Annotated in this window: 43 protein-coding genes and 4 pseudogenes (1 of these 47 running past the window's edge); 23 read left to right on the top strand and 24 right to left on the bottom strand. The window is 71.7% G+C overall.

Features of this window, described 5'->3' with window-relative positions; genetic code table 11:
* Nucleotides 1-628, top strand: the 3' portion of a protein-coding gene (locus IE260_RS06240) for a nucleoside hydrolase (RefSeq protein WP_189869465.1). Its footprint begins 332 nt before the window's first position; 628 of the gene's 960 nt are visible here — the last part of the coding sequence; its start codon lies beyond the left edge, outside the window; it ends in the stop codon at nt 626-628.
* A gap of 142 nt (nt 629-770) precedes the next feature.
* Nucleotides 771-2441 (top strand): glycoside hydrolase family 13 protein, encoded by a 1671-nt coding sequence (locus tag IE260_RS06235; RefSeq protein WP_189869464.1) that lies wholly within the window; start codon nt 771-773, stop codon nt 2439-2441.
* A gap of 57 nt (nt 2442-2498) precedes the next feature.
* On the opposite strand, the gene IE260_RS06230 is transcribed toward IE260_RS06235, so the two are convergent.
* Together IE260_RS06230 and IE260_RS06225 are read right to left on the bottom strand one after the other, a co-directional pair.
* The gene (locus IE260_RS06230) at nt 2499-3020 is read right to left on the bottom strand and encodes an FxLYD domain-containing protein (protein ID WP_189869463.1); all 522 of its coding nucleotides are present in this window, start codon (nt 3018-3020) and stop codon (nt 2499-2501) included.
* A gap of 222 nt (nt 3021-3242) precedes the next feature.
* A complete protein-coding gene (locus IE260_RS06225; protein ID WP_189869462.1) occupies nt 3243-3614 on the bottom strand; it encodes a DUF6479 family protein in 372 nt (123 codons plus the stop codon).
* 167 nt (nt 3615-3781) lie between these two features.
* On the opposite strand from IE260_RS06225, the gene IE260_RS06220 reads away from it, so the two are divergent.
* Nucleotides 3782-5395: a right-handed parallel beta-helix repeat-containing protein gene (locus IE260_RS06220; protein ID WP_189869461.1), complete on the top strand. Its 1614-nt coding sequence runs from the start codon at nt 3782-3784 to the stop codon at nt 5393-5395.
* Here IE260_RS06220 and IE260_RS06215 read toward each other — a convergent pair whose 3' ends face one another.
* Together IE260_RS06215 and IE260_RS06210 are read right to left on the bottom strand one after the other, a co-directional pair.
* Nucleotides 5396-6268 carry a serine hydrolase gene (locus IE260_RS06215; RefSeq protein ID WP_373303320.1) on the bottom strand — a complete coding sequence of 291 codons (873 nt, stop codon included), beginning with the start codon at nt 6266-6268 and terminating at the stop codon, nt 5396-5398.
* Nucleotides 6265-7230 (bottom strand): LysR family transcriptional regulator, encoded by a 966-nt coding sequence (locus IE260_RS06210; protein ID WP_229880453.1) that lies wholly within the window; start codon nt 7228-7230, stop codon nt 6265-6267. The genes IE260_RS06215 and IE260_RS06210 overlap by 4 nt, the downstream gene beginning before the upstream one ends.
* 85 nt (nt 7231-7315) lie before the next feature.
* Here IE260_RS06210 and IE260_RS06205 point away from each other — a divergent pair, with 85 nt between their 5' ends.
* Entirely contained in the window at nt 7316-8299 is a 984-nt protein-coding gene (locus tag IE260_RS06205; protein WP_189869460.1) for a CE1 family esterase, read from the top strand.
* A 370-nt stretch (nt 8300-8669) separates the two neighbouring features.
* Complete coding sequence (locus IE260_RS06200) at nt 8670-10307, top strand: penicillin-binding transpeptidase domain-containing protein (protein WP_189869459.1); 1638 nt, start codon at nt 8670-8672, stop codon at nt 10305-10307.
* Nucleotides 10308-10316: 9 nt separating this feature from the next.
* Here the strand turns inward: IE260_RS06200 and IE260_RS06195 are convergent, their stop codons facing one another.
* Complete coding sequence (locus tag IE260_RS06195) at nt 10317-10562, bottom strand: twin-arginine translocase TatA/TatE family subunit (protein ID WP_189869458.1); 246 nt, start codon at nt 10560-10562, stop codon at nt 10317-10319.
* 81 nt (nt 10563-10643) lie between these two features.
* Entirely contained in the window at nt 10644-11099 is a 456-nt protein-coding gene (locus IE260_RS06190; RefSeq protein WP_189869457.1) for a tellurite resistance TerB family protein, read from the bottom strand.
* 277 nt (nt 11100-11376) lie between these two features.
* On the opposite strand from IE260_RS06190, the gene IE260_RS06185 reads away from it, so the two are divergent.
* The 4 genes from IE260_RS06185 to IE260_RS06170 all read left to right on the top strand — a co-directional run bounded on the left by IE260_RS06185 (nt 11377) and on the right by IE260_RS06170 (nt 15223).
* Complete coding sequence (locus tag IE260_RS06185; RefSeq protein ID WP_189869456.1) at nt 11377-12717, top strand: hemolysin family protein; 1341 nt, start codon at nt 11377-11379, stop codon at nt 12715-12717.
* Nucleotides 12714-13736, top strand: coding sequence for a hemolysin family protein (locus tag IE260_RS06180; RefSeq protein ID WP_189869455.1), 1023 nt, complete (start codon nt 12714-12716; stop codon nt 13734-13736). The genes IE260_RS06185 and IE260_RS06180 overlap by 4 nt, the downstream gene beginning before the upstream one ends.
* Nucleotides 13737-14398: 662 nt before the next feature.
* Nucleotides 14399-14764, top strand: a complete 366-nt coding sequence (locus IE260_RS06175; protein WP_189869454.1) for a MerR family transcriptional regulator — start codon at nt 14399-14401, stop codon at nt 14762-14764.
* 255 nt (nt 14765-15019) lie between these two features.
* On the top strand, nt 15020-15223 hold the full coding sequence (locus IE260_RS06170; protein WP_189869453.1) for a cold-shock protein: 204 nt from the start codon (nt 15020-15022) through the stop codon (nt 15221-15223).
* Nucleotides 15224-15291: 68 nt separating this feature from the next.
* Here IE260_RS06170 and IE260_RS06165 read toward each other — a convergent pair whose 3' ends face one another.
* Nucleotides 15292-16665 carry a hypothetical protein gene (locus IE260_RS06165; protein WP_189869452.1) on the bottom strand — a complete coding sequence of 458 codons (1374 nt, stop codon included), beginning with the start codon at nt 16663-16665 and terminating at the stop codon, nt 15292-15294.
* 112 nt (nt 16666-16777) lie between these two features.
* On the opposite strand from IE260_RS06165, the gene IE260_RS06160 reads away from it, so the two are divergent.
* Together IE260_RS06160 and IE260_RS06155 are read left to right on the top strand one after the other, a co-directional pair.
* Nucleotides 16778-18028 carry a molybdopterin-dependent oxidoreductase gene (locus IE260_RS06160; protein ID WP_189869451.1) on the top strand — a complete coding sequence of 417 codons (1251 nt, stop codon included), beginning with the start codon at nt 16778-16780 and terminating at the stop codon, nt 18026-18028.
* The gene (locus tag IE260_RS06155) at nt 18028-18501 is read left to right on the top strand and encodes a hypothetical protein (RefSeq protein WP_189869450.1); all 474 of its coding nucleotides are present in this window, start codon (nt 18028-18030) and stop codon (nt 18499-18501) included. The genes IE260_RS06160 and IE260_RS06155 overlap by 1 nt, the downstream gene beginning before the upstream one ends.
* Nucleotides 18502-18668: 167 nt before the next feature.
* Here the strand turns inward: IE260_RS06155 and IE260_RS06150 are convergent, their stop codons facing one another.
* The 3 genes from IE260_RS06150 to IE260_RS06140 all read right to left on the bottom strand — a co-directional run bounded on the left by IE260_RS06150 (nt 18669) and on the right by IE260_RS06140 (nt 21182).
* The gene (locus tag IE260_RS06150; protein ID WP_189869449.1) at nt 18669-19298 is read right to left on the bottom strand and encodes a TIGR04282 family arsenosugar biosynthesis glycosyltransferase; all 630 of its coding nucleotides are present in this window, start codon (nt 19296-19298) and stop codon (nt 18669-18671) included.
* Nucleotides 19295-19990: a glycosyltransferase family 2 protein gene (locus IE260_RS06145; RefSeq protein WP_189869448.1), complete on the bottom strand. Its 696-nt coding sequence runs from the start codon at nt 19988-19990 to the stop codon at nt 19295-19297. Before IE260_RS06145 ends, IE260_RS06150 begins: the two co-directional genes overlap by 4 nt.
* Nucleotides 19991-20180: 190 nt before the next feature.
* Nucleotides 20181-21182: an NAD-dependent epimerase/dehydratase family protein gene (locus IE260_RS06140; protein WP_189869447.1), complete on the bottom strand. Its 1002-nt coding sequence runs from the start codon at nt 21180-21182 to the stop codon at nt 20181-20183.
* Between the two features lie 194 nt (nt 21183-21376).
* Between IE260_RS06140 and lanA the strand changes: the two genes are divergently transcribed.
* The 3 genes from lanA (at nt 21377) to IE260_RS06125 (ending at nt 26133) form a co-directional block, all read left to right on the top strand.
* Entirely contained in the window at nt 21377-21544 is a 168-nt protein-coding gene (gene lanA / locus IE260_RS06135) for an SCO0268 family class II lanthipeptide (RefSeq protein WP_189869446.1), read from the top strand.
* A 96-nt stretch (nt 21545-21640) separates the two neighbouring features.
* A complete protein-coding gene (locus IE260_RS06130; RefSeq protein ID WP_189869445.1) occupies nt 21641-24760 on the top strand; it encodes a lantibiotic dehydratase in 3120 nt (1039 codons plus the stop codon).
* Entirely contained in the window at nt 24760-26133 is a 1374-nt protein-coding gene (locus IE260_RS06125; RefSeq protein ID WP_189869444.1) for a lanthionine synthetase C family protein, read from the top strand. Before IE260_RS06130 ends, IE260_RS06125 begins: the two co-directional genes overlap by 1 nt.
* Before the next feature lie 79 nt (nt 26134-26212).
* Here the strand turns inward: IE260_RS06125 and IE260_RS06120 are convergent, their stop codons facing one another.
* Nucleotides 26213-27853 (bottom strand): multicopper oxidase family protein, encoded by a 1641-nt coding sequence (locus IE260_RS06120; RefSeq protein ID WP_189869443.1) that lies wholly within the window; start codon nt 27851-27853, stop codon nt 26213-26215.
* Nucleotides 27854-27983: 130 nt separating this feature from the next.
* Between IE260_RS06120 and IE260_RS06115 the strand changes: the two genes are divergently transcribed.
* From IE260_RS06115 to IE260_RS06105, 3 genes are all read left to right on the top strand, one after another.
* Entirely contained in the window at nt 27984-28928 is a 945-nt protein-coding gene (locus IE260_RS06115) for an RNA polymerase sigma-70 factor (protein WP_189869442.1), read from the top strand.
* 93 nt (nt 28929-29021) lie between these two features.
* A complete protein-coding gene (locus tag IE260_RS06110) occupies nt 29022-30215 on the top strand; it encodes an NAD(P)/FAD-dependent oxidoreductase (protein WP_189869441.1) in 1194 nt (397 codons plus the stop codon).
* A gap of 741 nt (nt 30216-30956) precedes the next feature.
* Nucleotides 30957-32246 (top strand): phosphatase PAP2 family protein, encoded by a 1290-nt coding sequence (locus tag IE260_RS06105; RefSeq protein ID WP_189869708.1) that lies wholly within the window; start codon nt 30957-30959, stop codon nt 32244-32246.
* Nucleotides 32247-32266: 20 nt separating this feature from the next.
* Here the strand turns inward: IE260_RS06105 and IE260_RS06100 are convergent, their stop codons facing one another.
* Together IE260_RS06100 and IE260_RS06095 are read right to left on the bottom strand one after the other, a co-directional pair.
* Nucleotides 32267-33085, bottom strand: a complete 819-nt coding sequence (locus IE260_RS06100; protein WP_189869440.1) for a hypothetical protein — start codon at nt 33083-33085, stop codon at nt 32267-32269.
* A 5-nt stretch (nt 33086-33090) separates the two neighbouring features.
* Nucleotides 33091-33477 (bottom strand): hypothetical protein, encoded by a 387-nt coding sequence (locus IE260_RS06095; RefSeq protein WP_189869439.1) that lies wholly within the window; start codon nt 33475-33477, stop codon nt 33091-33093.
* Nucleotides 33478-33543: 66 nt separating this feature from the next.
* Here IE260_RS06095 and IE260_RS06090 point away from each other — a divergent pair, with 66 nt between their 5' ends.
* Nucleotides 33544-37917 carry a CHAT domain-containing protein gene (locus tag IE260_RS06090; protein ID WP_189869438.1) on the top strand — a complete coding sequence of 1458 codons (4374 nt, stop codon included), beginning with the start codon at nt 33544-33546 and terminating at the stop codon, nt 37915-37917.
* A gap of 151 nt (nt 37918-38068) precedes the next feature.
* On the opposite strand, the gene IE260_RS06085 is transcribed toward IE260_RS06090, so the two are convergent.
* Complete coding sequence (locus IE260_RS06085; RefSeq protein ID WP_189869437.1) at nt 38069-38476, bottom strand: hypothetical protein; 408 nt, start codon at nt 38474-38476, stop codon at nt 38069-38071.
* A gap of 215 nt (nt 38477-38691) precedes the next feature.
* Entirely contained in the window at nt 38692-41505 is a 2814-nt protein-coding gene (locus tag IE260_RS06080; protein WP_189869436.1) for a helix-turn-helix transcriptional regulator, read from the bottom strand.
* 225 nt (nt 41506-41730) lie between these two features.
* Here IE260_RS06080 and IE260_RS06075 point away from each other — a divergent pair, with 225 nt between their 5' ends.
* Complete coding sequence (locus IE260_RS06075) at nt 41731-42930, top strand: epoxide hydrolase family protein (RefSeq protein ID WP_189869435.1); 1200 nt, start codon at nt 41731-41733, stop codon at nt 42928-42930.
* Nucleotides 42931-43296: 366 nt separating this feature from the next.
* Here IE260_RS06075 and IE260_RS06070 read toward each other — a convergent pair whose 3' ends face one another.
* Genes IE260_RS06070 through IE260_RS06060 form a run of 3 tightly spaced genes read right to left on the bottom strand, consistent with a single transcriptional unit; the run spans nt 43297 to nt 47335 of the window.
* The gene (locus IE260_RS06070; RefSeq protein ID WP_189869434.1) at nt 43297-43935 is read right to left on the bottom strand and encodes a response regulator; all 639 of its coding nucleotides are present in this window, start codon (nt 43933-43935) and stop codon (nt 43297-43299) included.
* A complete protein-coding gene (locus IE260_RS06065; RefSeq protein ID WP_189869433.1) occupies nt 43932-45131 on the bottom strand; it encodes a sensor histidine kinase in 1200 nt (399 codons plus the stop codon). Before IE260_RS06065 ends, IE260_RS06070 begins: the two co-directional genes overlap by 4 nt.
* 5 nt (nt 45132-45136) lie before the next feature.
* Entirely contained in the window at nt 45137-47335 is a 2199-nt protein-coding gene (locus tag IE260_RS06060) for an MMPL family transporter (protein ID WP_189869432.1), read from the bottom strand.
* A 203-nt stretch (nt 47336-47538) separates the two neighbouring features.
* On the opposite strand from IE260_RS06060, the gene IE260_RS06055 reads away from it, so the two are divergent.
* A complete protein-coding gene (locus IE260_RS06055) occupies nt 47539-47820 on the top strand; it encodes a hypothetical protein (RefSeq protein WP_189869707.1) in 282 nt (93 codons plus the stop codon).
* Between the two features lie 45 nt (nt 47821-47865).
* Nucleotides 47866-47997, top strand: a pseudogene (locus IE260_RS06050) (DNA-binding protein); the annotation flags it as partial.
* 550 nt (nt 47998-48547) lie between these two features.
* Here IE260_RS06050 and IE260_RS06045 read toward each other — a convergent pair.
* From IE260_RS06045 to IE260_RS06025, 6 genes and pseudogenes are all read right to left on the bottom strand, one after another.
* Complete coding sequence (locus tag IE260_RS06045; RefSeq protein WP_189869431.1) at nt 48548-48898, bottom strand: MerR family transcriptional regulator; 351 nt, start codon at nt 48896-48898, stop codon at nt 48548-48550.
* A gap of 692 nt (nt 48899-49590) precedes the next feature.
* On the bottom strand, nt 49591-49869 hold the full coding sequence (locus IE260_RS06040) for a CBS domain-containing protein (protein WP_189869430.1): 279 nt from the start codon (nt 49867-49869) through the stop codon (nt 49591-49593).
* Between the two features lie 45 nt (nt 49870-49914).
* Nucleotides 49915-51408 (bottom strand): DEAD/DEAH box helicase, encoded by a 1494-nt coding sequence (locus tag IE260_RS06035; RefSeq protein WP_189869429.1) that lies wholly within the window; start codon nt 51406-51408, stop codon nt 49915-49917.
* Nucleotides 51409-51640: 232 nt separating this feature from the next.
* Complete coding sequence (locus IE260_RS06030; RefSeq protein WP_028799214.1) at nt 51641-51844, bottom strand: cold-shock protein; 204 nt, start codon at nt 51842-51844, stop codon at nt 51641-51643.
* Between the two features lie 1011 nt (nt 51845-52855).
* A pseudogene (locus tag IE260_RS41505) lies at nt 52856-53106 on the bottom strand (low molecular weight phosphatase family protein); the annotation flags it as partial.
* 58 nt (nt 53107-53164) lie between these two features.
* Nucleotides 53165-56530 (bottom strand): esterase/lipase family protein, encoded by a 3366-nt coding sequence (locus tag IE260_RS06025; protein WP_189869428.1) that lies wholly within the window; start codon nt 56528-56530, stop codon nt 53165-53167.
* 462 nt (nt 56531-56992) lie between these two features.
* Here IE260_RS06025 and IE260_RS06020 point away from each other — a divergent pair.
* Together IE260_RS06020 and IE260_RS06015 are read left to right on the top strand one after the other, a co-directional pair.
* Nucleotides 56993-57457, top strand: a pseudogene (locus IE260_RS06020) (hypothetical protein); the annotation flags it as partial.
* Between the two features lie 55 nt (nt 57458-57512).
* Nucleotides 57513-57671 (top strand): annotated as a pseudogene (locus IE260_RS06015) (transposase); the annotation flags it as partial.

Raw genomic sequence — 57671 nt, 5'->3', positions numbered from 1 at the left:
GCTGCGCCGGGAGATCCTCGCCTCCCCGCGCCCGGTGACCCTGATCCCCACCGCGCCCGCCACCAACATCGCGCTGCTGCTGCGCACCCACCCGGAGGTCACCTCGAACATCGAGCGGATCGTGTTCATGGGCGGGGCGGTGGCCACCGGGAACGCCACACCGGTCGCCGAGTTCAACGTGTGGCACGACCCGGAGGCCGCCGCGATCCTGCTCAGCGCGGGGGTGCCGATCACCATGTACGGGCTGGACGTGTTTCAGCGGGTGATCGTGCCGGGCCCGGACGTGCGCCGGCTGCGCGCGAGCGCCGAGCCGGGCACCCGCCTCGCCGGTGAGCTGCTCGCCCACCGCGGGCCCGCCACCGACGAGACCGACCCCGGCGGCGGCCTCGGCGACGCGGGCGCGGTCTGCGCGGTCGCCGACCCGGAGGGCCTGACCACGCACCGGCTGCCCGTGGAGGTGTCCCTCGCTCCCGGTCCGGCACGCGGTCAGACGATCGTCGACCGCAGGGCCCGCCCCGGCGAGTCCGAGCTCCACGAGGGCACCCGCGAACAGCCGCTGGTGGACGTGGCGCTGGAGGTCGACGTGGCACGGTACGTGAAGCTGTATCTGGCGGCTGTCGAACGCTAGAGCGGTACGGGCCCGATGAGGGCCGCCTCTGCCGTACGCGCGTGCGGTCGTGTGATCCGCGTGTTCACTTTTCCGGCGATCTGGACAGATTTCTACCTGTCGCCCGCACTCACGCCACCGCACGCTTCGCAGAGGAGACCGCGTGACCGTACGCACCACCGCCGGTACGCCCGACCTGTCGTCCAAGGACCCCAACTGGTGGCGGCAGGCCGTCATCTACCAGATCTATCCCCGCAGCTTCGCCGACGCCGACGGCGACGGGCTCGGTGATCTGCGCGGCATCACCCAGCGCCTCGCCCATCTCGCCGCCCTCGGTGTCGACGCACTGTGGCTCAGCCCGTTCTACCCCTCCGAACTCGCCGACGGCGGCTACGACGTCGACGACCACCGCGCCGTCGACCCGCGCCTGGGAACCCTCGACGACTTCGACGCGATGGTCGCCGAGGCCCACCGCCTGGGCCTGAAGGTCATCGTCGACCTGGTCCCCAACCACAGCTCGCACCGCCACGTGTGGTTCCAGGAGGCCCTGCAGGCGGGCCCCGGCTCCCCCGCCCGCGACCGCTACGTCTTCCGCGACGGCCGCGGCGCCGGCGGCGAGCTGCCGCCCACCGACTGGCAGTCGGTGTTCGGCGGCAGCGCGTGGCGGCGGGTCCCCGACGGGCAGTGGTACCTGCATCTGTTCACCCCCGAACAGCCCGACCTGAACTGGGAGAACGAGCAGGTCCGTGCGGACTTCCGCACCACGCTCAGGTTCTGGTCGGACCGCGGCGTCGACGGTTTCCGGGTCGACGTCGCCCACGCGCTCGTCAAGGACCTGAGCGAGCCGCTGCGCGATCTCGGCGCGCCCGAGCTGAGCAGCGAGGCGGCGCTGGCGGAGTTCCCGCCCGGCACCCACCCCTTCTACGACCGCGACGAGGTCCACGAGGTCTACCGCGACTGGCGCAAGATCCTCGACGCCTACACCCCGCCCCGGATGGCGGTCGCCGAGGCCTGGGTGCCGGGCGCCCGGCGCGCGTTGTACGCCCGTCCGGACGAGCTGGGCCAGGCGTTCAACTTCGAGTACCTCCAGGCCGGCTGGGACGCGGACGAGCTGCGGCGGATCATCACCGGCTCACTGGCGGACGCGCACGCGGCCGGGGCCTCGGCGACCTGGGTGCTGTCCAACCACGACGTCGTCCGGCACGCCTCCCGCCTGGTCCTGCCGCCGGGCACCGACACCGACGCATGGCTGCTGTCCGGCGGCACCGCACCGGCCGTGGACGCCGCGGCCGGGCTGCGCCGGGCCCGCGCGGCGACCCTGCTGATGCTGGCGCTGCCCGGCTCGGCCTACGTCTACCAGGGTGAGGAGCTCGGCCTGCCCGAGGTGGCCGACCTGCCCACCGAGGTGCTCCAGGACCCGATCTGGGAGCAGACCGGGCACGTCCGCAAGGGCCGCGACGGGTGCCGGGTGCCGCTGCCGTGGACGACGGACGGACCGTCGTACGGCTTCGGGGCGGGCGCCGCCTGGCTGCCGCAGCCGCCCGGCTTCGCGGCGTACGCCGTCCAGGCGCAGGACGGGGTGGAGGGCTCGACGCTGGAGCTGTACCGCACGGCCCTGCGCCTGCGCCGCAAGCTGCTCGACGGCGAGTCGCTCACCTGGGCGGACGACGCCCCGCCCGGGGTGCTGCAGTTCGACCGCTCGGACGGCTGGCGGTGTGTCACCAACCTGTCGGACGGGCCCGTCGAGCGGCCCGCCGGTGAGGTGCTGCTGAGCAGCGCGCCGCTGGAGGACGGCCGTGTGGGGCCGGACACGACGGTGTGGCTCTCGCGGTAGGCACGGGCCCGCTTCCGCACCCCGCCCGGCCGGTGGGGTGCGGACGCCCGGGAGCGGTCAGTACCGCACCGCCCGCGCCACCACCGCGCGGACGTCCCCGGACAGGTCGTGCGTGCTGCGGGCGGTGGCCCGGCCGGACTTGCCTGCCGGGACGTCGGAGACGGTGACGACGACCGTGTCGAGCAGGTTGCCGTCGGGGTCGGTGAGGTTCACCTGTACCGCGAAGGACTTCGCCGACTCGGCGGTGTTGCGGGCCGTGACCTCCACCGTGGTCCGCCCGTCGGCGTCGATGCCCGGGTCGCCCAGCCGCACGTCGCCCCTGACGTCGGCGCCCTCCTGGATCTCCTCCAGCCACCGCCCGGCCTCCGCCGTCGCCGACGCCAGGGCGTCGGAGCCCTCCGAGGCCAGCGAGGAGGCGGCCGAGGCGGCCCGGCTGGCCGCGCTCGCGGCACTTGCGGCGTCCGAGGGCGGCCCGGTGTCGTCGCCTTCGTCGGAACAGCCGGCCAGTGCGGTGGCCACCACCGCCACGGCGGCCGTCAGTGCGGCGCCGGTGCCGCCGTGTGCCCGGTGACCGGCCATCTTCGCCTCCAAGGGCCTCGGGTGGACCGTCGTCGACCGGCGACGGCGTACGGGTACGCCACCAGTGAAGAACCGTGACCGCCGGTCCGCACTCCGGCGGTCACCCGGACGGAGCAGTCCGGACGGGCGCCGGACCCGGGGCCGGCAGGGAGAAACGGGAGCTGCCCCGCCGGCGGGGCAGCTCCCTGGCATCGGTGAGTCGGCACCCGGGCGCGGCGCGCGTCACACCCCGGGCGGCAGTCCGCCGCCGCCGAAGGAGCCGCTGGAACCCGGCAGCCAGCGCCGTCGCTTCTGGTCCTCTCCCCGCCGGGTGCTCGCCGGGTGGAGCTCGTACGGCATGAGCCGCGAGCCTCCGTTCGTCACCCTCGGGACCTCGTCCGGCTCCCGCATCTCCCGTTCCTCGTGGACGGGCCCTGCCTCGGGGAGCTTCGGTTGTTCCTCCGCGCGGGGCCGGTTGGACTCCCGTTCCATGACCCGCATCCCGACGGCCACGGCCAGGATCAGAGCGCCGGCGATCACCATGCCGCCGATGAAGGCGACGGTCACGTTGACCGTGTCGGATGCGGCCAGCAGTACATACGTTGCCGTACTCATGTTCTGATTATGGACCCCGGAATGGGATAAAGCGCCAGATATGTCCGGATGATCTGCCGGTGAACGATCTCTTCGTGATTGAGGAGCACGGACGCCTGGTACCCGGGGCCGAGGCGGCCGCTGCGACGGACCGGCCGCCGGAGCGTCACGGGCGGAAGGAGCACCGGATGACTGCGCCGTTGACGGTCGACGCCCACGAGTACGGACTGGTCGGGGACGGCACCACCGACGACCGGCCCGCGTTGCAGAAACTGGTGGACGCCCTGGGCGAGGCCACCGCCGCGGACGGACGGCCGCGCACCGTGCGCGTGCCCGCCGGGCGCTACCTGATCCGGGACCGGCCCGTGCTCTGGCGCAGCGGCGTCTCCCTCGTCGGGGCCGGCCGGGGAGCCACCTGCTTCGTGCTCGCCAACCCCGGCGCCCCGGACCAGCCGGTGCCGCTGGCCTGGTTCACCACCGCGCAGCACGGCGCCGGCCGGGACAACCACATCGCCGACATCACCTTCGCGCACTTCGAGATCGACGGCTCCGAGGTGCACACGGAGGAGTACGAGGTACTGGCCAAGGGGCTCGGCCTGCAGTACGTGCTGCGGGGCCGCTTCACCGACCTGTACATCCACGACACGGCGGCCACCGGCTTCGGCTGCGACTTCCTCCAGGACACGGTCGTCGAGGGCGTGCTGACCGAGCGGTGCGGGCGGCAGGACCCCGGCGAGAAGATGGGCGGCGCGGGCATCGGGATCGGTGTCGGCGGCTGGGGCCCGGTCGAACGGCTGTCGGTGACCGCGTGCGTGGCGACCGGCAACGGCACCAACGGCATCTTCCTGGAACTCCAGCAGGAGGACTGGCCCCCGCCCCGCGGCATCCGCATCACCGCCTGTCACACCGAGGACAACCGCTACGGCATCTCCGACTGGGGCACCGACGGACTGCTCGTCACCGGCTCGACGATGATCGGCAACCACGTGGCCGGGTTCGACGTGTCCTCGCAGGGCACCACGAGCGTCGGCGGGCGCGGCGGCATCGTCACCGGCTGCGTCATCGACGGCAACGTCTGCGACGGCATCGCCGTGGGCAACACCCCCGGCCCCTACGCCTTCCGCGGAAACCGCGTCAGCAACAACGGCCGGCACGGCTACTGGCAGCACAATCTGGCCGGCGGCGACCAGGAGGCGACCACGGACATCGTCCTGGAGTCCAACGACATCCGGCACAACGCCCTGGACGGCATCCGCGTCGACGCCGCCCTGCACGAGCCGGCGATCCTCGGCAACCGCGTCCGCGACAACGGCCGTCGCTGCGCACCGGCGGCCGAGGGCGGCGGCGAGGGCGTGCGCTTCGGCCCGCGGTCCCTGACCGACGCGGGCGCCGACTGGCTCCCGGGCGGCCACCACGGCAAGCAGCTGACGGTGGGCGACAGGACCGCGCTGGTGGTGGCCAACACCGCGACCGAACTCACCCTCGCCCCCGAGCGCCCCGGCGCCACGACGGCCTGGCTCGACGGCGCCCCCGCCCCCGGCTCCGCCTACCGCCTCGAGGACTCCCCGGCACCGCGCGCCGGCCTCACCGCGGCGGCGGCCGTGAAGCACCCCTACGTGCACGGCAACCGGATCTGGGACGACCAGCACCCACGGACCCAGACCCACGCCCTGTGGATCGCCCACGAGGCCACCTGGACCGGCGGCCGGGTCTCCGGCAACGACTTCGGCGGCAACGCCTCGGCGGCCACCCGCTTCGACTCGGCCCCCAGCGGCGGCCGGTGGCGGGACAACGACGGCTGACTACGGTGCCCGCAGGGCGTCCACCGCGATCCGGGCCGCCGTGCCGATGACCGCGTCGGCCGCCGGGAGCGTGGCCGCGGTGTGGGCGGTGCGGGTGAAGACGGCCACGGCGTAACGGCCGCCGTCGGGGTACTCGACGACGCCGACCTCGTTGCGCAGGGTCGGCAGGGTTCCGGTCTTGCCGGCCACGTGGACGTCGTCGAAGGGGAAACCGGAGGCCAGGCGGTGCGGCCAGACCTGGAGGCCCAGGATGCGGCGCATCGCCGCGCCCTGTTCGGGCGGGCAGGCCTCGTCCCGCCAGACGGCGCCCAGCAGCCGGGTCATGTCGCGGGGCGTGCTGCGGTTGCTGCGGGCCGGGTCCAGGGCCCTGAGCCGGGTGATGACGTGCGGGTCGGTCAGGGCCCGGGCGCCGGCCGGCCCGGCGTCCTCCCGCATGGTGGCCAGCATCTCGCCGAAACCGTGCACGGCCCGCGTCCGGGTGAGGCCGAGGCGGCTCGTGGTGCGGTTGACGGCGTCCAGGCCGACCCGGCGCAGCAGCAGGTCGGCGGCGGTGTTGTCGCTGACGGACATCATCAGGAACGCGGCGTCCCGCAGCGACAGCCGGACCGGGTCGAGCATCGCGGCCAGCCCGGTGGGCCCCGGGGTGCGGCCGGCCGGCGGGCACTCGATCTGCTCGGTGAGGTCCAGGCGCCCCTCGGCGGCGTGCTCGTGCAGGGCGACCAGCAGGCAGAGCTTGTGCACGCTGGCCGTGCAGACCGGCTGGTCCGCCCCGGCGTCGACCTGGGCTCCGGAGTCGATGTCGACGGCGTGCAGCCAGCCGGTGACCCCGGCGTCGTCGAAGGCCGCGCGCAGACGGCCGAGGGTGTCGGTCACAGCCAGAACTCCGATGCCGGGCGAAGGTGCAGCGGCCGGGCGGCGGTCTCGGCCCACGCGCCGGCCGTGGTGCGCAGCGCGTGCGTGGCCGCTTCCGCGAAGGCGCCGACGGCGGCGTCGCCCCGTCCCTTCGGCCAGGCCACCGACGTCCGCCGGGCCAGCGGGGCGCCGGCCAGCGGACGCCAGACGAGGTCCGGGTCCGGCGCGCCCGTGGCCGCGAGCTGGGTGTCCCGGGGAACGAGGGCGACCGCCCCGGCGGACAGCACCAGGCCGCGTACGAAGCTGGCGCCCTGGCCGTGCCGTACGGCGGCGGGGGTGTAGCCGCCCCGGGCGCAGGCGGTGAGCAGGTCGTCGTAGACCGCGGGGGCGGTGTCGCGGGGGAAGAGGACCAGGTCGTACCCGGTCAGGGACGCGAGCGGCACCTCGGCGAGGCCGGCCTGCGCGGTGCCGCGCGGCAGCAGCACGCCGAGGTCGCGGCGCAGTATCGGGCCCAGCTCCAGGCCGGCCACGTCGCAGGGGTGGTGGATGAGGCCGACGTCCAGGTTGTGGGAGGCGAAACCGGCGAGCTGCTGCGCCGTGGACAGCTCGTGCAGCTCCAGTTCGAGGCCGGAGCGGCGGCGGAAGCCGGCCAGCAGGGCGGCGACGGTCTCGCCGGAGATGTCGGGGGACAGCGCGGCCCGCAGCAGTCCGGTCTCGCCGTCCCGGATGCGGCGCGCGGTGGCCAGGAACGCCTCCGACCGGCCGAGCAGCTCCCGGGCCTCGGCCAGCAGCAGCGTGCCGGCCTCGGTGATGGTCACCTGTCGGCTGGTGCGTTCGAAGAGCCGGACGCCCAGTTCCCGCTCCAACCGCTGGATGCGCTGTGACAGCGGCGGCTGCGCGATGCCGAGGCGGGCGGCGGCACGTCCGAAGTGTGACTCTTCTGCAACAGCCACGAAGCACTCCAGGTGCCTCATCAGGTCCACGACCAGTAATCATATCGTGCATTGATCGATCCGACATCCATATGAATCTTGGACAGAGGCCCGGTGGCGTTGCTCTCCTCGGGACATGCGCTCCTCCCCTGACTCCTCCGTCCGCCCGCGCAGGTGGCCCGTCGCGCTCGCCCTCGCACTCGCCCTTCCCCTGGCCGGCTGCGGCGCGGAGACCGACCGTCCCTCCTCGTCGCCGTCCGCGAGCACGGCGCCCGCCGGCGGCACGGCCACCGCCCCGGCGGCGGACACCCGTGAACGCCTGCGGGTGGACGGCCGCACCCGGCAGTACCTGCTGCACCGGCCCGCCACGGGCACCGGCCGACCCAGGCCCCTGGTCATCGCCTTCCACGGCCGGGGCGCCGACGCGGCCCATCTGCGTGAGCAGAGCCGGCTGGAGAAGGCGGCCGGCGCGCGCGGCATGCTGATCGCCTTTCCCGAGGGTCTGGCAGGCGGCTGGGGCGCCGGTGCGCGGGCCACGGAGCAGCGGCCCGACCCCGGCGTCGACGTGCGGTTCACCGAGGCGCTGATCGAGCACCTGGTGCGCACCGAGGGGGCCGACCCCGAGCGGGTGTACGTCGCCGGGTTCTCCAACGGCGGTTCGATGGCCCTGCGCATGGCGGCCCAGCGTCCCGGCCTGCTGGCGGGGGCGGCCTCGGTCTCCGGGCAGCTGCCCACGGGGGACGCCGCGGTGAGCCCCACCGGCGCGATCCCCGTCCTGATCGTCTACGGCGCCGACGACCCCGTACGCCCCCTCGCCGGGCTGCCCTCGCCGCCGCCGGGCCCCGGGGAGCCGATCCTGCCGACGCTCTCCGCGCGGGCGAGCGCGCAGGCGTTCGCCGCCGCCGGTGACGCGGGCGAGCCGGTCACGACGGCCGAGCCGGGCCACGACCGCACGGTGTGGCGACTGCCCGGGCGGGCGGCCACCGTCCAGTTGCTCGTGGTCCACGACGCGGGCCACACCTGGCCGGGCTCGGCGATCACCCCTCCCGACGGGTTCGGCCGCACCAGCACGGCCGTGGACGCGACCGCCACGATCCTCGACTTCTTCGCCGCGGCCTAGGGGGTGTCCGCGAGGTCGCGCCCGACCCGTGACGCCCGGCGCGCTCCCGCCCGCTCGGCTTCGCTCACGCGGATGGCACGCCCCACCGCCGCCGCACCGGGCGAACACCTGAGCACGACCGGTACGCGGGCGTCCGCCCGGCACCTGCCCGGCCACCGGCCCGGCCCGGAGCACGCGCCGGACGCCGCGGGGCCCGCCCTCCGGGCGGACGACGCGTCTTCCGCGGACACCCCCAGGCCCGTCCGGCGGATCGAGCCGCAGCCGCGGGGCCGGTCACGCCGTCCCCGTCTCGCGATGCCGGACCCCCTTCACCCGAACCCCGGACGGGCCCCGCGCCCGGCCCGGAACCCGACAGACAAGGAATCCGTCGATGCACGACACCGGATACATCACCCCCGGCCACCGCAGGTCCCGCACCGGCGTGCGGGCCGTCACCGCGGTGGCGGTGGTCCTGGCGATCGCCGCGGGCGGCTCCTACGCCGCCGGGTTGGGCCCCTTCGCACGCGGCGACGACGGCCCCGACCCCGCCGCGATGAAGCAGGCCCGCGCCTTCCTCGCCGACTGGGCCGCCGGACGCCTGCCGAGCGCGGCCGGCCGCACCACCAGACCCGACGCCGCGCAGGATGTGCTGCAGAGCTTCACGGCCGGGCTCGACATCGAGAAGCCGCAGCTGACGGCGGCGGAGGACGAGAAGGCCGTGGAGGCGGAGGACGGCACGCTCGGCGTCCCCTTCACCGCCCGGATGCCGATCACGGGCCTGGGCACCTGGACGTACACGTCGAAGCTGCCGCTGCGCGAACAGGGCGACGGCACCTGGAAGGTGGACTGGCGGCTGGCCGTGGTCCACCCGCGCCTGAGCGACACCGAGAAGTTCCACCTCCGGCGCGAGGAGACGGAGCCGCCCGAGGTCACCGACCGCGACGGGCGGAACCTGTCGGGCGGCGACTTCCCGTCCCTGGCCCCGCTGCTGGGCAGGCTCGGCGGGAGCGCCGACGGCGGCCCGCGCGGCGCGGTCGAGCTGGTCGACCGGACCACCGGCGAGGTCGAGCGCACCGAGGCCACCTTCGGCCGCGAACCCGACCCGGCGACGGACGGCGGTCCGGTCCGCACCACCCTGGATGCCACCTGGCAGGCGGCCGCCGAGAAGGCCCTCGCCGAGGCCGGCGGCAAGAACGCCGCGCTGGTCGCCCTGCGGATCGACAACGGCGAGGTCCTCGCCCTCGCCAACTCCCCGTCCTCCGGTTTCAACCGCGCCGCCTCCGGCACGTACGCGCCCGGCTCCACCTGGAAGATCGTCACCAGCAGCGCCCTGCTGCTCAAGGACGCCGTGGCCCCCGACGACGTGGTGGACTGCCCGAAGTTCCTGACGGTCGGGAAGGAGTGGCACAACGTGGAGACCTCCGAGCACCCCGGCGCCACCTTCCGCAAGGACTTCACCGAGTCCTGCAACACGGCGTTCATCAGCCTGCGCGGCAAGCTCGACGACGGGGAACTGGGGGAGGTCGCCCGGACCTACTTCGGCGTCGGCCAGGAATGGCACATCGGCATCCCGACGTACGACGGCTCGGTGCCGGCGCCCAAGGACGAGACGGAGAAGGCCGCCTCGATGATCGGGCAGGGCCGGATCCAGGCCAACCCGCTGATCATGGCGTCGGTGACGGCCACGGCGGTCTCGGGGCGGTTCCACCAGCCGTCGGTCACCGCCGGGAACGAGGACACGACCCGCACCGAGCCGCTTCCCGGGAAGGTCGTCACGCAACTGCGCGAGCTGATGCGGGCCACCGTCACCGACGGCACGGCGCACGTCCTGGCCGACCTGCCCGGCGAGATCGGCGCGAAGACCGGCACCGCCGAGGTCTCCGAGGACCAGGACAACAACGGCTGGCTCGTCGCCCACCGCGGCAACGTCGCCGTCGCCGTCGTCGTCGAGGAGGGCGTCACCGGCGGCGGCTCGGCCGGTCCCGTCGTCCACAGCCTGCTGTCGGCCGTCCCGGACGACCCGGCGTGAGCCGGGCCGTCAGCCCCGGGCCGTGTCCTGGGCGCCGGGGGCGGCGGGGTCCTCGCCGCGCACCGTCTCGCCCTGGATCACGCGCGGCGCCCGCTGCTGGTCCGCGGGCGTCCGCTCGTCCTTCATCGCCCGCGCCTCGGCCTTGAGGATCCGGGCCGACTTGCCCGCCGAGCGGGTCAGCTCCGGGAGCTTCTTCGCGGCGAGGACGGCTATGACGACGATGAGAATGATCGCGAGTTCGCTCATTCCGAACACGGCGCTCCCCTGGTGGCATGCGGTCCGGGCCCGCGGCACGGGCCCGGACGGAATCTACTGCGGAGTGGGACGGGAGGTCGATCAGAGGTCGAACTCGTGCGGCGGCAGGCCGAGGGCGAAGCACGCCTCGCGGACCACGGCCTGCTCGTCCTTGTCGAAGTCGCCGTCGGCGCCGCTGATCACGATGCCGATCTGCACCACGGCCCGTGCCTCGGCGGGCTTCTTCCTCGCCTTGGCGATCTCCTGCAGGACGCTGACCTTGCCGAAGGCGAAGTCGGCGGTCAGCCTGTCCAGGTTGTCCTCGAAGCGGCGGCGCAGATCGTCGGCGGGGAAGTTCCGCAGCACCTCGTTGGTCGCGATCAGCTGGGCCACGCGCTGCCGCTCCGACGGGTCGACCGTGCCGTCGGCGGCGGCGACCAGCGCGCACATCGCCATGCCGGCGTCCCGGAAGGCACCGCTCTTGAGGTCGTTCTTCTTCGCCGCGAGCTGGGTCTGCATCTGCGACGCGGACTCCTTGAGGCGGTCCCACAGGGCCATGAGAACTCCGTACGGGTCATAGTCTCTACAGTCGTGTAGAAACTATCAGAGGGCGGGAACAACCGAAGGTGTCCCGCCGTTCTCTACAACCGAGTAGAAGCGATGCCTTTGCTTCTCCTTTACCATGAGAAGGGCAAGCCCCGGGCCGAAGCGTCGTCGCACCGGCCCCCGACCCCGCTAAGGAGTCCCGTTCCGTAATGGAGCCTCCCAGTACCGGCCGTGCCATGGCCGGCCCGCAGCCCGCGCTGTCCGTGCGTGAGGGAAGCGGGGTGGCACGGTGACCGAGGTCCTGCTGCTCCTGCTGGCCCTCCTCCTCACCCTGGCCTGCGCGGTGTTCGTCGCGGCCGAGTTCTCCCTGACCACCGTCGAGCGCGGTGACCTGGAGCGTGCCGCCGGATCCGGCGAGCGCGGCGCCGACGGCGCCCTGAAGGCCGTACGCGGCCTGACCCTCCAGCTCTCCGGTGCCCAGCTCGGCATCACCGTGACCTCCCTGGTCATCGGCATGCTCGCCGAGCCGTCGCTCGCCGCGCTGCTGCGCGGCCCGTTGCGGGCGATCGGCCTGGGCGGCGCCGCCTCCACGGTGGCGACCGTGCTCGGCGTGGCCGTCTCCACCGTCGTCCTGATGGTCGTCGGCGAGCTGGTGCCGAAGAACTGGGCGATCTCCCGCCCGCTGGCGGTCGCCAAGGTGGTGGCCGGTCCGCAGCGCGGCTTCACGGCCGCGTTCGGTCCCTTCATCCGGCACCTGAACAACACCGCCAACCGTTCCGTGCGCCGCTTCGGCCTGGAGCCCGCCGAGGAACTGGCGTCCGCCCGCAGCCCCGAGGAACTGGTCGCGCTCGCCCAGCACTCGGCCGCCGAGGGTGCCCTCGAGGCGGACTCGGCCGAACTCTTCGTCCGGACCCTGCACCTGAGCGAGCTGACCGCCCAGAACGTCATGACGCCGCGGGTGGACGTCAAGGCCCTGGAGGCCCACGCCACCGCCGCGGACGCCGCCAACCTCACCCACGCCACCGGCCTGTCCCGCTTCCCGGTCTACCGGGACAGCCTGGACGAGGTCGTCGGCACCGTCCACATCCGCGACGTCCTCGCCCTGGACCCGGAGCGGCGCGCGGTCACCCCGGTCACCGACCTGGCGACCGCACCGCTCCTGGTGCCCGACAGCCTGCCCGCCGACCGGCTCCTGGAGCGGCTGCGCGCCACCCGCACCATGGCCGTCGTCATCGACGAGTACGGCGGTACGGCGGGGGTGGCGACCGTCGAGGACATCGTCGAGGAGGTCGTCGGCGAGGTGCGCGACGAGCACGACCCCGTCGAGACACCGGACCTGCTGCCCGCGCCCGCCGAGGCCGACGGCCGCGCGGCCTGGGAGGCGGACGGCTCCGTCCGCCTCGACCGGCTCGCGGAGATCGGACTGACCGCGCCCGACGGGCCGTACGAGACCCTGGCCGGCCTGATCGCCACGAACCTGGCACGCATCCCCGCCAAGGGTGACGTCATCTTCGTGGCCGGCTGGCGGCTGGACGTCCTGGACGTCGACCACCACCGCGCCGACCGCCTGCGCATCATCGCGCCCGCCGCGGCCGGCGTCCCCCTGGAGCAGCCGGAGGCGGCCCGATGACCGCGCTGCAGCTCTTCATCGGCGCCCTGACGCTGCTGACCAACGCGTTCTTCGTGGGCGGCGAGTTCGCCCTGATCTCCGTACGCCGCAGCCAGATCGAGCCGCGCGCGAAGCAGGGCGACAAGCGGGCCCGGATGACGCTGTGGGGCCTGCAGCACCTGTCGGCGATGATGGCCACGGCCCAGCTGGGCATCACCGTTTCCTCGCTGGTGCTCGGCGCGGTCGCGGAACCGGCCATCGCGCATCTGATGGAGCCGGTCTTCGAGGCCGTCCACGTCCCGCACGCGCTGGTGCACCCCATCGCGTTCGCCATCGCGCTGTCCCTCGCCACGTATCTGCACATGCTGATCGGCGAGATGATCCCGAAGAACATCGCGCTGGCCGCGCCGGCCACCACCGCGCTGCTGCTGGGTCCGCCGCTCGTCGCGCTCACCCGGGCGCTGAGGCCGGTCGTCTTCGGCATCAACGCCTTCGCCAACACGCTCCTCAAGCTGCTCAGGGTGGAGCCGAAGAACGAGGTCGAGGCCGTCTTCACCGACGACCAGCTGGCCCGCATGGTCGTGGACGCCAGCGAGGCCGGACTGCTCACCCCGGCCGACGGCGAACGCCTGCGCGACGCGCTGGAGCTGGGCACCCGCCCGGTCGGCGAGATCCTCGTCCCCGTCCAGAAGATGCGCACGGCACCCCACACCGTCACCCCGGCCCAGCTGGAACGGCTGGCCGTCGAGGCGGGCTTCTCCCGCCTCCCGGTCACCGGCCCCGGCGGTGCGCTGCTGGGCTACCTGCACATCAAGGACACCCTCGGCGTCACCGACCGCGACCGCCCCTTCCCCCGCGCCAGCCTGCACCCGATCAGCCGGGTCCGCATCGACACCCCGCTCGACGACACCCTCACCGCCCTGCGCGCGACCGGCAGCCACCTGGCCGCGGTCACGGGCGAGACGGGCACGGTCCTGGGCTTCGTGACGATGGAGGACGTCCTGACGGAACTGGTGGGGCCCGCGACGGTGGGCACGTGACCTGACGGGAAGCCGTCCCGCGGGCACCGGCGACACCCGGACGAGCGGCCACCGGCACCGCCGCTCGCCCGGCCGGGGCTGCTGCGGGACGGACCCATGGCCGTGGTCGGCCCGTTCCGCATCACCGAGGACTGCGTGTACGCGGGGGCCGAGCCCACCGGTACGGCGTCCGCGGCGCGGCCGCCAAGGACGGGGCCGAGACCCTCGGGCCCTTCCGGCATGGGCCCGGGACCGGGACGGGATCCGCGGGACCGACGTGCGGGACGCGGTCCTGCGGAGCGGTGCACGGCGGCCGACCCGTCGGCCGTGCTGGTGACCGGCGGCGGAGAGCTGCCGTCGGCCGTCATGGTGCGGCTGTGGACCGCCGGCGGCACGGTCGGGGCGAGCGCGCAGGCGGCCGTCCCTGGTGCGATCCACCGCCGAAGGAGCAGGACGAGTTCTCGCGGAACGTCCTCGCCCGGCCGGCCGGCGGCCACGCGTGCGCCGAAGCCGAGGGAGACACAGGCACCCCGGGCCGCGAGGAGCGGCCCAGGGCGCTGCGGACGGGGGCGGATCTGTGTTCGCCGGGGCAGATATCCGATGGACGCGACTAGAGTTCAGGTGCGGGGGAACCGGATTCCCTGCGGCGGGCCGTGTCCCAGGCGGTCCGCGGGAAGGTGCGCATGCCGTCGGAGAGCGGGCTCGACGCCGAGGGCCGGACACCGGCCGCCGACCGGCTCGACGACGATCGCTACCCGGCGTACACCATGGGCAGGGCGGCCGAACTGATCGGCGCCACGCCCGGTTTCCTCCGCGCCCTCGGCGAGGCGCGGCTGATCAGCCCGACGCGTTCGGAAGGCGGTCACCGCCGGTACTCGCGCCGGCAACTGCGCCGTGCCGCCCGCGCCCGGGAACTGGCCGACCAGGGAACGCCGATCGAGGCCGCCTGCCGCATCGTCCGGCTCGAGGACGAGCTGGCGGAGGCCCTGCGTGCCAACGAGGAACTGCGCCGCGCGGCCGAGCGGACCGGGTCCCGGCAGGAGCCGTGAGGGCGGCGGGCGAAAATCTGACGTCGACGGAACAGATATTCGCCGGACCCGGGAAAAATGTTTCATTCCCAAATCTGCAGTGATTTTCGCCGGATTTTTTTTCGCCGCGCCGCCGGGATATCTCGTGCTAGGGTCGACGTCAGTTGCAGTTGTGGTTGCCATTTGTGTTACCGGTTTTCCCGGGCAGGTGATCATCGCGGCGATGAGGAAGGCCCGCACAGTGCGGGCCTCCAGCACTGCCTAGGAGTAAATGACATGGCCACCGGTACCGTGAAGTGGTTCAACGCCGAAAAGGGCTTCGGCTTCATCGCGCAGGACGGCGGCGGCGCCGACGTTTTCGCCCACTACTCGAACATCGCCACCCAGGGCTTCCGCGAGCTGCAGGAAGGCCAGCGGGTGAACTTCGACGTCACGCAGGGCCAGAAGGGCCCGCAGGCGGAGAACATCGTTCCCGCGTAACACGCGCGAACCCCACGACGAGGGGCCCGCACCGCGAGGTGCGGGCCCTTTGTGCTGCCCGGGAACCCTCACCAGCCGGTCGCCAGGAAATGGTTGAGGAGCAGGGCGAGCACGGCCTGGGCCGCGAGCCAGACACGAGGACGGCTGAGCAGCGCGCAGGCCGGAAGCAGCCACATCGCGAACGGGAGCCAGATGCGTTCCGTCTCGGCCTTGCTCATTCCCGACAGGTCGGCGACCAGGAGGGCCAGCAGCGCCGAGGACACGAGCAGGGCGAAGCGCGCTCTCGCCGCCGCGGGGCCGCGGGAGTCGCCGGGCCCGCCGGGCTCGCTGAGCATCGCCCCGCGCGAGCGGACCAGTACGGCGCCGGTCCGCCGGACGGCCGCCGCCGTCGCCGGACCCGTGACGAGGACCGTGCAGGCGAGGTTGGCCCACACCCAGTAGCCGTACGGGCGGACACCGCCCGCGCCCTGGTAGTAGCGGGTGACGAGCAGGTGGTACGCCTCCCACCAGTCGAAACCGGCCGCGGTGAACGCCGCCGGGACGACGGCCAGCCCCGCGAGCAGGTACAGGAGGAGCACGGGCCGCTCGCGCACGCGCCGCCGGCCGAGCAGCAGCACCGCCGCTCCCACCACCGCGAAGAGCGTGAGGCCGTACGACAGATAGCAGGTCAGGCCGAACAGCAGCCCCGAGCCCGCCGCCCACCACAGGGAGCGTCCGGTGACCGCGAGGGCCAGCAGTGCCACGGCCCACGCGGCGACCGCCGCGAAGTAGGCGTCGGCCGACGTGCCCAGCCACACCGCGGCCGGCGCCAGGACCAGGAAGGGCGCCGCCCGCCGGGCGAGCCGTTCGTCGGCCAGGGCCCGGACCGCCACCAGCACGGCCATGCAGGCCGTCGCGCCGACGGTGATGCACCAGGTCCCGGCCCAGCCCCCGCCCCGCAGCCCCACCCGGTCGAGCAGGACGAAGGTGAGCGTGGCCGCCGGGGGGTGGCCGGCGATGTGGGCGGGCCAGTTGTCGGGGGAGTCGATCAGGATGTGCCGGGTGAAGTCGCGCAGGGCGGCCGGGATGTCGTCGAAGCGGTCGATGACCTGGAGGTACTCGAAACGGGTGGTGAGCCGGACCGCGATGCCCCGGTGCCAGCCGTCGATCAGCGCGAGCGACCAGATCCAGGCCATGGCCGTGCCCCAGGCCCCCGCGAGCAGTCCGCGCCACGGCAGCCGGGCCGCCAGCGCCGGGCCGTACACCACGGTGGCCGCCGCCACCAGGACGGCCGCCGGGGTGCCCGGACCCACGTGCGGATCCCACCGGCCCACCAGGGGCGGCCAGCCGACGAGCAGCGTGTGGCGGGTGTCCTGGATGTGGCGGCCGATCACTACGGCCGTCAGCACGAGCAGCACGGCGGCCGCGACGGCGTACAGGTCGCGGAGGAGAGCGCGGGTCACAGGGGAACCGTAGGGCGGGACGGGGCACGGGAACGGCGCACGCGGCGGACGTCAGCGTTTCGTCACGGGTCGCGCACCCGGTCAGGGGCCCGTTCCGTCCTACGGTCGGGACATGCGCGACAACGACGCCCCACGGCTTCCCTCCTCCCCGGGGTTCTGGCGCAGCCCCCTGCGCGGTCCCCGGTTCACGTCGGTGCTCGGCCTCGTGCTGCTCGTCGGCATCACCGTGCTGTTCGTGACGGGCCTGCTGTCCTACGCCGCCTACAACCCGGACCTGTCGCCGGTGAACGACATGACGCCGGGCAAGGGGATCCTCGGCTTCTACCTCTTCGCGTGGCCGACCGACCCGTACTGGCTGTACCGCCTCACGCAGGGCGTCCACGTCACCCTCGGGCTCACCCTCGTCCCGGTGCTGCTGGCCAAGCTGTGGTCGGTGGTGCCGAGACTGTTCGCGCTGCCGCCGGCCCGCTCGTTCGCCCACGCGCTGGAGCGGATCTCGCTGCTGCTGCTGGTCGGCGGCGCGCTGTTCCAGTTCGTCACCGGTGTGCTCAACGTCCAGTTGGACTACGTCTTCCCCGGCTCCTTCTACCCCCTGCACTTCTACGGCGCCTGGGTGTTCTTCGCCGCGTTCGTCGCGCACGTCGCCCTGAAGGCGCCGATCGTGGTGCGCAATGTACGGCGGATGCGTGCCGGGGCGGCGGAGGAGAAGAGCGACCTGGTCTCCCCGCGCCCCGACCCGCCCACCGTGTCGCGGCGCGGGGCGCTGTGGCTGGTCGGCGGTGGCTCGCTGCTGCTGTTCGGCACGAACGCCGGCCGCAGCTTCGACGGGCCACTGCGCGCGACGGCCGTGCTCTCGCCGCACGGCGGAGCCGAGCCCGGTGGCGGCCCGAACGGCTTCCAGATCAACAAGACGGCCGCCTACGCGGGCGTCGACGCCGCGGAGACGGCCGACGAGGCGTGGCGGCTCGTCGTCACCGGGCGTTCGGGGACCGTGCGCCTCGGCCGGGCCGATCTGCTGCGGCTGCCCCTGCACAGCGCGGCGTTGCCCATCGCGTGCGTGGAGGGCTGGTCGACGTCCGACCAGTGGTGGCGCGGCGTGCGGCTGCGGGACCTCGCGGCGCTGGTCGGTCACGAGGGCGAACCGCCGGACGTGCTCGTCGAGTCCCTCCAGCGGCGCGGTGCGTTCCGGCACGCGGCCCTGCGTGCCAACCAGGTGGCCGACCCGCGCTCCCTGCTCGCCCTGTACGTCAACGGCGAGGTGCTGAGCCCGGACCACGGCCACCCGGCGCGGGTGATCGTGCCAGCCGTGCCTGGCGTGCTCAACACCAAGTGGGTGGCCCGGATGACGTTCGGAGACCGGTGATGGACCCTGTGGCCCGGCTGCGGCCGGCGATCGGCAGTCCGTTCCAGATCGTCCTGCTCGCCTGCTCGTTCGCGCTCGCCGGTTACGCGGGCGTGCGGCTGCTGGCCGGTGACTGGTTCGGCGTGGCGCTGTGGTTCGTGGGGGCGGCGCTGCTGCACGACCTGGTGCTGCTGCCCCTGTACGCGGTGCTGGACCGGGCGGTCGTCCGGGGATTCGACGTGGCCGGACGCCGGACGTGGACGGGGTACGTGCGTGTTCCGGCCGCGTTCTCCGGGCTGCTGCTGCTCGTCTGGTTCCCGCTGATCAGCGGCCGGGTGGACCGGCGTTACCGATCGGCCGCCGGGCTGTCGGCGGACGGTTTCCCCGCCCGCTGGCTGCTGATCACGGCCGTGCTGTTCGGTGTCTCGGCGCTGCTGTTGGCGCTGCGGCTGCGCAGGGAGACGAAGCGCGGTCCCCGGCCGTCCAGTGAGTGACGGCCCGCCGGCCGGGCGGCGCCCGCGTGCCGAGCCGGGCGCAGACGGGGCGGCCGCCCGGGCGTCGACGACCTGCACGGGGGTGCCTTCGTCGACGTCCGCCAGGTCGGTCTCGGGGATCAGCAGGCCGCCGGGCGCGTGTCCGCGGACGCCGTTCGCGGGCCCGCTCATCGGTCCGCTCGTCCGCCGGTGGCCGGTGAGCAGCAGGCGAGCCGGGCGGCGAACCGGCTGTGGGGGGCCAGTGCCGCCACGGCCCGTGCGTCGGCGGCGGTGTCGACGTCGCGCAGGCGGGGCAGGTCGCGCACCCGCAGCCCGGCCGCCAGCAGCCGCTCCCGCTGCACGGCCCCCGTCGTCGGCGTCGACATGGGCACGCCCCGCAGCAGGCCGGGGTCGGGCCGGGCCAGCCCCAGGGCCCAGAAGCCGCCGTCCTCGGCCGGACCGAAGTACGCGTCGCAGTCGGCGAAGTCCACGGTGAGCAGCTCCGGCGTGACCTGGGGGGTGTCCATGCCGATCAGCAGGGCCGGGCCGGCACATCCGGCGAAGGCGTTCGCGAGCCGTTCGTCGAGGCCGCCCGCGCACTGGGGCGCGACGTCGAAGCCGGGCGGCAGCCAGGGGCCGGGGGCGCCGTCGAGCACCAGTACCCGCCGGTGCGCGGGCGTCGCCGCCACGGTGCGCAGGGTGTCGACGAGGGCCGCCTCCGCGAGCGCCGCCGCTTCCGCCGGGGTGTAGGGCGGGGTGAGCCGGGTCTTGACGCGGCCGGGGCGCGGCTCCTTGGCGATGACGAGGAGGGTGGTCACCGGGGGTTCCCCTCACGGGCCGGCGGCTCGGCCAGGACGCGGCGCATGTCCCGTACCGCCTGCCAGGTGCCGCGCCAGGTGCCCGTCACCTTGGAGGCGCCGGTGCGCGGCAGGTAGGGGACGTCGTGCTCGGCGATCCGCCAGCCCGCGTCGGCGGCGCGCACGACCATCTGAAGGGGGTAGCCGCTGCGCCGGTCGGTCAGGCCGAGGGCGAGCAGCGGCTCGCGGCGGGCGGCGCGCAGCGGGCCGAGGTCGTGCAGGCGCAGGCCGGTACGGCGGCGCAGCAGCAGGGCGAGCGCGAGGTTGCCCGCGCGGGCGTGGGCGGGCCAGGCGCCCCGGCCCTGGGGTCGTCTGCGGCCGAGCACCAGGTCGGCGGTGCCGGCGCGGACCTCGCGCACGAACGGTTCCAGCAGTGCCGGGTCGAGGGAGGCGTCGCAGTCGCAGAAGCACACGAGGTCGGCGGTGGCGGCGGTCAGGCCGGCGTGGCAGGCGGCGCCGAAGCCCCGGCGCGGCTCGTGCACGACGGTGGCGCCGAGCGCGCGGGCCGTGTCCGCCGAGCCGTCGGTGGAGCCGTTGTCGACGACGAGCGGGCGCCAGCCGGCCGGGACGCGGGCCAGGACCCAGGGGAGGGCCTCGGCCTCGTTCAGGCAGGGGAGCACGAGGTCGACGTCGGGAGCGGGCGGGGCGGTCACGGCCTCACCCTACGAACCGCAAGCGGACGAAACGGACTTCCTGTCCTTGCGAAACGCGGACGGCGCGGACTCCGGCGGCCGGGGGAGCGCCGGGGCCGGCGCGGCGAGAGACGGGATGCACGCATCCGCCGCACGAGGCCACCGCGGGCGGCCCCGTCGGGCGGCAGGTCGTCGCCGGGCACGGGTCGTCTCACTCCCCGCGCAGCCCGGCCCGCGCGAACTCCCGCATCCCCGCGGCGAATCCCACCTCCGGCTGCCAGCCCAGCTCGGTCCGCAGCCGCGAGGAGTCCGCGGTGATGTGCCGCACGTCGCCGAGGCGGTACTCGCCGGTGACGACGGGCCGGGGTCCGCCGTACGCGGCGGCCAGCGCCGCCGCCATCTCGCCCACCGTGTGCGGCTCGCCGCTGCCGGTGTTGTACACCGCGAGTCTCCCCGGGGGCGCCGGTGACTCCAGCGCCGCCAGGTTCGCCGCGGCCACGTCCCGTACGTGCACGAAGTCCCGGCGCTGGCGGCCGTCCTCGAACACCCGGGGCGCCTCGCCCCGGGCGAGCGCGGAGCGGAAGAAGGAGGCGACGCCGGCGTACGGGGTGTCGCGGGGCATGCCGGGCCCGTAGACGTTGTGGTACCGCAGCGACACCGCCGAGGCGCCCGTCGCCCGGGCCCAGGCGGCGGCCAGGTGCTCCTGGGCCAGCTTGGTGGCGGCGTACACGTTGCGGGGGTCGGCCGGGGCGTCCTCCCCGACCAGCCCCGGGACGAGGTCGTCCCCGCACGCCGGGCACACGGGCTCGAACCGGCCCGCGTCCAGGTCGGCGACCGAGCGCGGCCCCGGCCGTACCACCCCGTGCCGCCGGCACGCGTAACGGCCCTCCCCGTACACGACCATCGAGCCGGCCAGGACCAGACGCCGCACGCCCGCCTCGGCCATGGCGGTGAGCAGGACGGCGGTGCCCAGGTCGTTGCGGGAGACGTACTCGGCGGCGTCGGCGAACCCGGTGCCGAGCCCGACCATCGCCGCGTGGTGGCACACGGCGTCCACGCCGGCCAGGGCCCGAGCGACGGCCGCCGGATCGCGTACGTCGGCGCCGGGATCCTCCCGCACGTCGTACCCGACGGGCTCGTGTCCGTGCGTCCGGAGCGCCGCCATGACGTGGGACCCGATGAACCCGGCGCCGCCGGTGACCAGTACGCGCATGGGGACACGCTAGGTCCGCGAGGGCTCCCGCCCCGGTGACCGGCCCGGCACGTCGCCCTCCGCAGGACCGGGCCCATCGTGGCCGGAATCGTGCTCCCTGAACTCCGGGTCAGTAGTGAACAGTGGCGACTGCCGAGGAGACCAAGTGCCTCGGCGTGTTCGAGCCCGTGCAACTCGTCCAACCAGGGAGAAGCATGCGCACCGAGACAGTCCTGCAGAACGACGCCGCCTCCGACCTCGACCTCGACCTCGACCTGCGTGTCTCCGACGTACCGGAGCAGACGCAGCAGTTCGGACAGGGCACGTACACCTCGCCGAGCAGCTACGCCATCGGCACCCGCTGTCCCATCTGCTGCGCGTAACGGAGAACCGGACCGCGCGGGGCGGGGCAGGCACGGCCTGCCCCGCCGTTCCACATCCGAGGGAAGCGATCCGAGGGAAGCGAGGAAGCGGGAACGTTGCGACGGGAGTCCGATCTCTTCGAGGTGCACGAACCGGTGCTGGTGCGGATCGCGAGCCGGCCACGGGACCAGGAGGGCGCAGGGGCCCTCGTCGACGCCGACGATCCCGTACCGGGTGTCCGCCGGCTGGCGGCCGACCCGCTGCTGCGCCAGGCGGTCGAGGTGGCCAGCGGCAGTCTGGCGCTCAGCCTCCGGCAGATCGGTGACGACGCGGGCGTGGCGGCGCTCGGCCGCAAACGTCTGCTCAGCGCCGCGCGGACCCTCACCCGGTACGCGCGGCGGTCCGGCGGACGCCCCACCCCCTTCGGGCTGTTCGCGGGAGTGGGCAGGGCCCGTTTCGGGCCCGTGGCCAAGGCGGGGCCCGCCGGGGCCGGCGAGGTGTCGGTCCGCCTCGACGGCGGCTGGCTGCACCGCAGGGTCCTGGCCTGGCTCGCCGACCCCGGGGTCCGCCGCCGGGTGGACGTCACCCTCAACGACCTGTGCGTGCTCAGGGACGGCCGGCTGACCCTGAGCACGGGGGAGCGGCAGGTCTCGGTCCGCGACACCGCGCTGGTCGCCGCCGTGCGGGAACTCGCCGCCGTCCCCGTCCCCTACGCCGCCCTCTTCGACGAGCTGGCGCGTCGCTTCCCCGCACTCCCGCCCGACCGGCTCGACGCCCAGCTGGGCGGCCTCCTCCAGCACGGCCTGCTGCTCACCTCGCTCACCCCGCACCGCATCGACGACGAGTTGCTGGACCGTATCGAGGCCGCCGTCAAGGACACCCTTCCGGACGCGGCCACGGGCCTGCGCGCGATCCGCTCGGCCGCCGCCGCGCACGAGCAGGACCCGCCCGGCCGGGGCCACGAGTCCTGGCGGACCCTGCTCGACGGCGTGCACCGGCTCGACGCCGCGGGGCGGACCGGGCAGGGCGCGGAGAGCGGCGTGGACCGCCGCCCGCCGGTCCACGTCGACCTGCGGATGCCCGCCGACCTCGTCCTGCCCGACACGGTCGGCGAGGAGGCGCGCCGCTACGCCGCGGCCGTCTGGGCGATGACGCCGGAGTGGACGACCCTCGCGCACCTGCGGGACTACCGGGACCGTTTCATCGAGCGGTACGGCACCGCGTCCGCCGTCCCGCTGGCCGACCTCGTCGATCCGCACCGAGGCCTGGGACTGCCGCCCGAGTACACGGACCCGCCCACCCACACCCGCGAGGGGCCCGGCGACGACGCCGACCGCCCGCGCCGGGGCGTGATCGGCGAACTGGTCCAGCAGGCCGTCCTGGCCGGGGGCGACGTCGAACTCACCGACGAGGACGTGGAGCGGCTGGCCACCGCCGCGGGCCACGACCCCCGCAGCGCCCCGCCCCGGACCCTCGAACTGTGCTTCCAGATCCTCGCCGACAGCGCGGACGCCCTGGAACGCGGCGACTTCCGGCTCCTGGGCAGCCCGCACATCGGCTCCTGGACCGCCGGCGCCACCGCGGGCCGCTTCGCCGGACTCGTCGGCCTCACCGACGAACTCGCCCGGCTGGCAGCACACGCCTCGGACGGGAACTCCATCGCGGCGCAGGTCGAGGTCGCGCCGCACGACCCGCGTTCCCTCAACATCGTCCAGGTGCCGCGGCTGCTGCCGTACCGCATCCCCGTCGGCGTCGCCGACGACCGGAGCGACCCGCACTGCCTGGACTGGCGCACGTTGCTGGTGGCGGCCGGCGCGGACGGCCTGCGGCTGCTGCACGAGCCGAGCGGGCGCCAGGTCAAGCCGGTCTTCCCGCACATGCTCGCCCTCGACACCCAGGCGCCCCCGGTGGCCCGCTTCCTGGCCGACCTGGCCATGGCCCGCCCCCGGGTCTGGTCGGGCTGGGACTGGGCCGGCCTGGACGTGCTCCCCTACCTGCCCGCCATCCGCTACGGCCGGGTCCTCGCCACCCCCCGCCGCTGGCTCCCGGGCCGGCGGCTCCGGGACGCCGCCCGCACCCGCGACGGCTCCACGTGGCAGCGGGGGCTGCGCGAGTGGCGCCGGCGCCTCGCCGTGCCCGACCGCGTGCAGATCGCCCGCAACGACCAGATGTACCCGGTGGACCTGCGCGACCCCTGGGACCAGGACCTGCTGCGCTCCGAACTGACCGCCGCCCAGCCCCGCTTCGTCCTCTACGAGGACCTCACGGCCGACGGTGCCGGCCTGGGCTGGAACGGGGGCCACAGCACCGAGATCGTGGTGCCGCTGGTGAGCACCGGGCGTCCCGCGACGCCCCCGCCCCCCGCACCGCGGACCGGGCGCACCCCGGTCCGGCGCTCGCCCACCCGGATCCATCTCCCGGGCGAGGACTGGCTCTTCGTCAAGCTCTACGCCGAACCGGCCGCCCACGACTCCCTCCTGACCGACCACCTGCCGACGCTGCTGGAGGAGGTGGAGGAGGACGTCGACCGGTGGTTCTTCCTGCGCTACCGGGACCCCGAGCCGCATCTGCGCCTGCGCCTGCACGGCGACCCGGACAGGCTGAACACCCGGGTCCTGCCCCTCCTCGCCCGCCGCACCCGCGGCCTGATCGAGTCCGGCGCGCTGCGCACCATGGGCCTGGACGTGTACCGCCCGGAGACCGACCGCTACGGCGGCGAACGCGCCCAGGAGGCAGCCGAGCGCTTCTTCCGGACGGACAGCCTCTCCGCACTGCTGCAACTGCGCGCCCGTCGCTCGGCGTCCGCGCCCCCACCGGACGACGTGCTCGCCGCCGCGGGCCACGCCGTACTGCTCGACTCCCTGGGCGACTGGGACTGGTGCTCCTGGGTGGACCACACGTTCACCAAGGGCCCGGAGCACGACGCCCACCGGCGCCACCGTGCGTCGGCCGACCGCCTGATCCGCCCCGGCGAGGCCGCGCGTCTGACCGCCGAGGCACTGTCGTCCCCGGCGCTCGCACAGCTGTGGACCGGGACTCCGGAGCCACGCGCCTACGGCCGCCTGGTCCTGGACGCGGCACCGGCCGACCGCGACGAGGCCGTGCTGTCCCTCCTGCACATGCGCCACAACCGCCTGTTCGGCATCGACCCCGCCGCGGAGGCCCGCGGATACGCCGTCCTGCGCGGCGCGGCCCGCGCCCACCTCGGCCGGCGGAAGCACGCAGGGAGGCCCTGATGACCGGCACGACCGCGGCCACCGGCACGACCGCGGCCACCGGCACGACCCGTGCCCCCGCCCGGGCCGACGTACGGGCCCGCGCCCTGACCGTCTCGGCCGGGATCCTCGACCGGCTGGCCGACCCCGCCGCCACCATGGCCGCCACCCGCATTCCCGCCGAAGCCGCCGACGACGGCGTCGGCGAACCCGTGTGGGCCGAACTGACCCTGGGCAGCGGAAGCCCCGGCCTGGCCATGGCCTTCGGCGGAGTGGCCCACAGGGCGGCCGAGCAGATCCCCCGCGCGCACGCCTACCTGGCAGCGGCCACCCGAGCCGTGGCGTCCGGATCCGTCACCCCGAGCGGCGTCTTCAAGGGGCCGGGCGCCCTGGCCTTCGCCGTCCTGCTCGCGCACCGCCGCACCGGCGGTTACGTCTCCGCGCTGCGCAGCCTCGACGCCTACCAGCGAGACCTCGTGCGCACGGTCCTGCCCCCTGCCACGGACGCCCCGCTGCCCACCATCGGCCACTACGAACTGGTCCGCGGGCTCACCGGAGTGGGCCGCTACCTGCTGGCCCGCGCGGAAACCTGTGGCGAGGCCCTGGAAGGCGTCCTCGGCCACCTGATCCGCCTGGCCCGGGGCACCGTCGAACACCGAGGGCACCGCGTGCCGCGCTGGTGGGCCCTGGACGCTCCGCGCATCGGCTCGGAGGACGCGTTCCCGGACGGGCACCTCAACCTGGGCGTCTCGCACGGCGTGGCGGGGCCGCTGGCCCTGCTGTCCCTCGCCTGGCAGCAGGGCGTCAGGCTTCCGGGCCATCAGGAGGGCATCGAATCGACCGCCGACCTGCTGACCCGCTGGGCGGTCGAGGACCGGCACGGCGTGTTCTGGCCCGGCCACCTCGACCTGGACCAGTGGGCGGCCGGCCCGGACGCGTACGACGAGCCCGCCGGCTGGCCGTCCTGGTGCTACGGCGCCCCGGGCGTCTCCCGTGCCCTGCAGCTCGCCGGCCTGGCCCTGCACCGCGAGGACTGGAGTCTGCTGTCCCGCGCCTCCCTGGACCGCCTCCTCACCCGGCCCCTCGCCGACTGGGGCATCCACGACCACGCCCTGTGCCATGGCTGGGCGGGCGCCCTCCACCAGCTCGGCCGGCTCAACGAGCACTTCGCCGACCCGGGCATCGAGTCCCTCCGGGACCGCCTGGCCACCGAACTGACCGCGGCCTTCGACCCGGACCTCCCCTTCGGTCACCGCTTCACCATGACGGCCGTGCCGTTCGGCTCCGACGTCTCGGGCTACCTGGACGGCGCCGCGGGCGTCGCCCTGGCCCTCGACTCCTACGGCACGGACGGCACCCCCGGTGACTGGGACATGCCGCTGCTGCTGTCCTGACCACGGGTCGGTCGGGCCGGAGGAACGGCCGCGCGTCGCCCCGCCCGGCGCTCACGGCCGGGGCGGGGCCGTGTCGTCGTCACTTCCGGTAGCCGAGGATGGTCATCATCCCGGATTCGGAGTGGTACTGGTTGTGGCAGTGCAGCATCCACAGGCCCGGGTTGTCGGCGTAGAAGTCGATGACGAGTTTCCGGTGGGGCAGTACGTGGGCGGTGTCCTTGCGGGCTCCGGCCGCGTCGATGCCGGTGAGGGCGAAGGTGTGGCCGTGCAGGTGGATGGGGTGCCACATGTGGGTGGCGTTGATGAGGGAGATGCGGATCCGTTCGCCTTCCCGGACCGGGACGCGCTTCTTGATGGAGTACGGCTCGTGGTCGAAGCCCCAGTCGAAGTTCTTCATGCCGCCGGTGAGTTTGATGCGCATCTCGCGGTCCGGTTCGCGGTCGCTGAGGGCGACGGACTCGTGCGGCACGAGCCGTCTGGCGGGCACGATCCGGCCGTCGAGCTCGTCCGGATGCGCGGAGGGGCCGGGGAGTCTCCCGCTGCCGGTGCGCAGGACCGCCAGGGCCCTCGCGCGCTTGCCCTCGGCGAGCGCGACCAGTGGGAACACCCCGTCCTTGGCGGTGACCAGCACGTCGTAGCGTTCGGCCATGCCGAGGAAGAGCGCGTCCGTCTTGCGGTGTTCGACCGGGTAGCCGTCCGTGTGCGTCACCGTCATCTCGTGACCGCCCAGTGCCACCCGGAAGCCCGTGTCGCCCCCGGCGTTGATGATCCGCAGCCGGATGCGGTCCCCGGGGCGGGCCCGGAACACCGTGGGAGCCGTCGGGAGACGGCCGTTGACCAGGTAGAGCGGGTAGTCGACGTTGCCTCCCATGCCGTGCAGCAGCCGGCTGCGGGAGTGCCGCAGGACGCGGGAGGGCCCGGCGGCCCGGCCGGGGCCCGAGGCCTGCGGGCCGCCGTTCCCGGCGTGGCGTGAACCGTCGTGTCCGCTGCCCTCGCCCATGTCCATCGGGCGGACCTTGCCGTTCTGCAACTGCGTGAGCGCGGCGTCCGGGGTGGAGCCGGCCACGCCGTCCAGCCAGTCGTCCAGGACGATGACCCACTCCTTGTCGTAGGACAACGGCTCCTTGGGGTCCTCGACGATCAGCGGGGCGTACAGCCCGCGGTCGAGCTGCATGCCCGAGTGCGAGTGCAGCCAGTAGGTGCCCGGGTGCGCCACGGCGAACCGGTAGGTGAAGTCCGCGCCGGGCTTGATGGAGTACTGGGTCAGGCCCGGCACACCGTCCATGTCGCAGCGCATCCGGATGCCGTGCGAGTGCAGCGTCGTCGACTCGCGCAGATGGTTGGCGAGCGTGAGATCGAGTACGTCGCCCGCGTTGATCCGGATCTCCTTCCCGGGCAGCGTGTCGCCGTACGCCCATGTCCTGACGGTCCGTCCGCCCAGGTCGAGGGACGTCTCGGTGGCGGTGAGCCTGAACCTGCGGAGGGGCCCGGACCCGCGTCTCCTCTCCGCGGCGATGACCTCGGGATCGGACGGGTTGACGTACCCCTTGGGCCCCTTGGGCACGAAGCCGCCGCCGCTGTGCGGGCCGCCGGTGTGACGGGCGGGCCCCGCCCCGGTCCCGGGGTGCGGGCCGGACCCGGTGCAGGCGGTCAGGGCAGCCCCCGAGCCGGCGGCCGCGAGCGAAGCAGCGAGCAAGGTGCGCCGCGTATATGTGTGCATGTCTATATAAGACCTGTTTTGTGGGCTTATATGTGAGATTGGAGACGGCGCGTCTCTTGAACACCACGGCCGTGGACCGTCCGGGCCGCGGTGCGGCGGCCGTCGCACCGCGGGGGCTAGGATCCGGGCCATGGCGCTGACCATGGACCACGTGGACCGGTTCGAGGCGTCCAGGCCCCGCCTGGAGGCCATCGCCTACCGCCTCCTCGGCTCGGCGAGCGAGGCCGAGGACGCCGTGCAGGAGACGTTCCTGCGCTGGCAGGCCGCCGACGTCGACCGCATCGAGGTCCCCGAGGCATGGCTGACGAAGGTCCTCACCAACCTGTGCCTCAACCAGCTCACCTCGGCCCGCGCGCGGCGCGAGACCTACGTGGGCCAGTGGCTGCCCGAGCCGCTGCTCGCCGGGGACCCGATGCTCGGTCCGGCCGACACCGCCGAACAGCGCGAATCGGTCTCGTACGCGGTCCTCGTCCTGCTGGAGCGCCTCTCCCCGGGGGAGCGGGCGGTGTACGTGCTGCGGGAGGCCTTCGACTACCCGCACCGGGAGATCGCCGGCATCCTCGACATCACCGAGGCCGCCAGCCAGCAGATCTTCCACCGCGCCAAGAAGCACGTCGCGGCCGGCCGGGCCCGCACTGCGATCGACGAGGCCGCCGCCCGGCGGATCGTCGACGAGTTCCTCGCGGCCGCCACCAGCGGCAGGACCGAGCCGCTCGTGCGGCTGCTCACCCAGGACGCCGTCGCGATCGGTGACGGCGGCGGGAAGGTCCCGGCCCGCGCCAAGGCGTTCGAGGGCGCCCTCGCGGTCGCGAAGTTCATGCGGGGCCTGTTCACACCCGGCAAGGCCAAGCGCGCCCTGGTCGGCGGCTCGCCCGACGTCTTCGCCGCGACCGCCAACGGCGACCCCGCCGTCGTGGTGGTCCTCGACGGGCGGGTCATCGGCGTCATGTGCCTGGAGGTCACCGCCGAGGGCATCGCCGCGTTCCGCAGCCAGGTCAACCCCGACAAGCTCGAACGCGCGACCGGGCGGTGGGCGGCCTCCGGCCACGGCGAACCCCTGCTCCGCGCCTTCTGACCTCGGTGTGAGGTGCTTCACATCGCGTTCCTGTCAGGAAACGGCGGGCCGTCCGGTTCAGGGGGGCGAACCCGCTGAAGACAGGAGCGCGACATGCAGCACCGCATCATCGTCCTCGGAGCCGGCTACACCGGAGCCATCGTCGCCGGGCGTCTCGCCAGGCGGCTGCACCGCGAGGACGTCGCCATCACCCTCGTCAACGCCGAGCCCGACTTCGTCGAGCGGGTCCGGATGCACCAGCTCGCTGTCGGTCAGGAGCTCAGGCCCCGGCCCTTCAGCGAGATGTTCGCGGGCACCGGCGTCGAACTGAGGCTCGGCAAGGTGACCGGCGTCGACGTCGACCGCGGGACCGTCACCGTCCTCGACGCCGGCGGCGCCGAGGAGCTGGAGTACGACACCCTCGTGTACGCCCTCGGCAGCGGCTGGGACGACCAGGGTGTCCCCGGCACGGCCGAGCACGCCCACGAGATCGCCGGCCGCGCCGGGGCGCTCCGGCTCCGCGAGAGCCTGGCCCGCCTGGACGCCGGACAGCCCGTCGTCGTGGTCGGCGGCGGGCTCACGGGCCTGGAGGCCGCGACCGAGATCGCCGAGGCCCGCCCTGACCTCGACGTCGCCCTCGCCGCGCGCGGCGGCCTCGGCGACTGGCTCTCCCCCAAGGGCGTGCGCCACCTGCGCAAGGTCTTCGGCAAGCTCGGCATCACCGTGCACGAGCAGGCCGCCGTCACCGCCGTCGAGGCCGATCGCGTCACCACCGCGGACGGCACGTCCATCCCGGCCGCGGTCACCGTGTGGACCACCGGCTTCGCCGTCCACCCGATCGCGAAGGCCACCACCCTGGAGGTCACCGACACGGGTCAGATCGTGGTCGACGGGACCATGCGCTCCGTCTCGCACCCGGACGTGTACGCCGTCGGAGACGCGGCCAGGGTGACGGGCCCCGGCGACAAGCCGCTGCGGATGTCGTGCGCCTCCGGCGTCCCCACCGCGTGGCAGGCCGCCGACGCCATCGCGGCCCGGCTGACCGGCGGAAAGCTTCCGGACGTGCCGCTGCGCTACTTCAACCAGTGCATCTCGCTGGGCCGCAGGGAAGGTCTGATCCAGTACGTCACCGCCGACGACCGCGCCGTCCGCGCGGCCCTGACGGGGCGGCTCGCCGCCGTCTACAAGGAACTGGTCTGCAAGGGGGCGGCCTGGGGCGTGGCCAACCCGCTGATCGGGATGCCGACCCGGCGCCGCCGCGTCCTGCGCGAGCCGGCCCCGGCGGGCGCCCGCTCCGCCGTGGGCTGAGTGGGCGCCGAGCTGCCGCACGGGAGCGGCCTCTTCGCACCGCGGGCCGCGCCGCGCCCCGTTGCTTCTCCTGCGCCGCCCCGCGCGCCGTGAACGGCAGTACCAGCCGCGACCGGTGGGCGGCGTCGCGGTAGATCTTGTCGGTGACGGGGCGGCCCACCGGCAGGTGGAAGGCGTCCGGGGGCAGCAGAGCGTTGTGCCCGTCGTCCGGCGGCTCGTCGTCGGACAGCTCCACGACCGGTCCGGGGCCCGGTGGGAACGTCTCCGCGAACGGGCGGACGCGCTTCAGATCGCTGCCGGCTCGGCCGGCACCGCGCGGGTGTGCGGGGTGGTACGGGTCGCCCTCCGTGGTGCGCTCCTCGTCCAACTCCCGGTGCGGGGCCTTGAGGCAGGCGGTCGCGACGAGCCGGCGCTTCCGGGTCGGGGGGCTCGTCCCGCATGCGCCAGGACGGCGATTCCGCCCCGACGCCGCCGACGGCCGCGCCGGGCGGACCGCGGCGCGATGACGTCAGGCGGACGGTCGGCCCCGACTCACGCGGCCGGAACCCGGCCTGAGATCCTTCCGTCTTCCTGTGCCGACGGGCTGCTCGGCTCACCGCCCGTCGACCTGCCGGTAACCATTCACCCAGAACCCAGTAAAGCGACTGACGATTGAAATACATACCATCGCGGGTGTTTCCGCGAATAAGCCGCGGAATCGCGCTCTCCGCGGGGCGCGACCCGCGGGCGAGACTCTGGGCCGTGGCGGGTGCGGCGACCCTCGGATTCCTCATCGCGCTGGAGATCGCCGCGCGTCGCTACGGCCTGCCAGGGCCGATCACCAACCAGGCGAAAGAAGTGATATTCGCCCCCAAATCGGGGCCTTTGCTGTACGCCAGTATGGCGTTGATGATGGTGGTGCTCACCTGGCGGCAACGGTTCGTCGCGGCCGCTGTCGCGATCGGCGTCGACGTCGTCTTCGCGCTGGTGCGGTGGGCGGCCGGTGCCAGGGTGACCGACGGACACTCCTTCGGCAACGGCGCGTTGTGGGTGATCCTGGGCTGCGCGGTCCTCGCTCTCACGCGCCGCACCGGCCGGGAACGGGTCCTGCTGCTGAAGGGCGTCGGGCTGGGCCTGTTGCTGGTGGCCGGCCGCAAGACGGGCGATGCCTGGCTGCTGATCACGTCGAAGACCCGTCCGGCGGTGCTCGACCAGTACGTGGCGACCGCCGACCACGCGCTGGGCGATCCGTCGTGGCTGGCGGGCCGGATCGTCAGGGCCGCGGGCCCGGTCGGCGCCCACGTCCTCGACTGGGTCTACGTCCAGCTCGCGGTGGCAGCGGTCGTCGTCGCGCTGTACCAGCTGCGCAACGTGGCGGTCGACCGCCGCTTCCCGCGCCATCACCTCGTACGCACCTTCCTGGTGATCGGCCTCGTCGGGCCGGGCATCTACATGATCTACCCGGTGGTCGGACCGGTCTTCGCCTACGGCACCGGCGCGTTCGGCACGGGCGGCGAGCAGTGGGCCGTGGCCAACCTGTGGCCGGACACGCTGCCGCCTCTCGTCACCCCGCACCCGGTGATGTACGACGGGATCACGCCCCGCAACTGCATGCCCAGCCTGCACACGGCATGGGCCACTGCCATCTTCATCCATTCCCGCAAGGGGCCACGGATCCTGCGCTACGCAGGAACGTTTTGGCTCGTCGCGACGCTCGGCGCGACGCTGGGATTCGGCTATCACTACGGCATAGACCTCCTCGCCGGCGTGGTGTTCGCGGTCACGATCGAGGCCGCGCTGCGCTCCCTCGACCGCGGCTGGGACCGGGCGGGAATCCAGCTCGTCGCTCACGGGACGGCGGTCTTCGCCGCGCTCTTGTCGGCGGCGCGCTTCCTGCCGGTGCTCATGGCTCAACATCCGTGGGTTTCCGGACCACTTCTCATTCTGGCGACGGCCTCGGTGGTCCACGGCTACGTGCGGACCGCCAGACGATGGGAACCGAAGGCCGCGGCACCGGCACAGCAACCGGGACCGCAACTCGAACCCGCCTGAGGCGGGCCGCACGGTCCGCCTCAGGGCTGTGCGGGCGGCGGGGCCGTCTCCCGCAGGACGAACGCCGCCTCCGTCGTGCGGCACAGCGCCTGCACGGCGTGGCGCAGCGAGCGCCAGGAGGCCAGGCCGAGGAGGACGCCGACCGGGGCCGCGGGCCACCACCAGGCGCCGAGGACCGTGAACGCCGCGCTCCAGGCGAGGGCCTCGCAGGCCGCGTCGTAGGCGTCACGGGCCTCGGCGAGCGCGGCGCGGGGCGGATCGGCGGCTCCCAGGAGGAGTGCGGTCCAGCCGCTGACGACGTCCCCGCCGGTCCCCCTCCTGATGTTCGCCTCGGTGAGACGGAGCCGGTCACCCGACCAGGTCGGTGACTGGGGTGGCCCTGCGGTTCGGGCGCGGGCCGCCCGCGCGTCGAGCCGGTCGGCGCGCAGCGCGTGACCCGCGGCGCGTGCCCGCACGGAGTCCCTGGCCAGGGTGTCCGGCTCCACCCAGCGCCGGGTCCGCCACGCCTTCAGCCGCCGGCCCGCCGGCTGCAGCCACCACGGCCAGGCCCCGGACGCCAGTGCCCCGATGGCGGCCGCGGCGTACGGCACCGCGAACGCGGCCCCCACCACCGGCACCGCGAAGAGCACGACCGAGGCGACGGCGTCCGCGGAGAGACCGCCGCCCGTGCGCAGTGCGGCGGCGATCCGCTCGCGGGCGAGAGCGACGTCGTTCCAGTGGCTGTGGCCCAGCTCCCCGCCGCCGACGACCGCGACCACGACGAACAGCGCGGCGGGCAGGAGCCGGCGCAGGAACCACCCGTCGGGTATGCGCTTCTGCAGCTCGATGAGCAGGCCCACAGGCGTCAGCCGTCCACCAGGCGCATCGGTCCCCCGCCCAGGTCGCAGACCGGGGTGGGCGCCGCGGCCGCGTCCCGCAGCTCGACCCGGGCGCAGCGGCGCGTGGGACAGACCCAGCCGGCCGACTGCGGGGTGGGGGCGCCCGGCCAGTCGCCCACGCCCATGGTGGCGGGCAGGCCGAGCCCGTTCGGGACCCCGGCCGACTCGACCGCGTCGTGCAGGGCGCGCACGGCGTCCCGCCACTCGGTGCCGGCCGGGTCCGCGTCCCGTACGACCGGGAAGGCCGACTCCCAGACGGTGGGGGCGACCAGCGGGCGCAACTCCTCGACATTGCGGCACAGGTATTCCACGGCGCCCTCGTACACCCTGCGCGCTTTTGCCCCGGCCCCCACGGCGGCCTCCCTGAATGCCCGGAGAAACAACGTCCTCTGACAGTCAGTCAGACTAATGTAGGAGCGATGTCCGAGCTCCGGGAACGAGTGGTCGCACGCGTCGTCACCGCTCAGGACGCCCGCGACCCCGCGGCCCTGCGCGGTCAGGACGCGGTGGCCGACGCGCTGGCCCTGCTGCGGGAGGCCGCGCCCTCGCCCGAGGGGCAGGTCGACCTGGACTCGGTCGCCGCCGTCCTCTGGACCTTCTGGTGCCGCCACCAGGGCGCCGAGGACCCCGACGCGGCGCAGAACCTGGCGGTCGTGTCCGGCACGTTCGGCTTCCTGGCCCCGCGCCTGTCCGAGGAAGCCCGGTTCCCCGAGGCCCTCCTGGAGGGCTTCGACCCCGCCGATCCGTCCCACGACGCACGGTTCGCCCACCTGATGAGCTCGGCGTACGCCGACGCCGTGGTCAACGGGCCCCAGCAGGAGAGCGTCACCGCTCTCGAGACCGCGCTCGCCTGGTCGGACACCTCGTTCGAGTACGTCCGGGCCGACGACCACGTGGGCTTCGTGGAGCTGGCGCTCCACGCCCACGAACTCCACCTGACGCGCTTCCGGCTGGCCGCGGAGCCGGACGCGCTGGCCGCGGCGGCCCGGTACGGCAGGGCGGTGTGCACGCGGCTCGCCTCCGCCGGACCGGGCCTGTTCGATCCCGACGGGGCGCGGACCGCCGCCGCGGCCGCCCTGCGCACGGTGGTGGACGCGGCACGGCTGCTCGGCACGCCCCGGCTCGCCCTCGTCGAACGGCTGGTCGCGGCCGCACCGGACGGCGCGCTCACCCCGGACACCGCCGAAGGGCTGCGCTTCCTGCGTCTGCTGGACGCCCAGCCGCTCGCCTGGCCCGGCGAACGCGACCTGCGCGTCGGCGCGGCCATCGCCGACGCGGGCGGTGCCGAGCACGACGCGGGCCGCATCGCCTGCGCCGTACGGCGACTGCGTGCCGCCCTGGCCGCCACCCCCGTCGGCCACCCCGCACGCCCCCAGGTCACCGCCGCGCTCGGCAAGGCGCTCGCGGCCTTCGCGAGGGAGCGCGAGGACGAGGCGGCGGCCGTCGAGGCCGTGGAACTGCTCGACTCCGTCGGGGCGGTGAGCGGCGAGCTCCGCGAGACCCTCGCCGCGTACCGGGAGCTGGAGGAGCTGAGCCGGAGCGACGATCCCGCCGACCTGGAGCGGCTCCGGCCGCTGCTGCGGCACTACGCCGAGCGGGGCCGGGAGCGCGCCGCACGTGCCGGCGGCCCGGTCGACATCGACCTGGAGATCGTCGCCCTGGCCGCCGGCTTCCGGCCCGACGACTCCTCCGACGAGCGGATCGCCCGCTACCGCACCGCCCTCGCCGCCCTCCCCGCCGGCCGGCCCCACCGCCACGCCTACGTCGCCGTACTGGCCGCGCTCACCGGGGCGCGGGCCCAGGCGCTGCGGAGCACCGCACCCGCCCGCGCGGACCTGTACGCGGCGGAGTCCCGCGAACTGACCGAGGAGGCCGCGGCCGGCGCTCCGGGCGGTTTCCCGGCGCCGGACCTGCTGCGGCGGGGCCTGTTCGAGGCCGCCCTGCCCGTCGCCCTCATGGCGGTCACCACCGGTGGCGAGGAAGGTCCGGGCGGCCCGGACGACGACGAACTGCGCACGATGGCGGAGCTGCTGACGCGCATGGACGACGTCCGCCTCGACGGCCGCGAGACCCTCGACGCCGACATCGGGATCGTCCGGGAGCTCTTCGACGGTCTCGACGAGGACGACGCCACCGTGCGCCCCTACCTGGCCGCCGTGCTCGGCGGCGCCCTGTCCGCCCGCTCCGCCGACCGCGCCGACCCCGCATCCCTCGCGGAGGTCGTCGAGCTGCTGCGCTACGCCCGCTCCCACGCCGCCGACCTGCCGGGCGAGTTCCACCGGATGCTCGCGGACGCGCTCACCACCCTGTCGTCCGTCAGCTTCGACGCGGAGGGCGCGCGCGAGGCGGCGGCCCTGCTCGCCTCGGCGGCGGGCACGCCCGGCATCCCGGCGGCCGAAGGGGAGCCCCGGCCCGGCGATCCAACGCTGTCCGAGACCGACAAGGAGGTCCTGTCGGCACGTACCGAGCTCCACAGCGCCCTGCAGAACTACCTCTTCGGCCACGAACCGGCCCAGCTGGAACGGGCCCGGCGGATCGCCCGCAGGATGCGGGACGTCATACGCGCCGCGCCCGCGGGGGACGGCCTGGTCCGGTACGACCTGATGGGCGACGCCTACGTCGACCTGGTGGAGACCGTCGGCCCCGGCGGCGGCCCCCGCCCGGACCTCGGCGACGCCGTGCTCGACCAGTGCCGGGAGACCTTCGCCAAGTGCCACGCCGGGCACCCGATGCGGCCGATGACCGCCATGACGCTCGCCCGGGCACTCGCGCAGCGGTCCGTCGCACTGCGCGCCACCGAACCGGAGCGGGCCCAGGCCCTGCTGGCCGAGGCGGACGAGCTGAGCCGCGTCCTGTCGGAGGAGACGCCCCGGGGAGCCCCGGTCGACGTGGGCGCCACGATGCGCATGTTCCTCGACCTCATCGGACGGGGCCGCCTCCCGGAGGTCACGACCACCACGGGCGCCCCCCGGCCCCAGGGCGCCCCCGCCACCCCGGAGGACTTCCTCACCGCCCTCCTCGCGCCCGTCCGGGCACGCCTCGACGGCATCGCGGACCCCGCGGCGTGGCGTGATCCCGCGATCCCGGTGTGGGTACGGGCTCACGGCGAGATCGGTGCCGCAGCCGGTGAGCTGGGCCGGGAGCAGCCCCGGGTCGACCTCGCCCTGGCCCATCTCGAAGCGGGCGTCGAGGCCATGGCGGGCATCACGGACCGGGGTAGCGACCAGGCGTCCGCGGAGCACGGTCTGTCGACGTTCGAGGGGGACATCCGGTCGATCGTCGAGCTGGTCCTCAACCACCTCGTCGGCCGCGAGCTCCCCGCCCGACCGGCGACCCCGGAACAGGCACCGCGCGGGGCCGAGGCGGGGGACAGCGCGCCCGGGCCGGGTGTCCTCGCGCGGACGGCCGAAGGACCCGACGTCGACCGCGCCGCCGAACTGCTGGAACGCGGCCGCGGTCTGCTGCTGGCCCGGCGGATCGAGGCCCGCGCCGACATCGGCGACCTGCGCTCGGCGCACCCCGCGCTGGCGGACGAGTTCGAGCGGCTGACCGAGCAGCTCGAAGCGCGGCCCGAGACGTCCGCCGCCGGTGACGCCGAGTGGGCCCGGCTCGCCGGCCTGCGCGCATCCAACGAACTCGACGACGTCGTACGGCGCATCCGCACCCGGCCCGGCTTCGAAGGCTTCCTGCGCCCGCTCACCGCCGAGGAGCTGCGCGCCCTCGCGGCCGACGGTCCCGTCGTGGTCCTCAACCACGGCCGGCGCTCGTGCCACGCCCTCGTCGTCACGCACCGGTCGATCACCGCCCTGCCCCTGGACGCCGGGGCCGACGAGATCGCCGACACGGCGCGGCGGCTGCGCGATGCGGTCGACGCCATCAACGCGCAGGGCACCGCCAGACCCTCCCCGCTCCGGCTCGTCGCCGCAGGCAACACGGTCCGCGAGACGCTGGCGTGGACCTGGCACAAGATCGTGCGCCCGGTGCTGGAGCTGGCCGGGTCGGCGGACCCCGTCCCCCGGCACGGCGAGTGGCCGCGCATCTGGTGGGTCCCGACCGGGCCCTTCAACACCCTGCCGCTGCACGCGGCCCAGTGCACGGCACCCGACTGCGCGCTCGACGGCTGCGGGGCCGCGCTCGACACCGTGGTCTCGTCGTACGTCCCGGGCCTGCAGACCCTGGCGTACGCCCGTGCCCGCGCCCGGCGGCGTGACGCGGCCGACCACGGCGGCGCCCTCCTGGTCGCCGCGCCCGAGGACGACCTGCCCGGCGTCGCGGCGGCCGCCGCCTACGCCGCCGAACTCCTCGGCGCGCGCCCGCCGCTGGTCGGCCCGGCAGCCACCCGGCAGGCCGTGCTCACCGCGCTGCACGAGGCCACGTGGGCCCACTTCGGCTGCCACGCGGCCACCGACCCGACGGAGCCCTCCGGCGCCCTGCTGCACCTGCCCGGCGGCGAGCCGGTGTCGGTCCTGGAGATCTGCCGGACCCGCCCGCGCTCGGCGCAGCTCGCCTTCCTGGCGGCCTGCGGCACCGCACGCACCGCCGAACGCCTCACGGACGAGGCCATCCACATCACGAGCTCCTTCCTGCTGGCCGGCTTCCCCACCGCGGTCGGCACCCTGTGGGAGATCGACAGCATCCACGCGGACCACATGACCCGCGACTTCTACCGGCGTACGACAGCCGCCGGCACCCCCGGCGCCGCCTACGCCCTGCACGACACGGTCCGCCAACTGCGCCGCCGCGTCCCCGACCGCCCGCACCTGTGGGCGGCGTACGTCCACGCGGGGACATAGAGGGCACGCCGCCTCAGGACGACCCGGCGACCACCGGAGCCTCGCCTTCGGAACTCCGAAGCCGGGAACGGACTTCGCGGGAGTACTGGACGGCTTCGCGTGTGAAAGCCCTCAACGGGATGACCTCTGGCGGTCACGACCCGGCACCCGGTCACGCGGCGGCGAGGGCTCCGCTGATCTTGCGGCTCATCTCGGCCATGGCGGGGCCGGGCTCGCCCGTGCGGGCCCGGACGGCTGCTTCGACGGCGACGCCGACGACGCTGCGGAAGTTCTCGGCCTCGGCCGGGTCCTGCTTCCTGAGCAGGACCATGGCCGCGGTCAGGGCCGGCAGCACGTGGTCGGCGAGTTCGGCCACGGACTTGCCGTTCAGGTTCTCGATCTTCGACTTCTCGGCCAGCACGTGCCCGATCGGGCCGGTCGCGGAGGCCAGGGCGATGCTGCCGTGGGTGGCGACCTTGTGGGGCGAGCCGGCGGCGTCGGCGGCGGCCATGAGCGAGACGGCGCCGTAGGCGGCGGTCCGGAGGGTGAGCTTGTCCTGGGCGCTGAGGGTGATGGTCATGGTGGTGTGCTCCTTGGATTCTCCGCGGCCCCCGGGTGGGGCTCGCGTCGCCTTCGTTCTGGTACGGAGCTTGCACCCACCGGGTTTCACGACGCCCTCACAGCGCTTTCAGCGGACGAATGGGCGCCCAGACGCGCTGAAACCGGATCGGCACCCACCCCACGACGCGCCTGCGGACCACCAGCCTTGGGCCGACGCTCTGGCTGGGTCTTGCTTCACGGCCGGTTACGCCACCGGGGCCCCTGTGCCGGGGCTGACAGGACCGATCGGAGCTGTCTGCGCGACCTGATGCCGAGCTTGGCGAAGATGTTGCCGAGGTGCCACTCCACCGTGCGGGGGCTGATGAACAGCTGGGCGCCGATCTCGACGTTGGTGTGGCCGTCTCTGGCCAGCCTGGCGATCTGGGCCTCCTGGCCGGTGAGCTCTGCACCGGTGCCGACCGTTCGCTTGCGCACGGTCTCCCCGGTCGCCATGAGCTCCCTGCGGGCACGCTCGGCGAAGCCGTCGGCTCCGATGCCGCTGAACGTCTCATGAGCGGAGCGCAGTTGTGCGCGACTGTCCTGGCGGCGGTTCCGGCGGCGCAGCCACTCGCCGTACAAAAGGCGGGCGCGCGCCAGGTGGACGGTGACCCGGCATCGTTCCAGACGCTCGATCGCCTCCTGGTAGAGCGCATCGGCGATGTCGCCCCGGTCCTCGCTCAGGAGCGCGCGCGAGGAAGCCTCCGCGCCAAGGGCCCAGTTGGTTCCACTGGCGCGCGTTCTTTCAGCGAGCTGTTCCAGCGCGGGCACGGCGGCTCCCGGGTGCCCGCTGCGGACGGACGCCTCGATCAATTCGCCCAGCGCCCAGCCGTAGAATCCCAGATCCTCGTGCCGGCACGCGCGCCTCGCGGCCGACAGGGCGTCCTCGTAGCGGCCGAGGCCGTTGTAGAGCACCGCATACGCATACTCGGCAAGACCGAGTGAGCGTCCCTCGCCCCGCGAAACCACTTCCTCGACGGTGCTCGCGATGAGGTCCAACGCCTGAGACTCCCGTCCCCGCAAGGCAGCGAGCACCAGTGACGTGTACATCATGGGCGTGCCGCCGGTCGCCTCCGAGATCGCCGTCGCCTCGTCGATCAACGCCGCCGACGTGTCGAGATCGCCGGCATGCGCGTGGAAACAGGCCTGATAGGTCAGAGCCATCGGGAGGACGGCGAGCGCACCTGCTTCGCGGGCGATGCCGACGGCGCCAGTCGCCAGCTCCTGCCAGGCCTCGTCGTCCCACAGCTCCGGAGCGAGAGGCTCGGGTGTCACTCGGAACGCCAGCCACAACCAGTGCCTTTCCGCGTCTGCCGGGCCGGACCTCTGCTCCTGCCGGACGGTGTGCAGCGCACGTCTGAGGGCGTCGACGCCGGCGGCGTGGCCATCGATGACCAAACCGGTCATGGCATCCAAGAGGATGTCGACCGTCCGCGGCGGTGAGGAAGGCGGCGGCCCGGCGCGAACCGCCTGGGCCACCTCCCGCTGCCCGGGTCCCTTGCTCAGACGACCGGCGAAGACCGCCGCGCCGACCGCCTCCAGCAGAGTTTCGCGGGCAAGGGCGGCGTCGAGGGGCGCCAGCCGGTGGGCAGCATCGAGCAGCAGCCGGGGCGCGCCCCCTCCGCGTACTCGGGAGAACACCAGCCGGGCTCGCAGCCGCTCGAGCCGGGCCTGCTGCAGGTCGTCCAGTGGGCCGGCCTCCGCGGCTGCCAGCAGGTTGTCGGCCTGGTCGGCTGCGCCGGCGTCGATGTGGGCCTGAGCTGCAGCCAGTGCACGGGCGACGCGGCGTGCGGGGTCGGGTGTCAGCTCCGTCGCCCGCCGCAGGAAGGAGGCTGCCGCAGCTGCGCCGCCCCTGCCTTGGGCCCGCTCGGCCGAGCGCTCCAGGTCGGCGGCGACCCTCTCGTCGGGCCGGGAGGCGGCGTGAGCGCGGTGCCACGCCCTGCGGTCAGGATCAACGCGGGGATCGGTTGCCTCTGCCAGTGCGTGATGCGCCGCCCGGCGTTCAGGCGCGGACGTCCTCTGGTAGATGGCCGAGCGCACCAGGGGATGGTGGAAGCGCACTCCGACCCCGAAGTCGACCAGGCCTGCGACTTCTGCCGGCACTGCGGCGTCCGCCGGGATTCTCTGCAGACCGGCCGCACGCCACAGCAGCTCCACGTCTCCGGTCGGCTCTGCAGCAGCGCTGAGCAGAAGCCGCTGGCTGTCGTGCGGCAGTGACCGGAACTGCTGATGAAAGGCGTCCTCCAGGCACCTCTCCACGGGGCGCGTGCCGGGAAGCCAGAATCCGCCCGCGAGATCGGCAGGCGCGAGCGCGCGTGGCAAGGTCAACAAGGCCATCGGGTTGCCGTGTGCTTCGGCCACGATCCGGTCCCGTACCAGCGGGTCGAGCGGCACCCGGACGGCGGACGTCAGCAGGGCTCGTGCGTCGTGCTCGCCGAGGCCCTCGACGGTCAGCTCGGGCAGACCCTCCAGCTCACGATCGTCGTAGGAGTCCCGCACGGCGAATATCAAGGCCACCGGTTCGGCCATCAGCCGCCTGGCGGCGAACGCCAGTACCTGCAGGGATCCGTCATCGAGCCACTGCGCGTCATCGACGAGACAGGCCAGCGGGCGGTCACCAGCGGCGCCGGCAAGCAGATCGATCACCGCCAGGCCCACCAGGAACCGATTCGATGCCTCGCCCTCACGTAGTCCGAAAGCTACGGAGAGTGCGTGGCGCTGCGGTGGGGGCAGCCGATCGAGCCGGCCCAGCATGGGTGAGCAAAGCTGATGGAGGCCTGCGAACGGAAGCTCCATTTCCGACTCGATGCCCGCGACGCCGACGGTACGGAACCCGACGGCTCGGCCCGCTGCGTAGTCCAGCAACGCGGTCTTGCCGATCCCTGCCTCACCACGCAGAACCAGGACCGCGCTGCTGCCCGACCGCGCCGTGGCGAGCACCTGCTCCAACGCGGCCAGTTCTCTGCCGCGGCCCCGGAGTGCGACGTGCGAATCGATGGCTGGCATGCCCATGAGTCGATCTTTCCGCTGCCACTTTGTGCGCTGATGCGATCTTATTTCCCTTCTGGGTTCCATGGGAGTCATGCGGACTCTGTCCCGCCCCGGGTCCGGCCACGGGATGGTTCCCCGGGGTTTCCCCTGGGGCGATGCACGTCGGGCCGGTCGAAGGTGGACGAACCGGCGGCACGGCGTCGCCGGCCACCGCAAGCCGGTGAGCACAGCAAGGAGACCCCCCACATGCCAGACACTTCCGCAGTGCCGGAGATACGGCCGTTCACATTCGAGTTCCCCGAGTCGGAGCTCGAGGACCTGCGCCGGCGCATCGAGGCCACTCGTTTCCCGGAGAAGGAGACTGTCGCGGATCAGTCGCAGGGCACGCAGCTCGCAACGGTCCAGGAGCTCGCGCGCTACTGGGCGACGGAGTACGACTGGCGCAAGGTCGAGGCGAAGCTGAAGGGCCTGCCCAACTTCATCACCGAGATCGACGGGCTGGACATCCACTTCATCCACGTTCGCTCGAAGCACGAGAACGCTCTGCCGCTGATCGTGACCCACGGTTGGCCGGGCTCGGTCATCGAGCAGCTGAAGCTCATCGAGCCGCTCACCGACCCCACGGCCCACGGCGGCGACGCCTCGGACGCGTTCCATGTGGTGATCCCGTCGATGCCTGGCTACGGTTTCTCCGGCAAGCCGACCTCGACCGGCTGGAGCCCCGAGCGCATCGCACGCGCCTGGGCCGAGCTGATGAAGCGCCTCGGTTACACCAGGTACGCGGCCCAGGGTGGCGACTGGGGTGCGATCGTCGTCGACGAAATGGGCGTGCAGCAGCCCGAAGGGCTGGTCGGCATCCACACGAACATGCCGAAGGTGGTGCCGCCCGACATCGAGGCGGCCATCATCGCCGGCAACCCCCTGCCGGCCGACGTCGTCCTCGCCAACGACGAGGAGAAGCGCGCCGTCGAGCAGCTGGACTTCATGTACCGGCACGCCTACTACGCCTACCTGATGGGGTCGCGCCCGCAGACGCTGACCGGGCTGGTGGATTCCCCGGTCGGCTTGGCGGCCTTCATGCTCGACCACGACGCGAAGAGTCTCGATCTGATCTCGCGGGCCTTCGCCGGGCAGGAGGAAGGCCTGACGCGGGACGACGTCCTCGACAACATCACGTTGTTCTGGCTGACGAAGACGGCGGTCTCTGCCGCCCGTCTCTATGCGGAGAACAGGCACCCGTTCTTCGGCGTGAGGGGCGTCACCCTACCGGTCGCTGCGAGTGTCTTCCCCGACGAGATGTACCAGGCCCCCAAGAGCTGGACGGAGCAGGCGTACCCGAATCTCATCCACTACAACCAGCTCCCCAAGGGCGGCCATTTCGCGGCCTGGGAGCAGCCGGAGTTCATGGTCGGCGAGCTCCGCACGGGCCTCCGCTCGCTTCGCTAGCTGCTGACCATCTGCGGGCCTTCACGAGGGGGCAACGCTCTGAGCTGACTCCAAGGCCGGTTCCGTGCGCACGGACAAGGCCCACAACAGAGGACCGGACCACCCGTCAGTCTGAACAGCCTTCCGGGTTGTCCGGTCGCACAAGCTCTGCTCAGGATCCCGGTGCCGACCGTGCCGGGGCAGTTGGCGCCCTCCGGTGCGGGCGGATGCTGCTGCAACTCCGCGTAGGCGTGGCGAGTTGAAGTGGCTCAGCGAGTCCTTCGCGGTATGCCGCCCGCCTTGAATCAGCGAAGCGGCTTCGATGATGAACGTCGGCCTCGCGGAGTTGTGCCGGGTGGGCCGGCGGACCCCCGGTCCGGGACGTCTCTAGGGTCGTCGCAGGAGCCCCCTCTCCATGGCCACCACCACCGCCCTCGTCCGGTCGTTCACATCGAGCTTGGCGAACAGACGCAGCAGGTGTGTCTTCACCGTGGCTTCGCCGATGACGAGGCGTCTGCCGATCTCGGCGTTGGTGAGTCCGTCGGCCACCGCGCCCAGGACCTCGGTCTCACGGTCGGTCAGCGGTTCCTGGGCTGGTCGGCGCATCCGCGCCACCAGCTTCGCGGCGACCCGGGGAGCGAGCACCGTCTCACCGCGTGCCGCCGCGTGGACGGCGTCGACGAGCTGTTCTCGCGTGGTGTCCTTGAGCAGGTAACCGACGGCACCGGCCTCCACCCCGCGTTCGATCTCCGCGTCCGTGTCGTACGTCGTCAGGATCAGGACCCGGGTGCGCGGATACCGGGCGACGATCTCGGTCGTCGTCGCCACCCCGTCCAGCACGGGCATCCGCAGATCGACCAGGGCGACGTCGGGGTCGTACCGCTCCACGAGGTCCAGCGCCGCACGCCCGTCCCCCGCCTCACCGACGATCTCGATACTGTTCTCGTCGGCGAGCAGGGCGACGACCCCGGCGCGCATCACGGTGTGATCGTCCACCACGACGATGCGCACAGCCCCCTCGCTCATGCCTCCACCTCGTCCGCCATGGGGATCACCGCGAGGATCCGTGTCCCGTCGCCCACCGAACTCGTCACCGTGAGCCTCCCGCCCAGTTCCGCCAGTCGTTTGCGCATGCCGTCGAGTCCAAAACCCGTCGACTCCTCCACCACGAATCCGGCTCCGTCGTCGGTGATCTCCAGCTCCACCCCGTACGGCCGCCGGACCAGCACGACGCCGACCGTGGACGCGCGCGCGTGCTTGCGCACGTTGGCCAGGGACTCCTGAGTGCAGCGCAGCAGCGCGATCCGGGTCTGCTGGTCGCAGTCGAGGTCTGCCAGGTCCGCGTCCACGGTGAGCTCGGTGTCCTCCGCGAAGCGGTCCAGCGTGCGGCGCAGCGTCTGCGCCACCGAACCGGACTCCTCACGGCCCGGACCCGGCTGCCCGGCCGAGGCGACCAGCTCACGGGCCTCGGCGAGGTTCTCCCTGGCGGTGGATTCGATCGACCGCAGCTGCTGGACACTGCGTGCCGGATCCTCGGACATCCCCGCCCGGGCCGCCTCCGCGAGGACGATGATCGACGCGAAGCCCTGTGCGAGCGTGTCATGGATGTCCCGTGCGATGCGTTCCCGTTCGTCCGCCGCGCCCTGGCGCTGGTGCGCCTCGGAAAGACGCGCCTGCGTGCGCTCCAACTCCTCGATGAGCCGGGCCCGTTCGCTGCTCTGTGCGACGACCGAGTGTGCCCACAGGCCGATCAGTACGCCCACCGCGACCACGATCAGCGTGGACACCAGCGTCTCGCCGAAGAACTCCGCCGACCAGCCCTGCCGGACCAGGCTGCCGGCCACCGTGGCGCCGGTCGCGAGCCCGAGGAATCCCATCGAGGCCCTGGGAGTGTGCCCGAACATCCAGTAGTGCGGCAGCGTGACCATGAACAGCGCCGCATAGCTGCTGCCCAGATACGCCAGCCCGCCGAGCGCGAGGACGAGCACCGACAGGTACACCTGCGGACGTACCACGGGATTCCGAGGGAAGCGGTCGAGCAGCGCGTAGCACAGCACCACGCAGCCGAGCAGCGCGAGCGCCTTGTACTTGCTCCCGCCGGGCGGAGCCGTTGTCACCAGCCCGACGGCCATCGCACCGAACAGCACCCAGCACACCGTGTTCCACCGGCGCAGCGACGTGGCCCAGAAGGCGTCGGCCGACGGAGCGGTCAGAGCAGTCATGACCATCAACGTACGTCGGCCATCGGCCGCCCGTCGGACGTTTCGGCCGAGGCCGCTGCCGTGCGCACCGCTGCCCGCCCGGGCCACCAGCTCGCATCCCCGAGCAGCAGCATCGCCGAGGGCAGGATCATGATGTGGACGACGAACGCGTCGAGCAGCACGGCCGCGGCGAGGACGAAGCCGATCTGCTTCATCTCGATGATGTGCAGGAAGACGAAGCTCACGAAGACGGTCGTCATCACCACCGCCGCGCTCGTCACCACGCTCGCCGACCGGCGGATTCCGTCGAGTACGGCCTGCCGCGTCGGTACTCCTGCGAGCACGGCCTCACGGATCCGGCTCACCACGAACACCTGGTAGTCCATCGACAGGCCGAAAAGGATCACGAAGAGGAACAGGGGCACGCGCGATCCGATCGAACCCGTGGAGTGGAAGTCCAGCACGTCCTCGGCCCAGGACCCCTGGAAGACCAGGACGAGAAGCCCGAGTGCCGCCGCCGCGGACAGCAGGTTCAGTCCGACACCGATCAGACCCAGCACCACCGAGCGGAACGCGTACGTGGTCATCGCGAAAGTGACCAGCAGCAACGCCGCCAGCACCAAAGGGAGTTTGCTGTTCTGGTGGGCGGGATAGTCGGCGTACCGGGCCACGTCCCCGCTCACGCCGAACTCCGCCCCGGCGACCCGGCCCACGGTCGCGGGCAGGTAGTCCTTCCGCAGGTGGTCGAGGGAGTCGTACGCCTGGTCGGAGTTGCCCAGGTACGGCACCTTCAGCTCGAGCGTGCTGATCCGCCGGTCGTCGGAGGTCCGGACGCGCGAGGCGCCGGCGAACAGCGGGTCGTCGCCGGCGCGCCGGGCCAGCTCGTCAAGGGCCCTGGCGACCTCGCCGGCGCGCGCGGCCTCGGCCCGTACGACGACCTGGTGCGTGACCCGGAGTTCCGGGAACGCCTCGTTGAGCCGGTCGTACACGCGCATGGCGGGGATGTCGCGGGAGTGTGTGTCCCGGCTCATCTCCGTGATCTTCAGCCCGGCCAGAGGGGTGACGAGCGCGAGCATGGCGAGCACGGAGACGCACAGGGTGGCCAGAGGATGCCGGCTCGCGGGTCGCAGCAGAGCGGCCCACACGCGTCCACCGCCCTCGCCCCGCACCCGCCGCGCCGGCTTCCCGCGCTCGGCGCGGCGCCGCACCCCGCGCTCCTGCCTCTGTCCGAACTTGACGAGGAGCGCGGGCAGCGCCGTCAGCGAACTCGCCACCGCGACAAGGACGACCACGATCGTGCCGGTGGCCAGCGAGGAGAAGATGACATCGGCGGCCAGGTACAGGGTCGCGGTGGAGGCCACGACCGCGAGTCCGGACACCACGACCGCCCGCCCCGAGGTCGCCGCGGCCAGCTCCACCAACGCCTCGGAAGTCAGCCGGCCGCCCGAGCGGGCCCGCTCCTCCCGCTCCCGCTTGAGGTAGAAGAGCGTGTAGTCGACGCCGACCGCGAGCCCGATCATCAAGATCACATTCGTACCGACGCCGGCGTCGGGGGAGACGTGGGACGCCACCATCGACAGCCCGACGGCCGCCGCGATCGACGACAGCGCGAGCAGCAGCGGCACTCCCGCCATGGTCACGGACCCGAACACGATCAGCAGGGTGATCAGGGTGACGGGAAGCGTGATCTTCTCCGAGAGCGCCAGGTCGTCACTGCGCTGCCGGTCGACTCCCTTGCTGATGGAGGGACTGCCGGTCTCCTCCAGCAGCAGCCCCGGATACGCCTTCCCCACGGCCCGGGTCTGCTCCACCAGCGCACCGACCTTGTCCTTGGCGTCCCGCTCCTCGCCCTTCAGGGCCACCTCGACCATGAGGACCCGCCGATCCGCGGACACCACCGGTTCGGCCACACCCGCCACGTCGGGCAGCCCCCGCATCCGGGCCGTCAGGTCTCTCGCGGCGGTCTCGGCCGCGCTCCGGTCGAGCGGACCCGACCGGGAGGAGATCAGCACCTGCTCGGTGGACCTGCGCTCCAGCTGCCCCTCGGCGGCCATCGTCTCCGCCCGGCCGGCCTCGCCGACCCGGTAGTCGGCCGTCGTCGCGCTGTGTGTACCGACGGCACTGCCGATCCCGAGGCACAGCACCACGAACACGAGCCAGCCGACGATGGCCCGCCAGGGGTGCCTGGCACTCCAACGCGCCATGCGCACAGTGAGTGGATTCATGCCCGAAAGCCTTGCTGGGCAAGGCGGTTGGCAGACAGAGGTGACGGGTTGAACTTCGCGTCCACCGTTCGGTGGACACGGACCCCGCGAGCTTCCCGAGGGCTGGGCAAGTCCGCGCCGAGCCGTCAGCACTGCGACGAGGCGCGGCAGCGCGACCTGGCGGCAGGGCTGGACGACATGGTCCGCTTGCCGCCCGCTGTGCCATTTTCAATGACGACGTCGACTTCCTGCCCGGCGACGGCCCCACCAGCGGTATCTCCGTCACACTGACCGCCGGAACTCTGCAGGCGATCCGTGAGCGGGTCGGCAAGCGGGGCGTCTCGGCGTACCTGGAGAAGGCAGCCCAGCGGCAGATCGAGCGGGACAACCTGGACGAACTGATCGCGGACTTCGAGGAGGTGCACGGCCCGGCCGACCCCGAGGCCGTGGCGGCCAAGCGTGCCCGGCTGACCGGTGGCGCTTCAAGTGCTGGAGTGGCCGCGTGAGCGGTGCCCTGGTCCTGGACAGCGAGGGCCTGGCGAAGGCCGTCGTACGCAATCGACGCCATGCTGTGCGCCACCGACCTGCAGCATCCCGGCCGGGTGACGATCCTGACTTCCGATGTAGAGGGCATCGGGCTGCTCACTGCCGAGCATCCGCGTGCGAGTGCGGAGAAGGTCTGAGCCGAGGCGCCTTGTAGAGGCGGCGCTCGCTGTGCGGACGTTGCCCTGAAGTCGACCGAGCTGGTTGTCCGCTTGTCCTCACACCTCGTCCGGGTGAGCGCCTGGAAGAGGTCCTCGTGACGCGCCCCACGTCGTCACCGGTAGGACCAAGGGACGATCAGCGTTCTGGCGCGAATCCGGCACGAGACCACTGATCACAGCGGACAGCAGAGGCTCGGGTCTCCGACCTGGGCCTCCTTCATGGAGCGGGTGACGAGAATCGAACTCGCGCTCTCAGCTTGGGAAACGATGGCGATTTTGCCCGTGCGTAAGGCCCTGCACTGCGTATACGTGGCCCGGAGCGCTGTGCCTGGTGGCCGGCTCGCACCGCTTGGCCGTGGCTCTCCGCCTCTGCGGGCACGCCAAGGGCACGGCGCAGGAAAATGTACGTCCAGGCCCGCGGAGAACGGTGCCTGTCCGCACACTCGTCGGGACGGACGGGCCGACCGTGTGCGTCTTCACGCATACGCATTCGGGAGTCGTCCGTAAGCCGACCCGCCCGCGCACGTGGTCAGCTCGAACCGGGACGGGAGCTGTCGGACGCTTCGTTCGCGGCACGGCGGTACTCGGCGTTGATGCGCTGAGCTTCCTCGAGCTGGTCCTCGAGGATGACGATGCGGCAGGCAGCCTCGATCGGGGTTCCCCTGTCGACGAGCTCGCGGGCGCGAGCGGCGATCCGCAGCTGGTAGCGGGAGTACCGGCGATGTCCGCCCTCCGAGCGCAGCGGAGTGATCAGACGGGCTTCACCGATGGCTCGGAGGAAGCCAGGGGTGGTGCCGAGCATTTCGGCGGCCCGGCCCATGGTGTATGCGGGGTAGTCGTCGTCGTCCAGACGATCGTTCAGTGGAGTATCTGCTGCCATGTCACCTCGTTGTGCAACGCGTCGAGGGGCCCTGATGCCGAGCGGCACCAGGGCCCCGAAGGAAATTGAACACCATCTGTCGGCCCTCATGCTGTGCCGACCTTCTGTTTCCGCTACCCGGCCCGGCAAGGGGAGGGGTGCGGGGATCGCGGCTGTGTGACCGGGGACCACCATCCGTTCCGGGATCTTGCGGTACCCGGACCGACAGTTTCGCGGACCGGGCGATCCTGATGGCGTCTGCTCCTCCGTCCTTCCTCTGGACCGACCACTTGTTGAACGGATACTGCGGTACTGCTCGGTGGTGCTGTTGGCAACCCCTCGACCCGCGGGCTGCCCAGTGCGACTCTCAGCCCCGTCACCGTTCTGAGAACACCTTGGCTTCGGAACCCCAGAGTCGCACTGACCTGCGAACTTCAGGTGCTGCTACCCGCCAGTTCGTGTCTGCCGGGTCTCGCTGGACCGTGTCGACGAGAAAAAGATTAACCATGCCAGGAATCAATGTCTACTCTGACAAAGATAGATTTTGACGTTCAGAGAGCACAGGCCTCCTGTGGCCCGCGATAACGGGCGGAACGAGTCGTCGGGGCGGCGATACGACGGTGAGGGCCCTGCCGACGCGTGTCGGCAGGGCCCTCACCGGGTCCTTGATGGCGGTTTCCCGCCTGTCTCACGCCTCCGTGGAGGCAGTGCCCCTAGCAGCGCCGAAGCGGTAGGACGTCCCGTAGACGGATCCGGTCCGTGTAGGTGGGGCTGTCGCGGAGAACGGCGAGCCGGGCCAGGGTGATCAGGCCCGTGCTCTGGTCGTCCCCGTCGCAGAGGACGAGGTGATCGACACGGGCACCGGCCATGAGGGACAGAGCCACCTCGACCGTCATGTCGTCACAGACCCGAGGGCCGGACGCGTCCCCGTCGACCACGGACTCGGGGGAGGGATCCACTGCATGGTGCCGTGTCTGAGCCGGAGTAGTCATAGGTGCCTCCTACCGGGAAGGGGTCGGCTTGTGATCACAGCTGCTCTAGGCAGCCGAGCCGAAGTCGGTCCGCCGCTGTGTCCTGCGGCGCGCCGCTTCGCCGACCGACCGGCCCTGGCCGGCGTGGCCCCGGCGCCTGCGACGTCCCTGGGAGGAAGAAGACGCGCCTCGGGGACGTTCCACGGCCGGCGCGGTGACGACGACCGGGACACCGGAAGGGGCCTGGGCGCCTGTGATGCGGCTCAGCTCCGCATCGCCCGAACGCACTTGGGCGACCCGGGGGGTGATGCCTGCCGAAGCCATCAGTCGGCTCATACCACGACGCTGATCAGGGGTCACCAGGGTGACGACCCTGCCGGACTCGCCGGCGCGGGCCGTACGACCGCCGCGGTGCAGGTAGTCCTTGTGGTCACTGGGCGGATCCACATTGACGACCAGGTCGAGGTTGTCGACGTGGATCCCGCGCGCCGCGACGTTGGTCGCCACCAGTACCGTCACATGCCCGCTCTTGAACTGGGCCAGGGTCCGAGTGCGCTGCGGCTGGGATTTGCCGCCGTGCAGGGCCGCGGCCCGGACACCGTTGCTCAGCAGGTGCTTGGTCAGCCGGTCCACCGCGTGCTTGGTGTCGAGGAACATGATCACTCGACCGTCTCGCGCCGCGATCTCGGTGGTCGTCCGATGCTTGTCCGCGTCGTGCACATGGAGTACGTGGTGCTCCATCGTGGTGACCGCGCCCGCCGACGGGTCGACGGAGTGGATTACCGGGTCCGTGAGGTAGCGGCGGACCAGCAGGTCGACGTTGCGGTCGAGGGTGGCCGAGAAGAGCATCCGCTGCCCGTCGGGACGCACCTGGTCGAGCAGGTCGGTGACCTGGGGCAAGAAGCCCATGTCGGCCATCTGGTCGGCCTCGTCGAGGACCGTGATGCCGACATCGTCCAGCCGGCAGTCGCCCCGTTCGATGAGGTCCTTGAGCCGCCCGGGCGTCGCGACGACGACCTCGGCCCCGGCCCGCAGCGCACTGGCCTGCCTGCCGATGGACATACCGCCGACGACCGTGGCCAGCCGCAGGCTCACGGAGCGGGCGTACGGGGTGAGCGCGTCGGTGACTTGCTGGGCGAGCTCACGGGTCGGGACGAGGACCAGGGCGAGCGGCTGTCGTGGCTCGGCACGCCGCCCAGCGGTACGGGCCAGTACGGCGAGGCCGAAGGCGAGGGTCTTGCCCGAGCCGGTGCGCCCACGGCCGAGTACGTCACGCCCGGCCAGGGAGTTCGGCAGGGTCGCCGCTTGGATCGGGAAGGGTACGGCAACGCCTTCGTGGCCGAGCGTGGCCAACAGCCGTGCAGGCATGGCGAGATCGGCGAACGAGCCGACGGCGGGCAGTGCGGGTGTGATCGTCTTCGGCGGCGCGAACTCGCCCTGTACGGCCCGTCCGGCCTGTCGGTTCCCGTAGCCCTTGGAACGGCGCGGACCACCGGAGCGTTTGGCGCCGGCGCCTCCTCCGAAGCGGTCATGTGTGTGCGATGTGTGGGCTCGCTTCATGCGGAACCTTCCTTGATGGGGCGCGTAGCAAGGAATTCCCGCAGCAGGTGAGCGGCGCAGAGAATCTCGAGACGAGCCGAAGTCGATGTGGGCCGAGTCGGACCGACGGCGAATAGATCACCGGTCGATGATGCGGTGAACAATTCCCGTCGCGCGCCCTGAAATGCAGCGAGCCGGGGCCCGCACCCCAGAGGTGCGGGCCCCAGCTGCGAAGTATGCGTCAGTGCCGGTGTCAGGCGGGAACGATGTTCTCGGCCGTCGGGCCCTTCTGACCCTGCGCGATGTCGAACGACACCTTCTGGCCTTCCAGCAGCTCGCGGAAGCCCTGGGTGGCGATGTTCGAGTAGTGGGCGAAGACGTCGGCGCCGCCGCCGTCCTGCTCGATGAAGCCGAAGCCCTTTTCCGCGTTGAACCACTTCACGGTGCCAGTAGCCATTTCATTTCTCCTTCGGAGGCGGTGCCAGGAACTCGCCATGTACGAATTCCGTGTCGCCGTGATGATTACCCCGTCGGAAATGAACATTGTGGCAACCACACCTGCAACTGAGATCGACAGTAGCACGGTGCGATCGGCCCTGCACGGTCGATAATTCCGCTCCGGCCGACGATCGAGGAATACTCGCCGTGCCCCGCGCCTATTTCTCATTTCACGGGCGCAGATATTGCTCTTCGCGGGCGCGGCTTTCCTGCCGTGCACTTCCGTCCACAGCCCTGTGACCTCGGTCGACGGAAGATGTGCCGCTGCCACCGCCGTCAGCGGATGGCACGCCGGCTAACGCGCCTGGACTCCCATACGCGATGAAGGTCACATCCCTCTCGTGCGATGTTCAGTTCGACGGTGTCCAGGCCCACGCCGGCCCGCCGACGTCCAGAGCGGGACGGGGCCGAGCGGTTTGCCCCGGTCCCTGTCGACCCGCTCGCGCCACCTTCCAAGGCGCGACGGTGCGCGCCGGTCGGTCGTCCGAGAAGGCGGCGCCGATCTGTCGGCACTCCGACGTGGACCGGCAACGGAAGGCGGAGAGCTGTGGCTGCGGTGCGGCACTCACCGACCGGTCTGGACAACAAAGAACCCCCGGGTCGACGACCTGGGGGTTTCACATGGAGCGGGTGACGAGAATCGAACTCGCGCTCTCAGCTTGGGAAGCTTGGGTTCTCTACAGATGGTTGCCGGGCTGACCTGCGGTAGACCGGCTACGGGGCCTGACTGGCTGGCGACCTGGTCCCCGCCATTCCCCGTGGTTCTCCACACGATCTGGCACGGTTCTGGCGCGACCTCTTCGCCCCGAATTATTGGCCGGATGGCCATTACGGTTGAGGCTGCTGGTCGAGGGTTCAACGAGGGCCATTCGCGGTCGATTGCGGGGTTACTGTACTCCGCTGTTGTACCGCAACGAGCGGCCAGCGAGGCGAGAACCGGCATCCTCCACCTCGCTGGTGGCAGTGAGCGTCAGCCTTCGCGTTCCGCAGCGGCCTTGATCTCGTCGCGGATCGGGCGAACAGCCTCAAGCTCCTGCCGGCCGGGTTTTCCAGGGCCCCGTCGGGAAGATCGGGCAGGCGTCGCCGCAGCCCATGGTGATGACGTAGTCGGAGGCCTAGGACAGCTTCGATGGCGAAGATCTTGGGCTTGACCTCGGCAACGTCGATGCCGACTTCCTTCATGGCCTCGACTGCGTCCGGGTTGACCCGGTCGCCGGGGATGGGCGCGTTTGGGGGACTTCATTCCATCAATGTGGTGAAGGCAAGCCAGGAGTAACAGTCAGTCGAAAACGTCGCTCCAGGTCCACGGGTCGGCTGCGAGGCCATTGCATTCTCGCCCATACGATTTGTAGCGCTCAGGCAAGTCAGCGCCGGAGTCCATCGCGCGCCGAGTCAAGATTTCCGTAGCTCGGACTGCGCCGACTTGTCGAAGCTGCTTAAGCAGTCTCCTAACGGCGCGAGCGTTGGTTACGGAAGCGTGTTTCTCTGGGTTCCTCGCGAGAAGCGTGGCAATCGCCCGCTCTGCTGCCACCGCTTTCAGTTGCTTGATCAACTGCGCGACGTCTCCTGGGTTTTCGAGCGTTACTTCACTTTCCGGGTTGCGGGCGAGAAGCGTGGCAATCGCCCGCTCTGCTGCCACCGCGTCCAGTTGCTTGATCAACTGCGCGACGTCTCCTGGGTTTTCGAGCGTTACTTCACTTTCCGGGTTGCGGGCGAGAAGCGTGGCAATCGCCCGCTCCGCTCTGACACGCCGAAGAACTCTGATGATCGACGCAATCGTTGCGGGATTCCGAGAGGACGTATCACAGACGAGCCGATTTCCCAAGAGATCAACAGCATCATGCTCGCCCAGTTCTCGCAACTCGGTGAGTAGCTTGGCTAGTGTGTAAGCACTGTTGACTCTCACGTGTGCGGCAGGATCGCGCGCTAGGAGGGTTGCCACGGCTTGATGCGCCTCAACGCTACGCGACTCTCTCAATATATAAGCAACGATTTGAGGACTTCTCAAATCTACGTGATTGGCCCAACGCAATGCAAGGCTGGCCGCCATCGCCTCTGCACCGTTCGTTTGCCGCAACTGAGCGATCAATTGAATCAGGCCACGGGTGTCTTTGAGGTTTACCTCTGAGAGAGGATCGCGAGCTAATAGTACGGAGAGAGAATCAATTAATCCGCTCTTCCTCAGGGCGTTGATGAGTTCAGCGAGATCACCTGGATTACGCAATCCCACTTTTGATACCGGATTCAAATCAAGCAGCCTAGCAATCGCATAAGTTGCTCCGCTGGATTGAAGCTGCCTAATGCGGAATGCAATGGCGCCAGCGTCATTAGGGCTGACCGTCGTTATCTGGTCCATTACCGCCGCAGCTTGATCTTCATCGACTTTCCGTAGCGAAGTGAATAGCAGACTTGCAGCACGTGGGTCACTGGCCGTTACATAATCTGCTGGCTTACGGGCAGCAAGTCGAGAGGCGGCATCACGCGCACCACTCTTTATCAGAGAATTTATGAGCTGAGCAACTGTAAAAGGGTCCTGCAAATTGACGTGCACGGCTGGGTCTCGATTGAGAAGAATAGTAGCAAGCGCCCTGCGGCCACCTGAAGCGCGGAAGTGAGATAGTAGCCGCGTGACAGTTGCAGGATCGGTAAGCGGTGTGTGCTTGGTGATCCATTCCAATCCGGAGTAGTCCGGATCGAGCGTACGGGTAAGGCGTTGCACCAGATCACCCGCTGCAGTTGGATGTCCGGCAAGGATTGCTTTTCGCGATAGTTGAAATGAATCTTTATATAGTCCTCTCTTCCACGCGGAATCAGCCAATCTTTCAAGATCGTCTGGGTCACGGGTATGCAGTTTTAGTGCTTCCCAGAGTGAGGAGCTTCCTAGCTGGTCGGCTCGTCGGGAGCGTGTGTTTTGGTCCAGGTAGTCGGCGGGTTCGTAACTCGCCGATGCACCAGAGCGAGTGCGGTAGGGCGTTAAGGAAGCGAGCGTGTTTCGGACATCAGTGCGTGTGCCGTCCCGTCTAACTCCAGTGGAGAGAGATCGAAGCGTCTCTATAGCCCAGTCCGGTTCTGCACTGCGATGGCGGGGATCGAGGGCACCGTCAGCCGCTTCCGACAATAGATCTGTCAGGATGGGCGTTCGATGCCCAAGCCGACGGGCGTCAAGTGCAGCTGAAAGTACCGCATATTCGGTATGGGTGAAGTGGGCCCCTGGACCCTCCATGAAGGCGCGAAGCAGTTCGGGTCCGCCACTCAGATGCTGAATTACACGACCATCATTAGCACCTGCGTTCAACGCCTGACTGAGTCGATTATCAGCGCATTTTCTCGCAAGGTCCTGCCAGCGGCCGCGATCCTCTTCCGTAAGCTCGGCCGACACTGGAATGCGCACAGCCAAGGCTGGATTCGTAAGTAGAGCCCTTGCTTTTCCATAAGGGTCCTCTGAAATTCCGAGTGCTGTTAGCTCATTCCAGTATGGCTCGGTCCACAACGTGCCAACTGCTATTACGCCACTTCGGCGTTCAAGCGCCGACCTTAGCTCGGTGGCTGCCCGCTCTCCTGACGCGCCGTAAAGGAATCGTTGTGTTTCATTAAGCCACAGCACACTACCGGAAACGAGACGACCACTCTCAATCAGCTCAAGGAGGTCATCGGGCGTTGCTGGGCGCAGAAGCGGACGGTCAGGGGCCATCTCGCGGAGCGCCTCATAAAGTGCACGCGTTTTTCCCGTCGAAGAGTCGCCCGTGAGAATGACGAAGATCGACGGTCCGTCGTCAATGGTCGACTTAAGCACCCGGCGCAGGGCGTCATCATGAGCCCGGGCGAGATAGGGTGTTAGTCCAGCACCAGCCTTTGTGGTTTGGCCAGGAGGTACGGCAACGTGAACTTCGAGTGTTTCCGCTTGCAGGGTTGTAATTGTCTCAACCGGCGGGCTGTTACTTTCCGCCAGCGTTAGCTGACGCTTGAGTGCGGTAAATGAACGATGTTGAAGGGAGTCGGGGCGGACGATGGAGAAGTGATCACCTGGGAGAACGGCAGCGTTAGCGAACACGCTGCGGGCTGACGCTGGGGTGACGATGTTGTCAGTCTCACCTGCGTAAACTTGCATGGGGATCTTGCATGAATGCCCTGTGGTTTGTGTAGCATTAACGACCTGATTGATCACGATACGTTGTGTTTCAGTGACCTGTTCATCGAGAGGTCGTAGCTGTCGTTCTTGGGGATTGAACGGAATCCAGCGACGACGCAGAGAAAGCCCTATATTCGACCCGTTATTTGGGCAAGCGAACATTACGATACGCCGGATGCGGGTAAGATCTTCACCTCGCCCTTCATGCAGCATGCGGGCAAGGAATCGCTGGACAATCAGACCACCCTGGCTGTGGGACACTAGCATCAAGTTTTGGTATTCCTGACCTTCTGTGTCCAAATATTCCCTAAGACTGTCTGCAACGTTGTCAAAAGTCGGGATTCGGCGGAGCGGGTGCAAAGACCTCAGCGTAGTGGCATAGCGAAATAGGAGTGGATGGGCGAACTTAAGCTCTGCATCGGCTTTAATTAGTTCTACGAACGGTTCCCACATAGATGGGCTGGAACGGAATCCGTGGACAAACACAATGCCAAGCTTTCCGCCGTCTGCTGCCATCTGCGCCCCTCCGTACTTGTCGGAGTCATACGGTACTGAACCTGAGGGCTTCGCTCCATGCGATGAGATCAACACGCTCGACACCGCGGGGGTATGCCCGAGGTGGGGGTGCCTACATGCTTGGTCTAGGTCAGACAGGGCGGCGGAGCCTCAATGGGTGAGTCAAGACCTTTCTCTTGCACTGGGTCTTGTCAGGGATCTTGAGAAGCCGGGTTTCCGCAGGTCAGGGGCGGTGAGATCGTGCGACTGGTGGTCGTCGTTGGCCATCATTGGCCACTGTCGAGCGGCCTCGGAGGCCCAGCCTTGGCGCGCTTGGCTGGAGGCCGGCACCTTCGATGCGACTCGTCACGTGAGCGGTACGTGCGGTGAACCCTGCTCAGGTGGCGTGCGCTCCCTTTGTGCGCTGGTTGCCATCTTGTGTGACTCGCCTGGACGCCGCACGGTTTAGGTGGATGCTGCTCGGTGCTGTGCTGCAGGACCACCAGGGGAGGGCGGTACATCGTGGGTTCAGCCAGTCAATGGGCACGTGAGACCTTCGGGGACATAGCCGCTGAACTAGCGGACATCATCCCGGCCTGCCTCCTCCGAGCCCATGATCGTGCCCGGACCGGACAGGAGGGTGTCCACACTCAGACGCTCGAAGCTTACGGACATGGCCTCTACGCGGTGCAATATGAGGAACTGGCCGCCGGCATCTCCGGGCTCGGGGAGGCTGTGCGCCTGCAGGGACGCACGCTGATGCTCGTCCATGGCCACCTGATCTACCCCCTCCGCTACGCGAAGAAAGACGTGCCCGTCACGGCTGCACGCCTCCGCCGGGCCACAGGCTTCCGAGCAGACCTGATCCGCCGCCACGGCCCGCCTCCCAGGCAGCAGGCATTCGACCTGGACTGGGGAGAACTCGATGGTTCCGAGGTGCATCCAGATGCACGATGACCGCACCCGACAGTCTGGGCGGTAGCCGTTGCGGTGGTTGACCCGCGTCAACGCCGATGGCCACCGGGAGATTTTCGGCCTGGACGTCGCCACCGCCGAGGACGGGCGCCGGCTGGCTGGCCTTCCTGCGCTCGCTGATCGCCCGCGGCCTGTCCGGCGTCCAGCTCGTCATCTCCGATGCCCACGCCGGCCTGGTCGACGCGAT

The sequence above is a fragment of the Streptomyces viridiviolaceus genome (assembly GCF_014650995.1).
Classification (GTDB): Bacteria; Actinomycetota; Actinomycetes; order Streptomycetales; family Streptomycetaceae; genus Streptomyces; species Streptomyces viridiviolaceus.
The sequence above is the reverse complement of the archived record's forward strand: the minus strand, read 5'-3'. Positions and strand labels throughout refer to the sequence as shown.

Coding starts and splice junctions, on each gene's coding strand:
- IE260_RS06230 (WP_189869463.1), bottom strand. CDS start 3,020: ATGGCCGGTCACCGGGCACACGGCGGCACCGGCGCCGCACTGACGGCC.
- IE260_RS06225 (WP_189869462.1), bottom strand. CDS start 3,614: ATGAGTACGGCAACGTATGTACTGCTGGCCGCATCCGACACGGTCAAC.
- IE260_RS06220 (WP_189869461.1), top strand. CDS start 3,782: ATGACTGCGCCGTTGACGGTCGACGCCCACGAGTACGGACTGGTCGGG.
- IE260_RS06205 (WP_189869460.1), top strand. CDS start 7,316: ATGCGCTCCTCCCCTGACTCCTCCGTCCGCCCGCGCAGGTGGCCCGTC.
- IE260_RS06200 (WP_189869459.1), top strand. CDS start 8,670: ATGCACGACACCGGATACATCACCCCCGGCCACCGCAGGTCCCGCACC.
- IE260_RS06190 (WP_189869457.1), bottom strand. CDS start 11,099: ATGGCCCTGTGGGACCGCCTCAAGGAGTCCGCGTCGCAGATGCAGACC.
- IE260_RS06180 (WP_189869455.1), top strand. CDS start 12,714: ATGACCGCGCTGCAGCTCTTCATCGGCGCCCTGACGCTGCTGACCAAC.
- IE260_RS06175 (WP_189869454.1), top strand. CDS start 14,399: ATGCCGTCGGAGAGCGGGCTCGACGCCGAGGGCCGGACACCGGCCGCC.
- IE260_RS06170 (WP_189869453.1), top strand. CDS start 15,020: ATGGCCACCGGTACCGTGAAGTGGTTCAACGCCGAAAAGGGCTTCGGC.
- IE260_RS06160 (WP_189869451.1), top strand. CDS start 16,778: ATGCGCGACAACGACGCCCCACGGCTTCCCTCCTCCCCGGGGTTCTGG.
- IE260_RS06155 (WP_189869450.1), top strand. CDS start 18,028: ATGGACCCTGTGGCCCGGCTGCGGCCGGCGATCGGCAGTCCGTTCCAG.
- IE260_RS06140 (WP_189869447.1), bottom strand. CDS start 21,182: ATGCGCGTACTGGTCACCGGCGGCGCCGGGTTCATCGGGTCCCACGTC.
- lanA (WP_189869446.1), top strand. CDS start 21,377: ATGCGCACCGAGACAGTCCTGCAGAACGACGCCGCCTCCGACCTCGAC.
- IE260_RS06125 (WP_189869444.1), top strand. CDS start 24,760: ATGACCGGCACGACCGCGGCCACCGGCACGACCGCGGCCACCGGCACG.
- IE260_RS06120 (WP_189869443.1), bottom strand. CDS start 27,853: ATGCACACATATACGCGGCGCACCTTGCTCGCTGCTTCGCTCGCGGCC.
- IE260_RS06115 (WP_189869442.1), top strand. CDS start 27,984: ATGGCGCTGACCATGGACCACGTGGACCGGTTCGAGGCGTCCAGGCCC.
- IE260_RS06110 (WP_189869441.1), top strand. CDS start 29,022: ATGCAGCACCGCATCATCGTCCTCGGAGCCGGCTACACCGGAGCCATC.
- IE260_RS06090 (WP_189869438.1), top strand. CDS start 33,544: ATGTCCGAGCTCCGGGAACGAGTGGTCGCACGCGTCGTCACCGCTCAG.
- IE260_RS06085 (WP_189869437.1), bottom strand. CDS start 38,476: ATGACCATCACCCTCAGCGCCCAGGACAAGCTCACCCTCCGGACCGCC.
- IE260_RS06080 (WP_189869436.1), bottom strand. CDS start 41,505: ATGGGCATGCCAGCCATCGATTCGCACGTCGCACTCCGGGGCCGCGGC.
- IE260_RS06075 (WP_189869435.1), top strand. CDS start 41,731: ATGCCAGACACTTCCGCAGTGCCGGAGATACGGCCGTTCACATTCGAG.
- IE260_RS06070 (WP_189869434.1), bottom strand. CDS start 43,935: ATGAGCGAGGGGGCTGTGCGCATCGTCGTGGTGGACGATCACACCGTG.
- IE260_RS06065 (WP_189869433.1), bottom strand. CDS start 45,131: ATGACTGCTCTGACCGCTCCGTCGGCCGACGCCTTCTGGGCCACGTCG.
- IE260_RS06060 (WP_189869432.1), bottom strand. CDS start 47,335: ATGAATCCACTCACTGTGCGCATGGCGCGTTGGAGTGCCAGGCACCCC.
- IE260_RS06045 (WP_189869431.1), bottom strand. CDS start 48,898: ATGGCAGCAGATACTCCACTGAACGATCGTCTGGACGACGACGACTAC.
- IE260_RS06040 (WP_189869430.1), bottom strand. CDS start 49,869: ATGACTACTCCGGCTCAGACACGGCACCATGCAGTGGATCCCTCCCCC.
- IE260_RS06035 (WP_189869429.1), bottom strand. CDS start 51,408: ATGAAGCGAGCCCACACATCGCACACACATGACCGCTTCGGAGGAGGC.
- IE260_RS06030 (WP_028799214.1), bottom strand. CDS start 51,844: ATGGCTACTGGCACCGTGAAGTGGTTCAACGCGGAAAAGGGCTTCGGC.
- IE260_RS06025 (WP_189869428.1), bottom strand. CDS start 56,530: ATGGCAGCAGACGGCGGAAAGCTTGGCATTGTGTTTGTCCACGGATTC.